We start from the raw sequence: 56,484 nt of genomic DNA on the forward strand, positions 1-56,484 counted from the left end.
CAAAAGTGGCGCTGGCCAGCGCACGAAACCCATATCGAGAAGCCCTTCGGAAATGCGTGTTAACTGCATCCGCAGTTCCATCTCCACCAGATTGACGGAGACGTCAGGATACTCTTCCTTAAATTTGCGTATGGTCTCGAAGACAATGCCTGAATAGGCGGCTGATGCGACATAGCCTATGGAGATCTGACCAATTTCACCGCGCCCGGCACGGTTCACCGCAATCATCGTCGCGTCGACCTGCATGAGGATTTTGACGGCCTCACGATAGAGCACTTCGCCTGATTGCGTCAGTTGAACTGCGCGTCGCGAGCGATCAAGAAGTGGTGCCCCGAGAATGGTTTCCAGCGCCATGATCTGTTGGCTCAAGCCTGGTTGCGCAATACCAAGTTTCGCAGCCGCCCGCTCGAAGTTCTTCTCCTCAACAAGTGCGCAGAAATACCGCAGGTGTCGGAGTTCAAAGGATTTGGACGTGAGGAGCTTGCTGCGCTGTTCCGGCATGGCTGTTTCTTTGAATAATTCAAAACTATGGCGATTTTGATTAGTATAACTCAAACTTATGAAAAATACGCCCTTGAATTATTGGATAGATTACGAAAAGATGATTAATGGGGTCCAGTTTAAACCTTGAGGGGATCAAAGTGAAAATCCTGGCCCGAAAACGCCGCGCTTTATCGGTTGTTATTTTTTCCGGCACAACGTTGGCCTCCATCGTTGCAGTCAATGCGCAAGAGACAGCAAGCCCCACCGTGCTTGCACCGATTGTCGTGAATGGTGGTTCGGAAGATCCCACGGCGCCGATTAAGGGCTACGTTGCCAGAACCAGCATCAGCGCGACCAAGACTGGCACGCCTCTGGTTGAAACTCCGCAGTCAATCTCTGTCGTGACTGCGAACGAAATAGCAGCGCAGGGTGCCCAAACCCTGGGACAAGCGCTTGGCTATACGCCCGGCGTTGTGTCAGAGCCTTATGGATCCGATCCGCGCTTTGACTCTCCACTGATCCGTGGTTTTGATGGCCGTCAGGTGCAGTTCTTAAACGGTCTTCGCCTGATGCGCACTGCAGGTGCCTCGGCGGTTGATCCTTATATGCTTGAGCGTATCGAAGTGGTGCGCGGACCTGCTTCGGTGATGTTCGGTCAGGGCAATCCCGGTGGCCTGATCAATATGATCAGCAAACGCCCGACGTTTGAGAAGTTCGGCGAGATTGGTGTTCAGGCTGGCAGCTATGACACCTATGGCACCTATTTTGATTTTGGGGGTCCTGTCGCGGAAAGTGATCAGTTTGCCTATCGCCTGACGGGCATGGTTCGCAAAGCTGGCACACAGACCGATTATCTCGACAATGATCGCTATTTCATCGCGCCCGCCTTCACATGGAAGCCGGATGAAGACACAAAGCTGACCATTCTCACCAGCTTCCAGCATGATAATCCAAGCTCGCCTTCGGGCCTGCCACCAGAATTTACACTTAATTCCACTGGCTATACGCTGCCACGCGATTTTTCGCTGGGCGATCCAGATTTTGATCGTTCAAGCCGCGATGTTATCAATCTCGGCTATGAACTTGAACATCGTATCAATGATACATGGACCTTCCGCCAGAATGCGCGCTTTTCCAATCAAAGCTGGCAATATCAAGCGCTTGGTTATTCAAATTCTGGCCGTATCACCGATGGGCGCACGTTAAGACGTATTGCGACATATCAGGATGAACGTCTGAACACCTATAATATCGACAATAACTTCGTTGCGGAATTTAACACCGGCCCAGTCGAGCATAAGTTTCTTGCTGGTCTCGATTATCGTTATTTCGACAATAATGTCGAAACGCAGTTCTGGCGCTGGGCACCGCTGGATATTTATAATCCGATCTATGGTCAGCCGATCAATCTGACGGAAAGAAATTTGGCGACGAAGGTCGATTCAAGCCTGAGCCAGCTTGGTATTTATGCGCAGGACGAACTGGCCTATGAAAACTGGCGCGCTACCTTTGGTCTGCGTCAGGATTGGGCGAGCACCAAGGGGACGTCCACCAATTTGAATACGCTTGTATCGCGTCCACTGGACAAGGATGATCACAAGCTGACAGGTCGTGCCGGTCTTGGCTATGTGTTTGATAATGGCATTGCACCATACATCAGCTATTCTACATCGTTTGAACCGCTCGCTGTGCCTGCCAGTGGTCAGCTGTTAGAACCGACAACAGGAAAACAGTGGGAAGCAGGTATCAAGTATCAACCGAATGGCTGGGACGGCTATTTTGCAGCAGCCATTTACGATTTACGGCAGCAGAATGTTGCTGTTTCAGTCCTCGAAAACGATAAAACTGTGACAAAGCAGATTGGTGAAGTACGCGTTCGGGGATTGGAGCTGGAGGGTGTTGCGAGCCTTGCGCAAGGCCTCGATCTGCGTGCGGCCTACACATATATGGATGCTGAAAATATTGAAGGCAATTACAATGGCAAGCGTCCTGCCAATGTGCCCAAACATGCAGCAAGTCTGTGGCTCGACTACACTTTTCAGGAAGGCTCAGTGCTTGAAGGCTTTGGCGTTGGCGGTGGCGTGCGCTATGTCGGTCAGCGTTATGGCGATCTGGAAAATAATTATGATCTTGATGCGGTGACACTGGCCGATGCCGTCATTCACTATCAGAAGGATCACATTAAGGCGTCGCTCAATATCAAGAATATTGCGGACAAGAAGTATGTCGCAAGTTGCAGTTCTTTCGGATGTAACTATGGTGACGGCAGAACCTATATGAGCAAGCTGACATTTACATGGTAACAGGCCCGCAACGCGGATCGATAGTCTCTGCATCTAAAATCAGCCGCCGGAAAGCCCTTGGCCTTTTGGCGGCTTTGGCTTTGCCGAATGTGGCACGCGCCAATCCATTTTCGCGTATTGCGGCAATCGATTGGGCCATGCTCGAATGTCTGGTGGCATTGGGTGTCACGCCGATTGCAGCAACAGAGCTGATCCGGTTTCGTGAAGATGCGGTTGAGCCGCAATTGCCTGCTTCGGTTGTCGATCTCGGTCTGCGTGGTTCGCCGAATTTCGAGCTGCTTTATCTGCTCAAGCCTGATCTGATCCTGAGTTCCCCTTTTTATACCCGGCATGAAGAGGCGATGAAATCGATAGCGCCGATCATGTCGTTGCCGTTTTATGTGCGCGGCGAGGGGCCTTATGAGAAGTCGCTGCAAGCTGTAACGGCGCTGGGCGATAAGCTTGAACTCAGCGCCAAAGCATCAAGTGTTATTGAGGCTCAGGCGAAGTTTATTGCCGAGACCAAAGAGACGTTAAAACCTTTTGCATCGCGCCCGACCTACCTCATCAATATTGGCGATGCGCGCCATTTCCGCGCTTTCGGCAATGACAGCATGTTTGGTGACGTGCTGGAACGGCTTGGTCTGCCAAACGCCTGGACGGATCGCTCGCGCTTTACATTTGCGGCCCCCGTTCCGCTGGAAAATCTGGCAGCAAATCCTGATGCGCGCATCATCATCATCTCGGATATTCCAGTTGAATCGCGCAACAGCCTGCGCAACAGCGTGATCTGGCAATCGCTCAAACCTGTCCGTGACGGTCGTGTCTATATGGTGGGTAACATCAATCCCTATGGCGGACTGACCGCCGGATTGCGATTTGCACGGCTTCTGAGCCGGGCGTTGCAGGCAAGCGACGAGGCATTCCTGTGACCCGTGGTGGACTGATTTCAAGCGCTGTAATCGGCGTTATGATCGCTCTTGGGCTGTTTCTCTGGAACGCCAACGCGTTTTTGCCTTTTGCGCAATGGCCTTCGCTGCCGTTTAATCCGCAAAGCATGAGTACCGAGCAGGTCATTCTGGTCTATGCGCTGTTTCCGCGTGCTTCCGTTGCGATTTTTGCCGGTGCAGCACTGGGGCTGGCGGGTGCTTTGCTGCAGCGTTTGCTCAACAACCCGATTGCTGATCCATCGACGCTTGGCGTGTCGTCGGGCGCGCAGCTTGCAATCGTTACGGCAACGCTGTTCTTCCCGACAGTGCTTGACCAGTTTCGCTGGGCGGTCGCGCTTTCTGGTGCTGGTGTTGCGACCGCAATGGTGTTTCTGCTCGGCTGGCGCAGTCGGCTTGAGCCAGTGACGATGGTTGTGTCCGGTCTTTTGATCGGTGTGACATGCAGTGCGATCTCCGCTGCGATGACGCTATCGCAGGGCCAGTATCTCATGTCGCTTGTGACATGGAATGGCGGTTCGCTGAGCCAGCAGGACTGGTCATCGACAGTCGCCCTTGCTTTGCAATTCCTTGTCTGCCTCATTGCCGCAATCATGCTCAGCCGTCCGCTGACGCTTGCAAGTCTTGGTGATAGCAGTGCGCGCTCGCTGGGTGTATCGCTTTCATGGCTGCGCGTTGCGATCGTGGCTGTTGCGGTGGTGCTGAGTGCCGGCGTTGCGGCCAGTGTCGGGCTTGTCAGTTTTATCGGTCTGGCCGCCCCTGCAATCGTCCGTAGCTTCGGGGTCAGAAAGCCGGGTTCAATCCTGCTGGCGTCACCTTTTGCTGGTGCCGTTCTTCTCTGGATCTGCGACGGAGCGGTGCAAGTTTTCGGCGCAAATCTGGGTGAGACTTTCCCGACAGGCGCGGTTACCGCGCTGATCGGCGGGCCTTTGCTGCTCTGGCTCATTCCACGTGTGCGTTCGACAGGATCGCAGCAATCCTCACCTGCACAGGTTTTCAGACGTGCTTCAAATGCCAAACTTGGCTTGCTGCTCATCGCTCTGCTGGTCGCAGCTTTTCTCGCTCTTGCGCTTGCGCGCACGCCGGAGGGTTGGTTGCTTCTGACAGGCGAAAATCTTCGCGATATCCTGCCTTTGCGCTGGCCGCGCCTTCTGGCTGCCGCTGCCGCAGGCAGTCTGCTTGCAATGGCGGGCGCTGTTCTTCAGCGACTAACCGGCAACCCGCTGGCAAGCCCGGAAGTCATCGGCGTCAGTGGCGGAGCAGGCATAGGCTTTGCTTTAGCACTGACAGTTTTCGCCGCACCCAATAATGCGCAATTGCTGCTTTGCGCGTCCGTTGGTGCGCTGATTGCCATGCTGGTTGTGTTGAGCTTTGCGAGCCGCAGAAGGCTCTCATCCGCACGCTTGCTGCTGTCCGGCATTTCGGTCGGTTCGCTCGCATCTGCCGTTTTGAGCATCTTCCTCTCGATCGGCGATCAGCGGTCGTGGCAGATTCTTGCCTGGCTCAGCGGGTCATCGGCAACGGCAACGCCGGAAAGTTCGCTTTTCCTTTTCGTGCTGACATTCACAGTGATTGGGCTGGCATTGCTTGCGTCCCGCTGGTTGACCATCCTGCCGCTGGGGCAGACGATTCCAGTCTCGCTTGGTTTACCAGTGCGGTCTGCACGGATATTGACGATCCTGCTTGCCGCGATTGCCAGTGCCGCCGCATCGCTTCTCGTCGGCCCTTTGAGCTTCGTGGGGCTGATGGCGCCGCATATGACGCGGCGTATGGGCTTTGATCAGGCTCAGTCGCATGTCGTGGCATCAGCCGTGCTGGGCGCGCTTTTGATGGTGATTGCTGATCTTGGTTCGCGCAATGCGACCTTCCCCTATGAGTTACCGCTGGGCCTTTTCGCAGCTTTGATCGGTGCGCCCTACCTTGCCTGGGCACTAACTAAAAAAGGATAGTCCGATGAACACGAACACGCCGCTCTGGACGGATTCTCCGGAGCGATACGGGCTTGTGAGCCGGATTCTACATTGGGCAATGGCCTATATTCTGCTCTGGCAGTTTGTGATGATCCTTTCGTGGAAAATGGTTGGCCCTTCACCGGTGCTTGATGCCATCAGGGTTTTCGGTCCGGCACATGGAACGGTCGGGTTTCTGACGATTGTACTGGTTGTCGTGCGTGGCATCTGGGCATTCATCAATCGCAATCAGCGCCCGCCGCATCAAGCAGGACTGATGGGCAAACTGGCGCGCATTGCACATCATGCTTTCTATGTGCTGCTGTTCGCCATTCCGGCTCTGGCACTGTTTCGCGCCTATGGCAGCGGTAAAGGACGCGAGCAATGGGGCATCAATATTGTCCCTGCAACGGGCGAGAAAGTGGAATGGATGATGGCACCCGCAAATGCGCTGCACAGCCTGCTTTCATGGGTTCTGTGCGTGTTGATTGTCGCTCACATACTGGCCGCGCTGTGTCATCGGTTTTTTCTTAAAGACGGTATTCTCTCACGCATGGCTGGCCCGATGCGCTCCAATTTCTCACTTTAACGCGCATCTTTTCCGAAAACCGTTTCACACTTTTCGGGATGCGTTCCAAATTCAGAGTTTTGCCGCAAGGAAGTCGATAAAGGCACGGATACGCGCGGCGAGGTGAGGGTGGCCGGGGAAAACCGCATGGATTTTCTCAGGCTCCGCAGGCGACCATGCGGCCAGCACTTCCACCAGTCGCCCGCTTGCCAGATCATCGGCAACAGTATGCTCTCCGGTCTTCATCAGCCCGCCGCCTTCGATGCAGATGCGTCTTAGGATCGTGCCGTCGCTGCCAAGAAAATTGCCGGAAACCACCTGTCGAATGCTATGGCCCGTATCTGGGTCGGCAAACTCCCATTCACTCGGCTGGAAATTATAGCGCAGACAATTATGCGTTTTGAGGTCTTCCGGTCTCTGTGGCGTGCCGTGCTTTTCCAGATAAAGCGGTGAGGCAACGACCAGCCGCCGCATCAGCGTGATGGGGTGGGCTTTTAACGCCGAATCCTTCAAGACGCCGGAGCGGATCGCAAGATCGGTTCGCTCCTGCCAGAGATCGATAATGCTGTCGTTTAAGGTAATATCCAGCTCGACCTCCGGATATAGTTTCAGAAATTCAGGCACCAGCGGCATGATCACCGTTGCACCAAAGCCGACCGTCGAACTGACACGCAAAGGGCCGCGTACTGCTGCCTTTGCGCCATCGGTGATGCGTGCCTCCATTTCAGTCAACCGGTCGAGCAGGCTGCGCGCTTCCGCCAGATAGATTTCACCTTCCGGTGTCGGCGTCAGACTGCGGGTGGACCGCACCAGCAAACGCACCTGCAAACGATCTTCCAGTCGCGAGACAAGACGGCTGATCGCTGACGGTGTCATGTTGAGCTGACGGGCGGCAGCGGAAAAACTGCCTGTTGCCACTGCGCGCGCAAAAACTTCCATTTCACCAAAGCGGTTATCCAAAGCATCACCTGTGAATTTGATGAACAGTTATATGCACAATTATCACTCTTATCATTTGATATCCAGAGAGCGATATGGAGACAAAGTTAAACAACAGGAACTTCTCCCATGCCTGTCGCTCTCATTGCTCTTACGATCGCTGCCTATGCGATCGGGACGACTGAATTTGTGATCGTTGGTTTGCTGCCGACGGTCACCTCGGATCTGAATATCACTTTGCCGCTCGCCGGATTGATCGTCAGCGTTTATGCGCTTGGCGTCACCGTTGGCGCTCCAATCCTCACGGCCCTGACCGGTCGTCTTGAACGCAAGCCATTGCTGCTTGGCCTCATGGCGCTGTTCATCGCGGGCAACATGGTTGCAGCTTCCGCCCCAAGCTATGAAATCCTCATGGTCGGGCGCGTGCTGTCTGCCTTTGCGCACGGCGTTTTCTTCTCGGTCGGTGCCACCATTGCGGCTGATCTCGTGCCGGAAAACAAACGTGCTTCGGCTATCGCCATGATGTTCATGGGCCTGACAGTTGCAATCGTTACCGGCGTGCCGCTCGGCACATGGATCGGCCAGAACTTCGGCTGGCGTGCAACCTTCTGGGCTGTTTCGGCTATCGGCCTTGTGGCTCTCGTCGGTATTGCAGCACTTCTGCCGCGTGCATTGCCGAAGGCTAAACCAGCATCACTCATAGATCAGCTGCGTGTTTTGGGCTCCGGTCGCTTGCTGATTGTCTATGGTATGACCGCACTCGGTTATGGTGGCACGTTCGTGGCCTTCACCTACTTAACCCCGATCCTGCAGGATATTACCGGCTTTTCCGCAGATTCCGTCAGCTACATTCTCGTGCTTTATGGAATTGCCATTGCCATCGGCAATATCGTCGGTGGACGCATTTCAAACGCCGATCCGGTGCGTGCGCTGACTGTTCTGTTCGTGTTGCAGGCGATTGTGCTGGTGCTGTTCAGCTTTAGTACCGTGTCCCCCCTTTTCACGCTGATCACGCTTGCGGCTCTCGGTTTTCTGCAATTCGCAAATGTTCCCGGCCTGCAGCTCTATGTGGTGCAGCTTGCCAAGGAACACCGTCCGGGGGCTGTCGATGTCGCTTCCGCGCTGAATATTGCAGCGTTCAATCTCGGCATTGCGCTTGGCGCCTGGCTCGGAGGCATGGTGGTCGAAAGCCAGCTCGGCCTCATCTCAACCCCTTGGGTTGGTGCAATTCTCGTCGCGGGTGCTCTTGGCCTCACAGTTTTGAGCGGCGTGCTTGACCGCCGCACCGAAACCCGCGTTGCAACCGCTGTTTGATTTAACCTTGGCACTACAAAAGTATAAGGACGGCACAAGCCGTCCTTTTTTCGTGACATGCTTTATCGCTGCACTTTCATGCCAACATAAATGCTGTTGGCGTGGTACTCGCGATAGGAAATCTGGCTGGTTTGAAACTCATGCCGTAGTCGTGCATCAATGCCGACAAAGCGATTGATCCAGTATGTCGCACCAATCTGGGCGCCGATGGTGTAATCCGTGCCAGTGCCGTCCTTGTTGTCGCGGATATTGAGATCAAGTTTGCCGTTGAGGCTTAGATCAGAGCGTACACGTCGTGTGACCTCAAGGCTAGCAAAGTGTAGCAGTGCGCCTGCAACACCCGGCGTTGTCGAGGTATCCACCATGGTGCGGGCATAAAGCTGTACGTCGGTTCCACGTAATGGCGACCAGTTGATGGCTGCCGCAAGCGATGGGCCGCTGACATCTGCGAGGCGGGAATCGTCGCTATTGGCACGCATGTAGCCCGCTGAGAATTCGCCATTGAATTTTTCACCGCGATCAAACATGAGACCTGCGCGCAACCCATATTGTGAGCCGCTGCGCTCATAGCCGTTACTGTCTACCCGTTCATCGAATATCCGCTTTCCGAGTTCGACGTCGGCGAAGGGCTTAAGCGCAGGCGAAATCGCGAAACCGCCGCGCAGCGTTACGCTGGCATAGGTATTGTCGCGGTCCTTCTGACTGACAGTGCCACCAGACGAAAGTTCTGCATTGCCGTAGCTGTCATGCTCAAGGCGACCTGTGGCGCGACCAAATACCAGCCCGGTGTCACGTTCGATGCCTAGGCTGCCGTTGATCGTATGGACAAGCGGGCGTTTCAAGGCATCCGTCACGCCGTTGGGGCTTGATGCGCTTTCACGGCGCAGCTTATAGCCTGCGCCTGCATTCACGGTTGTCTGGTCACTCAAATCAAAACGCAAATTGCCCTGAACATCGACGCGAGGTTCTGATACGTCCTGCCCGGAGATTGATTTGCTCATCGTGCCGGAAGCATCGATTTTCGCCTGATGGCGTCCCCAATCCGATTCCGCATTGAGACGGAGAGTTGTTTCCGACAACACGGCGCTTGAACCTGTCGAACTGTTGTCACCGTTGGTCGTCGCGCGAATGCCTTGTTCGAGTGAGGGACGCAGTATGAAATTACCAGTACGAATGCCGATTGGAGCGAATGGATCCGCTCCCTGTGTTGCACGGCGACCCTGTGCAGGAAGCATAGGCAGGTTCTCACGGCGGGCACGGCCAGTATCTTCGCGTTCTTGCATTGTGATCGCACCAACCGGCATATTGTCGGTGGCTAGAAAACGTGGAGCTTCTTCTTCTGAAAGCTTTGTTGCTTCTGATGTCCCAGTGGGCTTCGGCGGGGTGGGGGGTGTGTAGGAATCGTCTGCAAGGTCGTCCTGTGAAGACGTATTCAGATTTGCAGGATCGCCATCGCGATAGGTGTCGTTTTCATTTGAAGAAACGAAGAGGTTGTCGTCGCCTAGGCTGCCGCGTAGCGAGACGTCTTGAGAAAATGCTGGCGAGTTGCTGATTGCAAAGGCGCATGCTGCCAGCAACAGGCTTCTCAGCCTGCGGGCAAAAGGTGAGGGGGCGCGCGATGGGATATTCGCAAAAAGCATATTGTCTTCAAATCGTTGCAACGTGGTAATTGAACGGTAAACGCACATGGTTAATTCTTTATTGATTATAGCGTCCGGCGCTGCGCTCATGTGCGTCAACAAATGCTTGGACAAGCAGCAATGAAGGCGCTAACCGTTGGCATCATGACAAAGCTCGACACGACACACGAAGTCGCGCGTGCGGAGGATTCTATTGCCTCGGCTCTGCGCACGATCAGAACCGAAAATACGGGTCTTTTGGCGCTCGAAGATGCGCTGAACAATGGCCTGTCTGCACCGTTTGCTGAAGCAGTAAAGACGATAGTTAGCTCCAAAGGCCGTCTGGTAGTGACAGGCGTTGGTAAAAGCGGCCATATTGGTGCCAAGCTTGCAGCAACATTCGCTTCCACGGGCACTTCGGCTTTCTTCGTGCATTCTGCCGAAGCCAATCATGGCGACCTTGGCATGATCGGCAAGGATGACGTCATTCTCGCGATTTCTTGGTCCGGCGAAACGGCGGAACTCAAGGGCATCGTCAATTATTCGCAGCGCTTCCGCATTCCGCTGATCGCAATTACTGCGGGCGAGGAATCAGCCCTTGGACGTGCGGCCAATGTCGTGTTGTTGCTGCCAAAAGCGCAGGAAGCCTGTCCGCATGGCCTTGCTCCGACCACGTCGACAATGATGCAATTGGCCATTGGGGATGCGCTTGCAATTGCTCTTCTCGAAGCACGCGGTTTCAGCCCAACAGATTTTAAAACCTTCCATCCGGGAGGCTCACTCGGTGCGAGCCTCGTTCATGTGCGCGAAATCATGCATAAGGGTGACCGTCTGCCGCTGGTCACTGTTGGCACAAAGATGCCGGAAGCCATGAAGGTACAGGCGCAGAAGAGTTTCGGTTGCGTCATCGTTGTCGATCAGGATGGGCAGCTGGCAGGTTTCATCTCTGATGGCGATATTTCGCGAAATCTGAGCCGCAGCCTTTCGGAGCTGACTGTTGATGACATCATGACACGTAAGCCGAGGACGATTGATAAGAATTTGCTGGCAAGCGCAGCGCTAAGTCTCATCAATGAAAAGCATATCGGCGCATTGATCGTTGTTGAAGACAATCGACCAATTGGCCTCGTACACTTCCATGATCTGCTCCGTATCGGGGTAGCATGAGTTTGCGGAAGTGGCTGCTTAAACTGCCACTTCCATCTCAAGCGTTATCGGATCAAACGACACAATATGAACCTCGGTACCTGCGGGTAAGTCCGGGCCTTTGATACGCCATGTCGTGTCATTGATGCGGATGCGGCCCCGACCGTTTATGATTGGTTCGGTAAGAGTTGCGCGCTGACCGACGAGCTGATCTCCGCGACGATTGAGCAGTGGTTCATCCTGACGGCCGCTGGAGCCAAAAACGCGGCGTCCCACCAGCGCAAAAACCACAGCAAAAACGAGAAACAGCACGATTTGCAATTGCCAACCGAAGTCCGCAATTGAACCGAGCAGGAAAGCCAGGACACCTGTTATAAGGGCTGCAAGGCCAAACCAGATGAAGAAAATGCCGGGCGCCAGAATTTCCAGAATGAGCAGGACGAGTCCTAAAACGAACCAGCCCCAAAGCCCAAGCTGTGACAGGAAATTGATAATCATGACGCCCTGCCTGTTTTAGCTACGAGTGGTGGGAACGCTGCGCGAGCGTGGTGCTGGCGCAGTCGGTGTCGGGTCAACCGAATGGTTGCCATCACCAAACACTTCCTTGGCAATCGCACCGATACCAGCCAGCGAGCCAATCACCGAGCTTGCTTCAAGTGGCATCAGGACCACTTTCTGGTTCTTGGCGCTGGCGATATTGCCGAGTGCCTCGGTATATTTCTGCGCAACAAAATAGTTGAGTGCTTGCACGTTGCCGCTCGACACAGCATCTGAAACAAGTGTCGTTGCGCGTGCTTCTGCTTCCGCCAGACGTTCACGCGCCTCAGCTTCGCGTTTTGCAGCTTCGAGCTTACCTTCAGCTTCCAGAATCTGTGATTGCTTCTGGCCTTCCGCACGCAAAATCTGCGCATTGCGGTCGCCCTCTGCTTCCAGAACCTGTGCACGCTTATCGCGCTCCGCCTTCATCTGGCGTGCCATTGAGGTCACAATATCAGCCGGTGGGTTAATGTCTTTAATCTCTACACGGGTTATTTTCAGACCCCATGGATGCGCTGCATCATCGACGATACGCAACAGGCGATCATTGATCGCATCACGGTTGGAAAGCAGTTCGTCCAGATCCATTGAGCCCATAACAGAACGGATATTTGTCATGGTGAGATTCAGGATTGCATATTGCAGATTGGAAACCTGATAAGCGGCCTGTGCTGCGTTGAGTACCTGATAAAAAGCCACGCCATCAACACCCACGATTGCATTGTCGCGGGTGATAACTTCCTGCGTTGGAACGTCCAGCACCTGTTCCATCATATTGAGCTTTGCACCAATGCGATCAAAGAAAGGCACGATGAGATTGAGGCCCGGCATCAGCGTGCGGGTATAGCGGCCAAAACGCTCGACTGTGTAGTTATAGCCTTGGGGCACAGTCTTGATGCCAGCAAAAAGCGTAATCAGAACGAGTGCAGCTAAAATCAGCAGCGTAATGTCAAAACCAGTCATTATCCAAACCCTCTAAATTAAACCCAACCCTGCAACTCACGACGGACGAGTGTTTCGATCACTTTCATACCCTCTTCGCTGTCATTGAGACATGGGATATGGCTGAAGTTTTCACCACCGGCCTCATGAAATTCTTCTGCTGCTTCATGGCCAATTTCATCCACCGTTTCCAGACAATCCACCACAAAGCCCGGATTGAGAACGGCAACGGATTTTACGCCCTGCTTGGCCAGTTCCACAAGGGTTTCGTCAGTGTAGGGCTGGAGCCACTCTTCCGGTCCGAAACGCGACTGGAAGGTGGAACGGAACTGTTTGTCATCCATGCCAAGCCGAGCACGCAAAAGCCGTGATGTTTCAAGGCATTGTGCGCGATATGGATCGCCTTTGTCGGAATAGCTTTTCGGAATGCCGTGATAAGAAGCGAGGATAACTTCCGGCTTGAAATCAAGGGTTGCCAGATGCTTCTCAATCGACTGCGCGAGCGCCTCGATATAGACTGGCTCAACTTCATAGGAAGGAATCGTGCGGACCGCTGGCATGAAGCGCTTTTTCATCAGCACTTCAAAGAATTTATCATTTACAGTGGCGGTCGTGGTTGCTGAATATTGCGGATAAAGCGGGAACATCACGATGCGCTCGCAGCCCTGTTTCAGCAGCCGGTCCGTCACTTCCTCAATCGAAGGCTGACCATAACGCATGGCCCAGTCGACGATGACATTCGATTGATCTTTTAGCGCTACCGCAAGCTTTTCGCCCTGAGCGCGGGTGTAGGTGCGCAAAGGAGATTCGTTTTTCTCATGGTTCCAGATGCGATCATAAAGTTTTCCGGAGCGCTTTGGGCGCACGGTGAGCACGATGCCGTAAAGGATAGGATACCAGAGAATGCGAGGCCATTCGATGACGCGGCGATCCGAGAGAAACTCGGCCAGATAACGGCGCATTGGAGCATAACTCGTACCATCCGGGGTGCCGAGATTGACCAGCAGAACACCAACTTTGGGTTGCTTTGCACAATGGTGTTCCGGGGATGTGATCACTTTATCCATCTCATTCATCTTCCTGTTCCTACGCTGCCGGAAAACTAGAGAAAAAAAGGTAAATTACAATCCTTACAGTGCTCAAGACTGTTAATTTATCAGCCATCACAGACGAGAACCAACTAAAAAGCGGCACACGCTCGCCACGTGTGCCGCCCAATCAATTTTTCGGATCGCGATTAGCCGCGACGGGTGAGTGAGAAGCGCGAGCCTGCCGAGGATGTACAATTAAGCTGGTTTTGCGAAACGAGAGCGCAGTTTACGCGGGACGAGGTGCCACGCACGATTGAACGCATGTCGATTTCAACCAGCTGGGGAGACTGGTAACGATAATTCCCCTCAGCCAGCTTTTCGTTTGTATCAGTGGCGCGCGTTTCAAAAATACCGCCATTAAAAGATGACACGATCCCGTTTGGATCGACCCAGGAACCATCAATGCCAGATGGCGCGCGATTGACGACCGGGACATTGCCGCCACCGCCAGGGCCGGTTGCCACACAACCTGCAAGCGCGAGCGACACGATTGCCGTAGAGCCAATAATGCGGAAGCGTTTCATGTCCATTTTCTCCATAAGAGTGTTTATCGTGTGATGTATGGAAATTTAAACGAATACAAGTCCCTTTTGTTAGGATTGCAGGACTGTTGCGCAACTGTCGCATTCGGTAGCCCGGCTTCAGCCGGGCAGTCACATGCCTAGCGAACAAGAATGTTGCGGAATTGCCAAGGGTCTTTGGTGTCGAGGTCTTCTTCGAACAGGACGCCACGGCCTTCCAGCGGGTTCCAGTCGGTATAATAGCCTTTGACTGGTCCCAAATAGGGGAGCTGTACTTCAAGGCAGCGTCGATAGTCCATTTCGTCAGTTTCGACGATACCGCTTTCAGGGTTCTCCAGCGCCCACACCATGCCTGCCAGAACGGCAGAAGAAACCTGTAGACCTGTCGCGTTCTGATAAGGCGCGAGCTTACGCGCTTCTTCGACGCTCAGCTGCGAGCCATACCAATAGGCGTTTTTGTCGTGACCATAGAGCAAAACCCCCAGCTCATCCGAACCGTCGAGAATTTCTTCTTCTTCAAGCACATGCTGGACCGTCTGTGCGCGTCCACTGCCGCCAAACATTTCGTCAAGCGAGAGAATGGCAACATTGCTTGGATGATAGGCATAGTTACAGGTCGGGCGATATTCGAGCTTGCCCTTCTTGCTGCGCACAGTGAAAAAATCGGCAATCGAAATTGCTTCATTGTGGGTTACAAGCAGGCCATATTGTGCGCCGTGGGTCGGGCACCAGGTGCGAATGCGCGTGTTACCGCCGGGTTGTTCAAGGAAGATCGCAGCCTTGTTGCCTTTCTTCTGCTTGCGAGCATTCTTCGGTTTCCAGTTTTCGTGGGTGCCCCAGCCAAGCTCGGCAGGCTGCAAGCCTTCAGAAATAAAACCCTCGACCGACCATGTGTTCCAGAATGTATCAAATGGCTTTGGTTCTTTGGCGCGTTGGGTGTCGCGTTCTGCGATATGAACGCCTTTCACGCCGACCTTCTTCATGAGCTTCGCCCAGCCCTGACGGTCATCGGTGGCAGGCTCTTCAAATTCCAATTTGAGTTCGGTGGCGAGGTCAATCAGCGCCTTTTTTACAAACCACGACACCATGCCGGGATTTGCGCCGCAGCAGGAAACAGCGGTAGGGCCGCCCGGATGCTTTTTCTTTTCGGCACGCACGGTTTCACGCAGTGCATAATTTGTGCGCGCGGCATTGTCGGCTTTTTCATCAAAATAGAAGCCAAGCCATGGCTCGACGACCGTATCAATATAGAGTGCGCCCTGTTCGCGGCTGTAACGCATCAAATCGAGCGAACCAGTGTCGACCGACAGATTGACGATGAACGGTTGGCCTTCGCCTTCCTTGATCAGAGGCCCAAGGATTTTCTTATAATTGTCCTTGGTGATCGCTTCCTTGATGAAGCGGATACCCTTGTCATCTAGGATCTTGCGGTTCTTCTCAGATGGATCAATGACGACCAGACGGGACTTGTCGAGTTTGAAATGGCGTTCGATCAGTGGCAGGGTACCGCGCCCGATCGAGCCAAAGCCGATCATGATAACAGAGCCGGTAATTTCGCCATAGACTGGCCATTTCGCTTTCGCCATTTTCTTTCTCTCTCCTGCCGCAAGAATGCAGCGCTTGGTATTTCCGGGATGCGGAATTACTCATTTTGCTACGATAGCACAGGTTCATACAAAGAAAGAAACGTCATAAGTCTATGACAGCAAACGTGTTTAACGAATTTATATCGTAACCAGCTGAGCGCGGATCATTCCACGCAATGAATTGCCAACAAGAATGTTGCGCGCGCGGCTAAGATCATCCACCGTCACAATGCCTTCTTGAACCACGCTGTTGTTCAAAAGTTCGCGCCGCAGAACACCATCAAGCAGGCCGCAGGAAAGGGCAGGGGTGACACAGGTCGTGCCGCCGATATCGAGGAAAATCGATGTGATGGTGCCTTCACACACTTCGCCACGTTCGTTGAGCAGAATGACTTCATCCACCTCGGCTGAAGAATATTCTTCACGGGCTGAAATATAGGCCTCACGCCGCGTGGTCTTGTGGCGCAGCAAGGCATCATCGTGTTTCAGACGCGTTTCTGCCACTGCGATGCGCCAGACAGTCTGTGGCTGCAACGGCTCATAAGGAAAAGCCGCAATCTCGACGAGACCGTCCGGAGCAAGGGTCAGGCGCAGTTTGAGTGGGCTGTCCCCGGCGCTGATCTCGGCGATCTTCTTATGCACCGTTTCCATGTTGTAGCGGAAGCCAAGCTCTTTCGCGGAGTTTTCCAGCCGCGCCATATGAAGATCGCAACGCAGGATACCCGAAAGAGGCTCCCAGCGCATGGTCTCGATCAGCTGATAGTCTGGGTCCGCATGGCTGGTCGCTGTCCCGTCGCGAACCGTGCTTTCAGAAGACATTCCTCATACTCCGCTTGCGCTGTGGAATCGAAGACCACGCCGCCCCCGACATTGAAGATTGCACGATTTTGCTCAAGAAGCGAGATCGTGCGGATGGCAACATTGAACCGCATACGCCCACCCGGCTCGATCCAGCCGAGCGAGCCGCAATAGATGTCGCGCGGGTCGCTTTCTAGTTGGCGCAGAATTTCCATCGCGCTGATTTTCGGCGCGCCGGTAATGGAACCACATGGGAAAAGCGCTGCAAAAATCGCGCGCAGTGGCAGATTGTCTTGAAGCTTTGCGCGCACGCGGCTGATCATCTGATGCACGGTTGGATAAGTTTCGACGCGGAAAAGTTCGGGCACATCAAGTGATCCGACTTCGCTGACCAATGAAATGTCATTACGTAACAGGTCGACGATCATGCGGTTTTCCGCCTGATTTTTAGGGTCGTTCATCAGGAACTGGCGGTTGGCTTCATCCTCAAAAGGAGTGGCACCGCGCGGCATGGTGCCCTTCATTGGATGTGTTTCGATATAACCTTCGCTATCTACTTCAAAGAACAGTTCCGGCGAACGCGACAGGATGATCGGGCCGCCGAGATCGCAATAGGTCGCATAGCGAACGGGTTGACGCTTTGCGAGCGTGTTAAATAGCACGAGCGGATCGCCATCCCATTCAGCGTGAACCGGAAATGTCAGATTGCCCTGATAGCAATCGCCTTCGCGCAAATGCTGGTGAAGGCGTGCAAACTTCGGCTGGTAATCCTCAAGCGACCATTGGGCGACCGGTTCACGTAAGTAGGTGATGTTGTCATCGCTGCGCGTGTGCAAGGCTTCGTCTGATGGGCCATCGAAGACACCAAAGCATAAAAGCGGCGCTTTGCGACCTTCCGGCAGAAGCTCTTTCAGTTTGGGTTCTAGCAAATAGCCCGCTTCATAGGAGAGGTAGCCTGCAAGCCATTTGCCCGCATCATGGGCGCGTTGCAGGGCCTTCCATGCTGCTTCGAACGTATCTGGCGTATCGGCACGGATAATCGAAGACGGAGCCGCGAATAAAACATCGCGGCCCGCCTTGTCATCCCGAAAAAGGATTTGCGGCCTATTCAAACCCCTATTCAAACCTTTGTGGGTCACGAATTTGCTCAGTCTTCCATGGCTTCGAGTTCGTCGATGATGCCTTCCACCACCGACAGGCCTTTGCTCCAGAAATCCGGATCAGTTGCATCAAGGCCAAATGGCGCCAGCAGTTCCTTGTGGTGCTTGGTGCCACCCGTTTTCAGCATGTCGAAATACTTCTGCTGGAAGCCTTGTTCCGAGTTCTGGTAGACGGCATAAAGCGAGTTTACCAGACAATCGCCGAAAGCATAGGCATAGACGTAGAACGGCGAATGGATGAAGTGCGGAATATAGGTCCAGAAGGTTTCGTAACCCGGATTGAGATTGACCGCATCGCCAAGGCTTTCGCGCTGCACATCCATCCAGATTTCGCCGATACGCTCTGATGTCAGTTCGCCTTCGCGGCGCTCGGTGTGAACACGACGCTCGAACTGGTAGAAAGCGATCTGGCGCACGACCGTATTGATCATGTCCTCGGCCTTCTGAGCCAGCATGGCCTTGCGTTCGCGCTTGTTGGTGGTGCGTTCAAGCAGCGAGCGGAACGTGAGCATCTCACCAAAAACGGAAGCCGTTTCCGCCAGTGTGAGTGGCGTGGATGCCATCAGCGCACCCTGTTCGCCGGCCAATACCTGATGCACGCCATGGCCAAGCTCGTGCGCAAGCGTCATTACATCGCGCGGCTTGCCCATATAGTTGAGCAGCACATAAGGATGGGCGGAAGGTACGGTTGGATGCGCAAAAGCACCCGGCGCCTTGCCCGGACGCACTGGCGCGTCAATCCAGTTCTTGTCAAAGAACTTCTTGGCAATTTCGGCCATTTCAGGCGCGAAGTTGCCATAGGCGGAAAGCACGGTTTCGCGCGCCTCATCCCACGAGATCAGCGCCTGCGGTGTTTCCGGCAGCGGCGCATTGCGATCCCAGTTCTCCAGCTTTTCAAGGCCGAGCCACTTGGCTTTCAACGCATAATAGCGGTGCGAAATACGCGGATAGGCTGCTTCGACGGCACTGCTGAGCGCATCGACAACTTCACGTTCAACGCGATTGGCAAGATGGCGGCTGTCGGCAATGTCCTGAAAACCACGCCAGCGGTCGGAGATTTCCTTGTCCTTGGCCAGCGTATTGGTAATCAGCGTGAAAGTGCGCAGGTTTGCGCCAAAAGTCTTGGCGAGCGCTTCCGATGCCTTTTTGCGCACGGCACCATCTGCGTCATGCAGCATGTTGAGCGTCTGCTCGATGGCAAGTTCTTCTCCATCGATTTCAAAACGCAGGCTCGACATGGTTTCATCGAACAGTCGGTTCCAAGCGCTGTAGCCGGTGATCGATTTTTCGTGGAAAAGCTGTTCCAGCTTGTCGTCAAGCTCATAGGGTTTGTCGAGGCGCAAATCTTCCAGCCATGGGCGGTAGTGGCCGATCGAGGGATTGGAGGCCATCGCCTTTTCAAGCACGTCGTCATCGATGCGGTTGATTTCTAGGCTGAAGAAAATCAGCGGCGTGTTGGCGTCAGTCAGTTTCTGTTGCACATCACCGAATAGTTTCATGCGCTTTGGATCGGTTGTGTCGCCGTAGTAATAAAGGCCCGCGAATGAAGCGATGCGGCCCATGAGTTCGCTTAGACCCTCATATTCCTTGATCGCATCGGCAAAATTTCCGCCATTGGCCTTTGCCGCTTCTTCACCGAGTTTGCCTTTCCAGCGGGCTTCAAAATCGGCTGCATCCTTTGCCGCCTTTTCGAGATCGGCTTTCAATTCAGCGCTCTCAGCAGAAGGGTAGAGGTCAGCCAGATTCCACTCGGGCAGCTTTCCAAGGTCAGCCTTCGTGGCAGCTCCCGTATCACCGGCTGGCATATGAGGCATGGTGTCGAGCATCGCAGACTTCGAAAAACGTTTCATGGCAAAGGTCATAGCATTCTCCTGTTGCCTTCTTCTCGCATGTCTTTTTCAAGACGCCAAGGGGCAAGGTGCCATCCTAAATCATAGAACTATTCTGAGGATGAAATAAGCTCCGATCATATGAGGGGTTGCATTCAACGAAAGCGCGACTGCAAATGCACGCCTGAAATAAGACATATACTAGTTATTGGGATACACCATCATATAAACCGCTGATAGATAAGCAATTAATGAGTACGCGTATTCTTATAGTCGACGATGATCCGATACAGCGCAGAAGCCTTGAGGCTGCTGTGTTGCGTATGGGGCACAGAAGCATTCTCGCGGATGGCGGTATCAATGCGCTTGGTTTCATCACTAACCGCAAAGATATAGCGCTCGTTCTGCTTGATCTGTCTATGCCTGATCTGGATGGTTGTGCGGTTCTTGCCCGGATGCGGCAGGCCAATGTCAAAGTTCCCGTTATTGCAATTGCTCAAGTCGATGAAGTCGAAAAAGCGATGCAAGCTATTCGGCTCGGTGCCACTGATTTTATGACGAAGCCGGTTGTTTTTGAACGTATGCAAGTCTCCGTTGCAAATGCATTCAAGCTTGACTCGCTTTCGCAGGAGTTAAAGCGAACACGGACGACTCAGAAGTCGCATATCTTGCTATCTGAGCTTGTCATGAAAAGTCAGGAGATGGAAAATGTCTCAACGCTTGCAAGACGGGTGATGCAGCTTGATTCACCGCTTCTCATTGAAGGTGAATATGGTACAGGCAAGGAAACCCTTGCGCGTGCCATCAGCAGCGGTGGTACACGCTGGCAAGGCGCTTTCGTTGCCATTGATTGTCGCGTGATTGCAAAGCAAAACACCAATGAAGTGCTGTTTGGTCAATTAAATGATGATCGTGGGTCGACCTTGGGTCAGCCACCTATCCTTATTGCTGGAAAACTAGCAGAAGCACAGGGCGGTACACTGTTTTTTGATGAGATAAGTGCCCTGCCTTATCGGACGCAAGGTCGTCTTTTTGAAGCGATGCGAGGGTTACAGAAGACTACAGATAATGCGTTGCTATCAGAGACCCGCATTATTGCATCTAATAGCAGAGTGCTAGCCGATTTTGTTCATATGGGCCGCTTTCACCCTGGCCTTTATCAATTGCTTTCTTCATTCCATATTACTTTGCCACCACTAAGAGATCGGCTGGAAGACATTCCAATTCTTGCGCATCAGTTTCTGATGCATTTTGCGAGCGAAGAACGCTTAGGGCATCTCACCGGGATTACACCTGCTGTGATGGAGGGGCTAAAAAGCTATGATTGGCCCGGCAATGTTCGTGAACTCAAAAATGCAATCTATCAGGCAGTTCTTCTTTGTGAAGAACATGCGCTAACAGTGCATGATTTCCGCAATATGGATATTTTTGGCGGCGTTAGTTATCCGCGCGCAAATATATCTTCGACTCCCAGGCTATCCGGTCATTCTCACGAGGTTCGGCTCGCGGGTGCCATCAGGGGTGTCACGCCAGAGGGGCAAGTGCGGACACTGGCCGCTGCTGAAGAAGAGATGATCCGCTTCGCGATAGGGCATTATGATGGTCAAATCAGTGAGGTTGCTCGTCGTTTGGGTATTGGCCGAACAACACTTTATCGAAAATTGAAAGAATATGGCATCGATGTGGCGTCTATCTCGTCGAAGAAAGAAGACGAAGATTTAAGCTATAAAGAGGGCAATCAGCCGCAAATTTTGCGCGCTTAAAACAGATAAGAAACTGAAAATATTAATGAAATGTTGCAATGCCTGTGAGTGTTGCCAGAATGTTAGCATCTCAGAAGATTGTTAATAATTTTTTTACCATGATAAAAATAGATGCGCCCCTGTGTCTTTTTTGCCATGGTGTTTCCTCATTTGTTGTTCACTAAGCGTCCATTAACCATTAAATCCGACAATAAGGGTTCACGCATATTCGTTTCTTGGAACTCTGATACGGCCTTTAGGGCGGACAACACGGTAAGGCGATATAATTCGATGAGCAGCATATCGACTATCAAAGCGCGGTTGGCGAAAGTCTGGACGGGTTTGTTCAATTCGGCTTCCCAGGTTCGAGCGTCTGCTTCGACAGCTTTGGTTGCGGCGGCGGTCGTAACGGCGTTAGCGCCTTCGCAGGCGTCTGCCGAAACGCGCACGCTGAAGCTCTATTATGTTCATACGGGTGAAAAAGCAGAAATCACCTTCAAAAAGAATGGCAAATTTTTGCCGGACGGTTTGAAGAAGCTGAATGTTTTCTTGCGTGATTGGCGTCGTAATGAACCGACGAGAATGGACCCGCGGCTGTTCGATCTCGTTTGGCAAGTGTATCGCTCAACCGGTTCGAACCAGTATATCACGGTTGTTTCCGCTTATCGTTCGCCCGCAACGAATAACATGCTGCGTTCCAAGACGAGTGGCGTTGCTAAAAAGAGCCAGCACACGCTTGGCCGTGCGATGGATTTTTTCATTCCGGGTGTTCCACTCGCCAAACTTCGCGCTATCGGTATGCGTTATCAGATCGGTGGCGTCGGCTATTATCCGCGTTCAGGCTCCCCTTTTACCCATATGGATGTTGGCAATGTCCGCTCCTGGCCACGTATGAGCCGTCGCGAGCTGCTCGCTCTGTTCCCGGACGGAAAAACGGCGCATATTCCTGCTGATGGCAAGCCACTGCCGGGGTATGAACAGGCTCTTGCTATGATCGAACGGCAGAAGGCAAGCGGCGGTAACGTTATGATGGCAAGTAACTCTGCTCCGCGTAAAAGCAAGACTTTGTTTGGTGCTCTCTTCGGCGGCGGAGGCGCTGACGAAGAAGAAGATAATGGTGATGTTGCTCCTGCCGCGTCGCGTCCGGCACGTGCTGCTCCTGTTCGTCAGGCTCCAACACCTGCTGCGCCGGTACAAACGCCTCAACCCGAAGCCATGATCGCTGCGCTTCCGGCACGTGATGCACCGATTCCGATGCAGGCTCCGCGCCCTGAAGCCATCATACAGGCACCACAGCAAGTGGAAGAAGCGCCTGTGGTTGCATTCAATGTTCCTATTCCGTCTCGTAAGCCTGCTAATGCGGCACAAGATGCGATTGCTCTGGCAGCAGCGGCAACGCCGGACGAGGGTGCCGCACAACAAGTCGCTGATGCTGGGACTAACGCGATGCTAACCGGTTTTGTTCCAGTCCCATCAATGCGTCCGCAACAGGAAACTGCACCACAATTGGCTTCGGCTGTCGTTCCCGCGATGCGTCCGCAACCAGCGCAAGAAAACCCGCAGGATGCGATTGCTCAGATCGTTAATAACAATCCGCAGGCCGAGGCAACGGTTGCAGATGCAGGCAATGTGATTGCCCAGGGCAATGCTGCTTCCTATCCACTGCCCAAGGAAGCTCCACGGGCCGATACGCAATTGGCAATGGTTTCCAAAAAGGATGAAATCGGCGAGCTTATTGCGCCACCACGGGATGATTTTGAAGCACAGCAAGTTGCTGTCGCTAAGCCTCAGCCAGTGAAGATTGCGCCAGTCAAGACTGCCTCTGTTTCAAAGACAACTCCATCGCGTTCGCATGTTGCTGCCGTTGGGCATGGAGCAAAAACCGGTGTGCGTTCAACGGGCAAGGGTGATCGTCGCATTGCTGCCTCGGCCGCGCGTCCAGCGCCTATGGTTCAGCCAGCCGCAATGCCTGCTTCTGCAGTCGCGATGTCTACAGAGTCTGTCGCACAGACTGCGCCGGCAACCAATGCAGTTCTGCGTAATGATGCGCTGCGTTCGGCTCCTGCTATGGTCTATACGGCTGGTTTCCAGCGCGGTAACTTACCGAGTGAACGCTCCGGTCAGTTTAGCGGTAATGCCGTTACATTCTTGACGGTAGCGAAGTTCACTGAAACGAACTGACTATCTGCGGAATCAAGATAAGCAAAAGGGGCCTTGTCGGCCCCTTTTTTATTTTACCGTTTAACACTCAGGCCTTTAAAGCTGCGGCTTCCGCGGCAAGCTTGGTGATGCCCTCCCAGTCGCCTGCTTCCAGTAGTTCTTTCGGGGCAACCCATGAGCCACCGACACAGACCACATTTGGCAGCGATAGATAGGTCTTCGCATTGCCCAGGCTGATGCCGCCAGTTGGGCAGAAGGTTAATCCTGCCAGTGGTGAGGAAAGGGCTTTGAGGAACGGCGCGCCGCCTGCCTGTTCTGCCGGGAAAAACTTGAGATGCGTGTAGCCTTCTTCGCGAAGAGCAAGCATTTCGCTCGGGGTGATTGCCGCAGGCAGAAGCGGCACATCACTGTCATCAGCTGCAGCGAGAATATACTTCGTTGCGCCAGGGCTTACGATGAAGCGTGAACCAGCCTTGGCTGCCTCCTCATATTGCTTGGCATTGAGAATGGTGCCCGCTCCAACGATCGCTTCCGGCACTTCTGATGCGACTGCGCGAATTGCGTCGAGTGCTGCCGCTGTGCGCAGGGTGATTTCGATGGCCGGCAATCCACCCTTGGCCAAAGCGCGTGCAAGCGGAACCGCGTGTTCGACCTTGTCAATCAGCAAGACGGGAATGACCGGCTGGCCTTGCAGGACGGGAACGAGAAGATCGATTTTCTGCGGCATAGGTTTGCTCTTCTGCTGGAAATTGAATGGCTAAAACCGATTTAAAGCGCATGGCCTTGTTTGTCTACCGCACGTATCAAAACCGATACGCGGCTCGGCAGCGTCATGCCGCTTTCATTAAGTGGCTTAAACTGCGGCTCCATCGCTCATAGGCTGCGGCCATGCGGCTATCATATTGATTGCGCGAGAAGGCGGGACCATTGTAGCGGCGCGCAAAATCGCGCCAGTCTTTTGCCTGTAAAGTTGGCTTCAAACCGGCTTTTTCGATGAATTTGAGCATCAGCATTACCTGTCCGCTCACAGAACCACGGACGTCCGCCACCAATTCATCAATGCTGGAATAACCAAGCCATTCCCAGTGCGCGCCCATCACCTGACCCAAGCCCCATGAGGTAGATTCAAGCGCTGCCTGACGGTGAATGCTCATGGCGCGTTCCAGTAAGAGCCAGCGTTCACGTTGCATCTTGGGGTTGCGCACGCGTCCGGCTTCGGGTGAAGCCAGTCCCACCTGACGCGCCTGTTCGCGGATACGTCCCGAAAGCCTGCGATCAAAATAATGGCCCTCGAAGCGAATTGCTGGTTCTTTTTTATCTGCGACAGGAAACAGCGCCCGCCCGCCGCTTTCCACTTCGGCAACTGCCAACAAAGCGGCTGGCTCAATGTCCGCATTATTGGCCATGGAGATGACTGCTGCGAAAGTTTCGGTATCAAACATCTGGTTTCTCCTCTGAAAACTACGTTCATCGAAGCCAGATTGTCGCTGCACCTGAGAAGTCGGGGATAAATAACTTGAATTTGCCGCGTTCGAGGACTAGGTCGAAGTAAATTTAAAAGAGATAGAACCTATGAGCAATTTGCCATTTACCGTTGCCGCCCTTTATTGCTTTGCGCCATTGCCGCAATATGAAAGCCTGCGCGAGCCGCTGGCAACACTTTGTTGCTCGAATGGAATCAAAGGGACGTTGCTGCTTGCAGCAGAGGGTATCAATGGCACGGTTGCAGGCTCTGCTGAAGCAATCGAAAAGCTCGTAAAATACATCACTGCAGTTCCCGGTCTTGCCAACCCTGAACTCAAATACTCTCATGCGACAGAAATGCCCTTCTATCGCATGAAGGTGCGTTTGAAGCGCGAGATCGTCACCATGGGCGTCGATGGTATTGATCCGCTGAAAAGCGTTGGCACCTATGTTGCCCCCAAGGATTGGAATGCGCTCATTGCCGATGACAACACGGTTGTTGTCGACACGCGCAATGATTACGAATATGCCATTGGCACCTTCGAAGGTGCACTTGATCCGAACACCAAGACATTTCGCGAATTTCCGCAATGGGTGGAGCAAAACCGTGACAAGCTTGAAGGCAAGAAGATTGCCATGTTCTGCACGGGCGGTATTCGCTGTGAGAAGGCGACGGCTTTCGTTAAAGGTCTTGGCTTCGATGACGTGTTCCATCTCAAGGGCGGTATTCTGAAATATCTTGAAGACGTGCCAAAAGAAGAAAGCATGTGGAACGGCGAATGCTTCGTGTTCGATGAACGCGTAGCCATCGGTCATGGTCTGACGGAAAGCGATATCGAGCTTTGCCGTGCCTGTCGCCGTCCAATCACTGCAGAAGACAAGCTTTCGCAGTTCTTCGAGGAAGGCATTTCCTGCGCGGGTTGCTATGAAGAGCGCACGCCGGAAGATCGCGCACGCTTTGCTGAGCGCGAAAAGCAGGTGAAGCTGGCGAAGCTGCGCGGCACAAGCCACAAACATATTGGACGCTAAAAATATCGGGTGGCGCGGCTCTTTTTGCCGCATTACTTCCATAGGCACTAGCCAAAGCGAATACTCCCCTTTAAGGTGGCCTCGTTTTCGGAACGATATGAATTCGTTACGGAAATTCTGGGCGGCTTTTGCATGGACGCCCGTGTGAAAAGGGTCTGACGGCATCCGGGTCGCGTTTGCCTCCATCATACCCATCATCGCAAATCGGTGTATCGAATGAAATTCGAGCCCCGAACAAACAGCGCCGGTTTTTGCCGGTGGATGATGGTGTTTGCCCGAAATCCGGGTGCTATGGAGGTCGACAATGAAAAAACTTATCGCTGCGTTTCTTATCACGGTTGCAGCCGGTGCCGCGTCAGTTGCTCATGCTGCCGAAAAGGTCACGGTTTTTGCCGCTGCCAGCATGAAAGATGTGATCGAGGAAGCCGCCAAGCAGATCAAGGCCAAGGATGGTACGGAAGTTGTTGCGTCTTTTGCTTCATCTTCGGTTCTGGCAAAGCAGATCGAGCAGGGCGCTCCGGCACAGATTTTCATTTCTGCCGATCTCGACTGGATGGATTATGTCGAAAAAGCCGACCTGATCGATAAGGCATCGCGCAAGGTAATTGCTGGCAACGCGCTGGTGATTGCAACGCAGAAGGACGAAGCAAAGGGTGACGCTAAGGAACTGCTCAGCGCCGGTCGTTTTGCGATGGGCGATCCATCCAATGTTCCAGCTGGTAAATACGGTAAAGCTGCGCTCGAAAAGCTCAACATCTGGAAAGACGTCGAAAAGAACGCCGTCTTCACCGAAAACGTGCGCGTTGCGCTACAATATGTGAGCCGCGCCGAAGTGAAGGCTGCAATCGTCTATGCATCGGATCGCGCAGCAGCTCCTGATCTGGTCGAAGCTTATCGCTTCCCGGCTTCGAGCCATGCTCCAATCCTTTATCCTGCAGCACTGATTGCAAAGAACGAAAATGATGCCGCCAAGGCGTTCCTTGCGTTCCTTGAAAGCGATGCTGGTCAGGCGATCATCAAGGACAAGGGCTTTGTTGGCGCTGCAGAGGCCGTTCAATAATGATGGAAAGTAATGTCTGGCAGATTGTTGCTCTGTCGCTCCGGGTTGCCGGGATCGCTATTGTTGTCGCTCTGCCAATTGCCTTTCTTGTTGCGTGGATTCTTGCCCGGTTTAATTTTCCGGGCAAGTCTCTGGTACAGGCTATTGTTACCATGCCGCTGGTTCTGCCGCCGGTGGTGACTGGTTATCTTCTGCTGATCCTGTTTGGATCACGTGGCGCGCTTGGCGCGCCGTTGCAGGAATGGCTTGGCCTTTCCTTCTCCTTCCGCTGGACTGGCGCAGCTCTTGCTGCAGGCGTCATGGCGTTTCCATTGCTTGTTCGCCCTATTCGCCTTTCGATTGAAGGGCTTGATCGTGGGCTTGAGGAAGCGGCGCGCACGTTGGGCGCCAACAGGTTTATTGCTTTTTTTACGGTGATTTTGCCGCCCTTGCTGCCGGGCATTCTGGCGGGTGCGGTGCTTGGTTTTGCCAAGGCGCTCGGCGAGTTCGGCGCGACCATCACCTTTGTTTCCAACATTCCGGGCGAAACGCAGACGCTTTCACTCGCGCTTTATGCGCTTTTGCAGACGCCGACAGGCGACGCCGAAGCTTTCCGTCTGATAGCGATTTCTGCAGCCATTTCCATTGCTGCCGTGGTGTTGTCTGAATGGTTGCAGCGCAGGCTTGCAGGAGAAGCGAAATGAGTGGTCTTGAAGTTTCCGTCGCTGGCCGCAATGGCGAATTCGCGGTTGAAGCAGATTTTGCCGCCCGTTGGGGTGTTACGGCTCTGTTTGGACATTCGGGCGCTGGCAAAACAACGCTTCTCAAGATGATTGCCGGAACGCTGCGTCCGGAAAGCGGGCGCATCGCAGTCGGTGATTTCACGCTTTTCGATGCCGAAAAGGGGATCAACCTGCCACCTGAAAAACGCCGTATCGGCTATGTGTTTCAGGAAGCGCGGCTGTTTCCGCATATGAGTGTGAAGCGAAACCTTGACTATGCGCGCTGGGCCGGAAAGCGTCAGAACAGCCGCAGCTTTGACGAGGTTGTGGCGCTGCTTGGCATAGATCATCTCTTGGATCGTCGTCCTGCAACTCTTTCGGGCGGCGAACGCCAGCGTGTGGCCATTGGTCGTGCGCTTTTGTCTGATCCGGCACTTTTGTTGCTGGACGAGCCGCTGTCCTCTCTGGATCATGCACGCAGGCAGGAGATTTTGCCCTTTATCGAGCGGCTTCGTGATGAAAGCCCTGTGCCGATCGTCTATGTCAGCCATGAGATTGACGAGGTTGCGCGGCTTGCCGATGAAATCGTTCTTCTGTCGGGCGGCAAAGTGAAAGCCAGTGGTGAGGCTGCTGAGATTTTCCCGCTGATTGATGGGGAAGGCGAGGGTGCTGGTGTGCTGCTTGAAGGCTCGGTTTCAGCTTATGATGAGCGCTACAAGCTTGCGGACATCGATCTTGGCGGGACGACATTCCAGCTCAGCGATGCCGGACTTAAACAGAACATGCATGTGCGTCTTCGGGTTCGCGCACGCGATGTTTCTATCGCACGCAAGGCACCTGATGCGATCAGTATCCGCAACGTGCTGCCGGTTTCAATTGTGGCGATTGAAGCGGGAGAAGGGCCGAATGCTCATGTTGCGCTCGACTTTCAGGGGCGGCATCTGGGTGCGCGACTGACGCGACGTTCGGTCGATGATCTCGGCCTTAAAGTGGGTGAGCATGTTGTGGCGCTCGTCAAAGCGGTCTCCGTGGATCGTACCGCAATAAGAGAGAAATGAGGGTGACATTTTTTCTGTTTGCGTAATCCACCTTTTATGCTCCTGTCTCTACTAGTGTGGTGGATTTGAAGTTCCTATGATTTGTGTTGCATTCACGTTTAGGAACTTCAAATCCGTAAACCACACTAGATTCAAAAGTTTACTAGTATGGCTTAGAACCCGAAATTCGCTCCGAGAGCTGCTTCAAGGTGAAACGAATTTCGGGTTCGCCATACTAGATGGGAGCATTAAATGACTGATTTGCGAGATTGGACACCACGCCCGAAGCCTGAACGCAGAGTGCTGGAAGGCCACTATGTAAGGCTCGAACCACTGGATGCCGCCCGGCACGGAGACGAGCTGTTTGCGGCATCTTCCGTTGAAGATGCGGATCAGCGGTTTACTTGGCTGTTCGAGGTTCCGCCTGCAACGCGCGAAGCGTTTGAGCCGTGGCTCGAAAAGGTGTCGGGCAGCGAAGATCCGCTATTCTTTGCGGTCATCGACAAGGCCAGTGGCAAGGTCGCCGGTCGTCAGGCGTTGATGCGTATTGATCCGGTTCATGGTGCCATCGAGATTGGGAACATCTATTGGGGACCGCTCATCTCGCGTAAACCGGCTGCCACCGAAGCGCAATTCCTGTTCATGCAGTATATTTTCGATGAGCTTGGCTATCGCCGCTATGAGTGGAAGTGCAATGATAACAACGCGCCGTCCAAGCGCGCGGCGGAACGTTTCGGTTTCACGTTTGAAGGCACTTTCCGCCAGCATATGGTGACAAAGGGCAACAACCGCGACACTGCATGGTTTTCGATCATCGACAGCGAATGGCCAGCGCTGAAACAAGCTTATCAGGCATGGCTTGCGCCGACAAACTTTGATAGTGACGGTCAGCAGATCAGAAAATTAGAGGATTTTCGCATTGGCGGCTGAACCGAAGAAAAGCAATCCGGCAATTGCCGCAGCCATTATCCTGGTTGGTTTTGGCATTCTTGCCTATTATCTGCCAACCATCATGATCGCGCTTGGCGAACGCTCGCACATCGCAGCGGTTATTTTCGGGATACTCTTCGTACTTAGCTTCTTTGGCATATTCTGGCTGCGGTCACGCCGCCAGAATAAGGACTAACCTACGAGTGCAGCGCTAAGCAGCAGAGCGCCGGTCAGCGCAATAAACAGTGCTGCGCCTACTTCAATCGCCGCTTTCAAGCGACCGGACATGGCGCTGCTGCCTGCAAAGCGCAATGCCGTGTTCTTGGCGGTTACGGCGAGGGTTGCGAGAAATGCCACGGTCAGAAATGTGCCAAAGGCCATCGCGAAGACCGAGAGCAATCCACCAACCAACAGACCATTGAGAAGCGCGAAGGTGAGCACGATCAGCGCGCCTGAACATGGGCGCAGGCCGACAGAGAAAATCGCCGACCATGCCGTCTTCCAGTTGAAGTCGTCGCTGAGCGTCGATGGATCGGCAATATGCGCGTTGCCGCAATCGGCACAGATATCACCCTCACCGATGAAGACGTGATCGGCCGCGGCATTGGCAGGCTTGTAGTTGAGCTTGACTGTGTTGGTGGTGCCGAGCGCACGTGTGCTTTGTGAAACGCTGCCCTGCCAGGCTGGACCGCTGGCCATTGCCGTTTGAGGCGCTGTTGCAAAAAGCGCGCTTGTGGGGGAAGGCTTGGCACTGTCACGCTTCTTGAACAGAAGCGGCAATTTGCGCGCAAGCAACCACAGGCCAAAGAATAGCACCAGCGCGAAACTGGCAATCTCCATATAGCGTGCGGTCTGGTTCATCGAAATGCCGGTGCCACGCAGCAAAAACCATGCGAGTCCCACCACGAAGACCGCCATGATCGCCTGAAGCAGTGACGAAATAAACGACAGGAAAATGCCGCGTCGTAGCGCCGTTTCATTGGCGATCATGTAAGACGAAATGACAGCCTTGCCGTGGCCCGGTCCAGCGGCATGGAAAATACCGTAAACAAAGGAAAGGCCGATAAGCACGGATGCCTGCCATGGGTCTTCCCGCATGGCTTTGAGCGCGGTTGTCATGGCGAGATAGAAGTTGCGTTGCTGTTCATTCATCCAGAGAATGATATGTGCAAGAGGTCCGGTCGGTTTCATGGCGACTTCATTGGCACCGATGCCCAGAGATGATTGCGCCCAAGCCTGGGCGGCGATCATCACAAGGCTGACTGTGAGAATGAAACGGACCGTTTTCTTCATAAGGCTGATTATCCTTTTTTCTCGCAGTCTATCTCAAGGCGCGTGGCGAAAATCTTCGACATGTCTGTGCCTGCCGGATCGTTGAAAAAGGCTTCGGTCAGTGTGCCCTGATTTTGCGCAAGCGCTTCATCGGGATTAGGGCGAATGACCTCAGACTTGCAGCCTGCAGGCAGACCTTTAACAACCAGCTCATTATCACTCACATAGTCGATCGCCGTATAAAAGGTCGGATCGTAAACACCGAAACTGACCTTGTGTCCCGGTTCAAGCTTTAGCGGCTTTTCAGGCTTGCTGGTGAAAACGATCATCAGATGATTATCGGAGAAGTCAGCTGCCAGATCTTTCGGACGAGCCATTTTAACATCCTTGCCATCGGCAAGCACGGTCTGAAAATATTTGAACTCGGCGATGGAGCTGTTGATGACATGGCCAAGGTCGATCAGCTCGTTTTTGTCGAGCTGCAAATCGCCATTCTTATCAAACTCCATCAGAACCGTTGATGAAAACACATCATCAAAACGCCAGATATGGGCGAGCTGTTCCACCGTTCCGTCCGGTGCAATTGTCAGTTCCAGCCTTGCATCGGCAAAGACATGCGGGTGCGCACTCGCGGCCAGAGGCGCAAACACTGTCGCCAGTGTTACGGCAAGGCCAAGGGGGCTTTTAAGCCATGAGCGCAAATCAAGCATATACGGGTTCCGTCAGTTCATCTGCAAGGCATAAGGGTGAAGGCGGCAAAAGTGGGACGAGTACCGCCTTTTATAACCCCTTGATTACAGTTTTGTGTTTTCGCGCGCTTCGCGGTCCTTAAACCATTGGGTCAGAAAGTCGACCAACGCGCGAATCTTAGCAGGTAGATAGCGGCGGTGCGGATAGACGGCATAGATGCCGCCGTCCCTTACGATGAATTCATCGAGACAGGGAATGAGCCTGCCTCGCTCAATCTCCTCCTCCGCAATAAAGGCTGGGAGCGAGCAAAATCCAAGTCCGGCAATTGCTGCCGTCTTGGTTGCAACGGGACTGTTCACTTCAATGGGGCCATTGACCGTCACCGTCATCATCGAGCCGTCGGTATTGCGGAAATGCCAGTTGTTGCGTGAGCGGGCATTGGTGTCGATGATGCAGGGCTTGTCGTGCAGATCTTCCGGGCGTTCGGGCTTGCCAACGCGCGCAATCAGTTCTGGTGCACCACACAAAACGGAATGGAACGGTGACAGCCTTTTGGCAATGAGCGAGGAATCCTGCAAACGCGTAATGCGAATTGCAAGGTCGAAGCCTTCTTCCACCATATCAACGAAACGATCATCCAGCCGCACGTCGAGCACGATCTCCGGATGGGCAAGGCAGAAATCGATCAGCGATTGTCCGATCACCGCATCGGCAAAGGTACGCGGCGCTGAAAGCTTGATGCGTCCGCGCGCATCTGAACTTGTCTCGCTGACGGCATCCTGTAGCGCGTCGATTTCTCGGATGATCTCGACAGCGCGGTGATAATAGGTGTGCCCGGCTTCTGTCAGCGAGAACTGGCGCGTGGTACGGTTCAAAAGACGGGCGCCGAGTTCATCTTCCAGTTCGCGCACATATTTGGAAAGCAGCGCTTTGGAACGTCCGATCTTTCGTGCCGCAGCCGAAAAACCTTCCGCTTCGACCACGTCGATGAATGCGCGCATACGTGTGAGGGTGTCCATGGTCTAGTCCTGTTTTTCAAAGTTGTTTGAGTTAAGCGCATTCAATATCTGGTACGGTTGGCAGTCCGCGCGCAGTGTTGCGGCCAATGATTGTCTCCGATTGCCCGTTGAAACGCACTTTCTCACTCACAGGGTTAACAAGTGATTCGTTCGAAATTTGCCCATTTTCGCATTCATTTGGCACCCTGACTGCGCCATAAATGCTTCTTGCAACCAAGTGTTCGCCTTTTAACCAGCCGGCATTCGCTTGCATTAGAGGTTTTGAGTGCTTCGCGATGATCGGTTTCAACGGATCGAGGAGCGTCATTGTTCACAGCCAGCAGCTTGTTTTGGGGGGGTATGGTCAATCAAAGGTTAAAATTTGCGACAGAATGTTTCACCATTATTGAACAATGGCAAGCGCGGTAAGTGCATTGGCGCGCTTAAAAATTATTTTTACCGCAACAAAGATTTGTCATTGTATGGACACATCTTTGAGATTATATCGCCCTTGCCCAAAGTCGCACGTGCCTGTGGGTGTCCGCCGATCCTCGAATGGTGAGGAATTCGGTACGGTACCTGGACCTAACCGCTCCAGTTGATCTGTAGGCCAACCGCCAGATCAAGGACATCTTGAAGCAACGACGGTGCGGGCCTTTCTAGTGTCTTTCGGTTGTCCAAAAACCGAAATTACTGAAGAGGCACACCTTCATTGCCAGAAGTGCGGATGCGGTTCTCCAATTCCAATCCAAGGCAGACAAAGCGGAGTAACGCGGGTTTAGCGTTGCTCCACCGCCGCATGAGTTTTCGCGTGACCTCAGCACCTCCAAAGGCTGGCCTCACTGCGGATGCGCTTATGCATACTTTGTCCCTTAGAATGCGGCTTAAGTATACGCCGTGCGGGAGAACGACCATGGCTACACAGCGTATTATCGACTTCCTCAACACTCGCCGCCCGGATGGTCCTTGCCTCGTCGTGGACACCGACGTCGTGCGCGAAAACTATCAGAATTTTGAAAAGGCTTTGCCAAACTCACGCATTTTTTATGCTGTGAAGGCAAATCCTGCACCCGAAGTGCTACGTCTTCTGGCTTCCCTCGGCTCGTGCTTCGATACGGCATCGGTTGCCGAAATTGAAATGGCACTCGAAGCAGGCGCAACACCAAGCCGCATCTCTTATGGTAATACCATCAAGAAGGAGCGCGATGTTGCGCGCGCTTTCGAGCTGGGCATTCGTCTCTTTGCGGTTGATTGCGTAGAAGAAGTCGAAAAGGTTGCACGCGCCGCTCCTGGCAGCCGCGTGTTCTGCCGCGTTCTGACCGATGGTGAAGGCGCTGAATGGCCTCTGTCGCGCAAGTTCGGTTGCGTGCCTGCCATGGCTATCGACGTGCTGCGTCATGCAAAGTCGCTCGGCCTCGACTCCTACGGTGTGTCGTTCCATGTCGGCTCGCAGCAGACGGACCTCACCGCATGGGATCGCGCTTTGAGCGATGCTGCATCGGTCTTCCGTACGCTGGCTGACGAAGGGATCATCCTGCGCATGGTCAACATGGGCGGCGGTTTCCCAACCCGCTACCTCAAGGACGTACCGACCGCACAGGCTTACGGCATGGCGATCTTCGATGCGCTGTCGAAGCATTTCGGCAACCGCATTCCGGAAACCATCATTGAACCGGGCCGCGGCATGGTTGGCAATGCAGGCGTGATCAAGACCGAAGTGGTTCTGGTTTCGCGCAAGTCGGACAACGACAATGTTCGTTGGGTCTATCTCGATATCGGCAAATTCGGCGGTCTGGCTGAAACGATGGATGAGGCGATCCGCTACCAGATCGTGACCCCGCGTGACGGCGGCGAAACTGAGCTTTGCGTGCTGGCTGGCCCAACCTGTGACAGTGCGGATGTTCTTTATGAAAAGACGCCGTATCCGCTGCCGGTTTCGCTGACCATCGGTGATGAAGTTCTCATCGAAGGCACAGGCGCCTACACCACCACCTATTCGGCGGTGGCGTTCAACGGCTTCGAACCGCTCCGATCATACGTCATCTGATCTTTCAGGTTTAATCTGAAATTTCCTCTCAATCTGCCCAGCGCTGAAAGGTGCTGGGCAGGATGTGCGGCTGCCCATTTTTAGGGTGCGATGTCATGAACGCAAATCTGGAAATCCAGGAAAATACTGTTACCGGCTTTTCGCCGCTCTTTGTTCCTGCCTTCACGGTTTCGGTCGAGGCGGCAGAGCACGTTGCTGCGCGCGAAGCTCTGCTTGATCGGGCGATGGGCGAGGGCCGTCGCAGGAAATCGTCGGAAAAGCTTCGCCGTGGTCGTCTGCCCGCGGAAGGTCTGGCTTTTTCGGCGATTGATGACCATGGAATGCTGGTGGGCACTGTCCGGCTATGGAACGTTCACGCAGGACTTGACGCATTTGGATTCCCGGTTTCGGCGCTACTGCTCGGCCCTCTGGCAGTCGATCCATCGACCGCCGGTCGCGGTATTGGCTCGGCCTTGATGCAGCACGCAATTGCCGAGGCAAAGCGGCTTGATCATGGTGCCATTCTGCTGGTTGGTGATCCGGAATATTACGGACGTTTCGGTTTTACTGCCGAGAAGACCGACCACCTTGCCATGCCTGGCCCATTTGAAAAGCGTCGGTTTCTGGCGTTGGAGCTAAAGGTCGGTCATCTCGATGGCGCGCAGGGAGTTCTGCGTGCTAGCGGACGTAAAAGCGCGCGTGCCTAGAGAATTTCCAGTTTTCATTGAACCTTTGGATTTTCTCTATCTTTTTGCTTTGCGCGCATCTTGCTCCGAAAACCGTTTCACACTTTTCGGGATGCGCTCTAACTGATACGCACCAGCCGTCCGAAGTTGCGGACGGCTGTTATGGCAAGCCCTGCCAAGAATCCAGCAATCAGCCCGGCAATGACAATCAGTTTGCGGGACGAGCCAGCCGGTTCAAGCGGCGGACGGGCTGCAGAAATCACGCGAACATTGGTGGTGGTGATGCCTTCCTGTTCGCTCGTCTCGCGCGAGCGCAGCAGAAATGCTTCATAAACGGAACGAAGCGTGGTGGCTTCGCGCTCCAATTCGCGCAGTTTCACACGATCATTGTTGCTGTTGGCCTGCTGAGACTTGAGCTGCGCGAGGCGGGAGCTCAAGTCACGCTCCTGCTGCATCGAACGCGCGACCTCAACTTGCAACGACGCACGGATGCGGCGCAGTTCTGCATCAATATCATTAAGCGCCGTCTGCTTCTGTGACTGAAGTTGGATGTACTGCGGATGACGTGGCCCAAGCTGAGTGGATGCGCCACTGGCATTCTGGCTCGCCAGTGCATATTGCGCACGCAAGGCCGTCAGCGTGTTCGAGCGCAGGTCTTCTGGTAACGTGCCGGAAATAACACTGCCTGTATTTGCATCGTTGAGCACCTGTACCCGCGCCTGAAGGCGCATGGTTTCAGCGCGTTGATTGGTCAACTGATCGTTGAGGCGCGACAGATCATTGTCACTGATAAGCTTGCCATCGACATCAACCAAATCGCGTGATGTACGAAAGTCTGCTGCGGCTTTTTCTGCGGCTTCAACATTTGCCCGCATATCTGCAAGCCGCTTTGAAAGCTCAGCCGCATTGCGGCGTGCCGCATCCGATTGCAGAGAATCGAGTTCTTTCTGGAACACCGAACCGATCAGATTGGCGATTTCGGCCGATTTTTCCGAACTGCGGGTTTTGACGGCAACAGAGTAGATAAACGTTTTTGGATCGCGCCCGATAGTCACACTGTCATAAAGATTATAAAGAACGCGCGTCTCAAGCGCCTGGCCATCGGCGACTGTCTTGGGCTTCACCATGCTTTTAAGCTGCGCGAAAAACCCTGCTACACCGGTCGGAACGAAGGTGCCGTTAAACTCCGGGTCTTTGGTAAGATCCGCCTTATCGATGACTTTGAGCAGAACACTGCTCGAATCAAGCAATCGTGCCTGACTTTCAGCAATCGCCAGCGATGCATCGGTTGGAAGCTGGCCAGGGGTCAGTTCTGTGCCAACGCTTTTTATATTGCGCGGATCGACCAGAATATCCGTTGAAGCGACATACATCTGCGGAATGGTCAGCGCATAAAGCGTTGCAACAAGGCCGCCGAGCAACGTTGTCGCTATCAGCAATCTACGGGACCCGCGAACGAGTTCAATCGCCACGCGCGGATCGATCAGCGGCCTCCATTCATTATCAGGCGCGGCCTGTCGTACTGGCAGCTTTTCTTCGAAGACACTCACTGGTGGCTCCACACTATCGGCTGCTTCTGCTTTGACTTTTGAAGCCTTCTCGCGCTCTGCAATTTTGCGCTCAAGTTCCGCTTTAATAGAAGCCATGCGCGAGCGTAGCTCAGAAACTTCGTGTTCATCAGCAGCCTTTTTTTCCTGTTTGTTTCGGAAAAATTCGGTGCGTTCTTTTGGCGTTGCTGGAGGGGTCCATGGTGGGATTATTGACGGTTGCTCGTCTGAACGCGCGTCAGCTTCTTCGCGGCTTGTCTGCGGCGAGTCCGAGAATGCAAGAAGAGGCTTATCCTCTCTTCCTTTATTGCGCTGGTCGTCACCGCTCATCGTTAAAGATGTCCGTACCCCGAAATGGCTTATCTAAACCCGACTATATGTTTTCTGTGCAGAACAAATGGTTAATTTGCGGATCGATAATTGTCCCACAGCATAATTCCTTAAACTTTCTTCGGTTTAAGGTAAAAATTATGCTGTAAATTTAACAATTTAGAGCGACCTTTGTGCGCCCAACAGGGCGCACGGCGCTCTAGTGCTTATTAATTAAGTCTTTTTCGCTAAGTTCTGGTCTATGGTCGGTATGCGCGACTAATTAAGTAAAACACAATATAATGACGAGGCCCGTGTTTGTTCGCGAAAGCAGTCCAGAAATTGTTGGGTAGCCGTGGGACCGTGGTGCGGGATTATTTCTCTCTCTTTTCAGGTTCCGCTGGGCGACTAGTGGTTTCACTTCTTTATTTCATAGCGCTTGCAAACACGCTGCCCACCGGAGACTTTGGTATTTTTGCCACTGCATCTGGGACTGGTGTCGTGCTGTCGCGCCTCGTCTCGCTGGGGTTCAGTTCGCCACTCTATCGCATTTCAACGGTTAAACCGTTGCTGCTTGGCACTTATACGGCGGGTTATCTCGCGGCAGTTGTGCTGTCATTACCACTTTTCGCCATCTGTTCTTGGCTGGTCTATTTCATCTTTTTTAGTCGCGACATTTCGTTTCTACCCTTTGCCGTGGTGGTGATTGCGGAAGCGCTTTTGTGGCGCTCCACTGAAATGATCATGATCGTCAATAATGGGCTGCGCCGTTTTGGAATCACTGCGCTGCTGGTGATTTTTGGCACCGCCACACGCGCGATTGCGGCTGTGTTGTTTATGTTTTTGGCTGCCACTCACGATATTGCACATTGGGCATGGTGGTATCTGGCAGCAAACGCAGTGGCGCTGACTGTTGCTCTGCGCTTTTACCCGAAGGTGAAGCTTCGTTTCGAGCCGCGACTCTATATGCGGCGTGTGTCTGATTCTTTCGCCGTGATGGGTGCGGAACTGCTCTTTTATATTCAGAGCGAACTCGACAAGCTTCTGGTTCTGAGCATTGGCGGGCCGACCACGACGGGTATCTATGCGATCATCATGCGATTGGTTGATCTGACCGCATTGCCGATCCGCTCTTTCAATATGATGCTGGTTCAGAAGCTTATGCGTAGCCCGGATATGCTGGCGTCGCTGCGCATCAGGGCAGGGCTGGAATTTGCAGTTTTTGCGGTGTCGGTTGCGGGCCTCGGTGCGATGGTGATTTTTCTGCAGTTTTTCCCGACAGCACTTGGTGCAAGCGTGGCGCCGATTGTCGGTCTTCTGCCACTGGTTCTTTTGGTGCCGGGCTTTCGCAATCTCATCGAGTATCAGACAGAAATTCTTTATGCGCGTGGCCAGTCAGGTCTGCGGACAATAAGCATGGTGCTGATGACGGCGGCAAAAGCGTTGTTCGTCTGGCTGCTTCTCCTCAATTTTGGTGATAACAATGATTGGATCGCCGGATTGAATTTTGTTTTTGCAGGCATTTATATTTTGTCGCTGGTTTTCACCTATACCAGCCTTCGCCGGCCTGCCAAACGGGTATAGAAAGCCCGAAGTTGGGCTTCGGGCCGGATAATTTATTTAGCTAGGCGCCGATGATGCGGCGAATATCGGCCACCGACAGGCTGAGGAATGACTGCATACCAATGGCAACCTGATGCGGTTCCATCTCGGCAATGAAGGTTCGAAATTCTTCTTCGCTCGGCGGTGGTGCAAACCACTGCATACGGCAGAGATCGTGGGTATCGTGGAAATGGCCTGCGCCTTCCAGAACATCATCAACGTAATGGCCATAAATAAAGCATTCAGAGAAGCGACGGACATTGCCGATTGCGGCAACCCAATGCTGGCCGGTGTGCTCTTCGATCCGCTCGCACATGCCGACGACTGAATCTCTGCGCCATGAAACAAGCTGGCCGATATAATCATTCAGCGCGCTTTTGCCGTTTTTGACGCCAAGCAGTTTACCGGCATTCTCCGCCCATACCGGATGCTCCGGCCATTCGGGATTGGCAAGTGCATTGGGCCGATAGAACAGGCGCAACTTATCGCCCTGCCAGAGCGTGCCGCAATAGAAAGGCTTCACAAAAGCGGTGTCTGAATCAGTATAAAGAAGGCCGTCTTCCTCGACCTTGCTGGCCAGCGCAATGCGACGCAATTGCTGCACATGCCAGCCACGCAACGGCTTAGCTTTGTAAGAAAGCCAGACACGGCGGCGACCGAGATAGGTGGGATCTGGAAATGCGCGAATCCATGAAGGCAGCAAATCACGCTCATCGATAACGATGCGGTTTGCACTTTCGATATGCCTAAAAAGGGCTACATCTTTGCTGTCGACAAGAATGTAATGCTTGGTGAAACCAGTGACATGCTTGTCCATAGTTTCGCACAAGAGCTTGCAGCGCTCAAAGTCCTGATCCCAGCTGGCGGTAACAATTGCTGTCTTCAAGGCTTACTCCTCAAGAGCTTTTCCTTCACCACGCGCCAGAGGAAAACCGGATTGCCGACAAGGTAACGCTTTGCCAAACGCCGTGGTTCTTGCAGCAGACGATGCACCCACTCCATTTTGATTGTGCGGACCCAATGCGGCGCACGCTGCACGCGGCCGGTATGCAGATCGAACAACGCTCCCACAGCACTCGCAATGGTGCAATGCTCTGCTGTGATATGCTTGTCAATAAACAGCTCCTGCCGCGGAACACCCATAGCGACGAGCAGCATGTCCGGATGATAGTCTTTTAGTTGTGTCAGAATACCGTCAAGATCGGCAGGCTTGAAATAGCCGTCGGAGATTACGCGGAAATCGTGCTGTGGTATCTGCTTTTTGAACAGCTCAGCTGCATCTGCGGCAACGCCAGGACCGCCGCCCAACAGCGCTACTTTCATCGGGCGCTTTATGTGCTGCATCAGTCCAGGAATAAAGTCCGTCCCGTTGAGATTGGCAGGGAATTTTTCGCCGTAGGCAACTTTGCTGGCAATATCAACGCCGATACCGTCAGGCAGGATCAGGAAATCCTTCAGTGCGGTCATATAGAGAGGGTCTTCGTGCGCTATATTGGCATTGTTGGCATTCAGCCAGCCCTGTTTTAGAAATTCGCGTTTTTCTATGCGCTTCTCAAAATAAGCGAATGAACTGTCCCAATCGAAACAGACAACTCTGATGCCGAGAATATTTTTGTATTCAAGCTTTTCGGGGGAAGCAGTCGTCATGTCAGTTCGCTTTTCCTGTCATGTCCTGAAGTTTCTTTAGTCCGCGGGCGATTGCGCTGTCCATGCCTGCGATTTGTGCCTGTTTAAAGGCTTTTCCGTCGAGTTTTTGACTATCACCGTCATTGATTTTTTTCAGTCTTTCAATAACGGCGGCAGCAAATTCTGCGGGCTTATCGGTAATGGTGCAGTTTGCCGGAACATTTCCAATACCGCGAACCGAATGGGCTGTCGCGACACTCGGCAATCCGAGTTCAAATGTCTCGATCGACTTTAACTGAACACCCGTGCCTGCGCGGCTGATCAGCGGTACAAGCTTGCAGCTTTCTACAAATTTCGTTGCATCGGGAACTTTGCCGACGAAATTTACGCCGGGCCATGCTGCAATCAGATCAGCGGGTGTGCTTCCAGCAATCGCAATCGAAATGTCTTGTGGCAGCAGCGGTTTCACTTCACGCAGGAACCATTCAAGGCCGATACGGTTTGGGTGCCATGTCCACGTGCCGATTAAAGCAAGATCATATTTTGCAGTCGGCGTCTTAGGTGTCGCGCCATTGTCCGGCATAACCAGCGGTAATGTCGCAAACTTTTCTGATGTCAGGCAGAGTGCCGGGCCATCTTCTTCCGCAAAGGTGAAAACAAAGCTAGCCTGTTTGCACAGCCGGTTTTCTAGTTTCTTGAGAACACGCGCTTCGCGCGCAAATAAGATTTTCTGAATTTTACTCTGGGTATCGGCGGCATTCTCTTCTGCCGAACGATGTTCGACATTATGCGCGATGAATATCGAAGGCTTGTCTTTGAAAACATCTTCAAATGCACCAGGAAGCGTGACGCCATTCAGAACATAGGCGTCGAAGTCGCCAAGATCGCCAATCGCTTCGCGGATTTCTACCGCCGGGATCACGCGTAGTTTTGCGGAGGATACCGTAAGCCCGGTCAGAAATGATTTTAGCACCCAGCCGACTTTGCGTTTGATCCCCGCACCTTCGGTTCGCACTTCCACTTCCCCAAGCACAACAGTGTCTTTGCTTTTGACCGCCTTATGGCCGGGCCATGTGAAACCTAAAACAGTTACCTGCGCGCCTGCGCGACGAAGGCCGTCAATGACGGCTGCGTTTGCAACTTCGTAACCTGTCGAAGCGACAGCGTGCGGAACAAGTGATGTTACGAAGACAAGACGAAACGGTTGCAATTCAGCTCCTGACAAATTTAAACGCTTGACCAATCATTATGAATGACTGTGTTTGACAGTCTCTACAGCCATGCAGTGAACTTTTCTTTAAGCGTTTATCTATAGTGGAAAGATAAATATAAAATATAAAACTCTGAAATAAATCGGAAGCCGAGATGTCAGATTTACCAGATCATATAGAAGTAATCGCTAAAACGCCCGACCTTGCTTATGACGAGATCGATATTGTTGTGTCGCTTCCGACATTCAAGCGGCCTGAGCACCTTATCAGAACCCTTGATACACTCAATGCGCAGACAACAAAGCGCAAATGGGCTGTTGTTGTTATTGAGAACGAGACCGAAAAGAAGGAGGGTGCAACTGTTGCAGCCCCACTTTTCGAAGCTGGCAAATATAATGGGATGCTGATCGGTGAATCGCATCGCGGCAATTGCAATGCCTATAACGCTGGCTGGCTGACCGCGACGAAGTATTTCCCAAACTTCAAATACATCATCGTCATCGATGATGACGAACTGGCAGATCCGGACTGGATCGAAAACATGGTTTCGACGGCAGAGCGTTATGACGTAAGCCTCGTTGGCGGTCCGCAATATCCGATTTTCGAAAAGCCCAATTCGGAACAGTGGGCGAAGCATCCTGTGTTTCTTCCGCATTATACCAAGACTGGCCCGGTTCCGATCATCTATTCGTCGGGCAACCTTTTGATCGCCCGTGCGGTCATTGAAGCCCATAGCTATCCGTTTATGGATCTCCAGTTTAACTTTACCGGCGGCGGCGATTCTGACTTCCTGTCTCGCTCGATTGCCAAAGGCTTTAAAGTTGCTTGGTGCGCTGAAGGCATCGTTCGCGAAACAATTCCAGAGCGCCGATTGGAAAATGACTGGATTCGTTCGCGGGGCCTGCGCAATGGCGTTCTTTCGACGCTCATTGAGCAGCGCAAGCGTAAGGATGAGCCACTTGGTCAGGTACGTGTATTTCTGAAAAGCCTTGCTTTGCTGGCTTATTCGCCAATCAAGGCTGTGAGAAGAGGCGTTGCCGCAGGTTTCGCACCTGTTGGCATGTACTTCATTCATATCGGTTTGGGCCGTGTGATGGCGCATTTTGGCTATCTGAACGAACAGTACCGAAACCCAGATAAAAATTGATCAAATCTGAAAAACGAGGCCGGCTATGAAAATATCCGGCCTTATATTATTTTAAAGAGTATTAAGCGCTGCGTCTCATTTGTATACGCGCATTTGCCATCGCGTCGGCTAAACGAGTAGTATTTTTAGCGGCGTCAGCATCAGCATCATCGAACACGATATGGTTCATTTCCACGCTTGCGCGCTTACCTGATAAAGTTAGTCGAAAATATGCGTAAACTCCCATGTTGCGAAATTCCATGTCCAATATAATTGATGGTGCGGAAAACCAGTCGCAATTTAGCTCACCGCCGTGTCCGAGCGAAAGTGTGCCCGGAAAGAAATAGAGCTCTGTCGCTGAACTAACCAGATCAGCGATATTGGCAAAAAGTTCACAGCGGATAAAAGCGATGTAATCAGCTGGGTCGACTAGTCGCAGTTCTGCAACGACTTCGCTAATATTTTCGGCAATTATTGCCTCGCGTTCCTTTGAGAATTGTAAACTCTTCATCCAGTCACCACCGATCTGCAGAAACAAGAAATATAAGAATAGAGCGATATAAAATCATTTCAAACCTATCAACGAACAGAGTGTCGAGAGTTGATCACTCGGATCAATTCTGCCACGGCTTTATAAAATTCTGGAGCAATCATCTGATCGACATTAACCTGCTTATAGAGGGCACGTGCTAGTTGAACATTCTCAAATACCGGGATGGAATTAGCAGTTGCTATTTCTCTTATTTTCAACGCAATGAGATCTTGCCCTTTTGCAACAACGATAGGCGCCGCATCTTCATTGGGGCGATAGCGCAATGCTACAGAAAAATGGGTTGGATTTGCGACAATCAGCGTGGCAGTTGGGACAGCGTTGATCATGCGGCGCCGGGCGCGGTCTCGTCCCAGCGAGCGCAGGCGTGCTTTAACCAGTGGATCGCCTTCCGACTGCTTAAGCTCGTCCTTCACTTCCTGCTTGGTCATGCGCAGTTCCTGCTTCCAGTGAATGCGCGACCATGCAAGATCGAAGCTAGCAATCGCGGTGATCGCGAGAACATTGGCCACCAGAAGCCGCACCAGATTTTTACGCAGAAACTCGGGTAGTGCACTTGGGTCTGTCGCTACCGCTTCGGTGAAGAGATTGTTGCCTTTGAAGAAGACAAAGAACACGATCACGCTTGCGGCAATGAATTTCGCCAATGATTTGAGAAACTCAACTTGACCGGCACGACCGAAAATGCGCGACCAGCCTTTGAGCAGGGAAATGCGCGATGCTTGTGGGCGAATACGCTCACCGACAAATCGCGGTGCATTCTGGAAGGCGGATGCAGCAATGCCCGCAAGTGGAATGATGATGAAGACCGGAATGAGAGCTGCACCGACAGACAGAGCCAGAATGCCAAACAGATGGCTTGCATCTTCTGCGCTGTTAAGGGTCCAATCTTCCGGGCGGTCCATCAGTTCGCGCAAGAAGACAGCCAGTTTGGTTGTTGCGGGTGCCGCGACGAAGACTGCAATCACCAGAAAGGACGCGATACCAGCGAGGATCGGGATTTCACGAGAGAAAGGCATGTTGCCCTTGTCCAATGCGTCGCGGATCTTCTTCTCGGTCGCTTCCTCGGTTTTGCTCTCTTTATCGGTATCGTCGGACATCTGTCACACGAGGTGTTAGTTCGCACCGTCACCAGAATCGAGGGTGATAATACCCCGTTCTGAGAGATCGATGGCGATGCGTGCGATTGCACGTCGTGCGTCTGCGATGTTTTGGCTGGTAATGTTGCCTTGTTCGGCGGCCAGTTCGCTTTCGACCATGCGGCGACCGCGCGTGGAAAGCGAGGAAAGCACCATTTCCCGAAGCGACGCATCCGCACCCCGCAGAGCGGTTGCAATCTGTTCGGTCTGGACTTCATCAAACAGCAGAAGACGCGCACGTTGTGGAAGCCGTTCCACATCTTCAAAGTTAAACAGCTTAGATTTAATGCGCGCGATGTCGTCCTGGCTGAGATCTTTGAGGCTCGACATGAGCTCTTCCATCTCCTGTCGGTCGAGCTGGTTGAAGATGTTGGCGATCTGCCCGTGATGGGCTTTGACCGGGCCTGCATCGCTGCGGCCAAGGAGGTCGCGACGCAATACATCTTCCAGAAGATCGGCTGCAGCTGGCGCAACATTGCCAATATGCAGCGAGCGCTGCACGACGGCACTGCGCAGCTGTGGCGGCAGACCTACAAACATGCGGGCGGCGAGGTCCGACGGCAGTTTGGAGACGATATAGGCGATGATCTGTGGATGCTGATCGGCGAGATAGGCCTGCAGGCTTTCGACCGGCAGTCTCGCAAGCTGTACCCAGACGGATTCCTGCACGAGCTGGGGCTGAACGCGCTCTTCAAACACGGCATCGGCTTCGTCTTGTGGCAAGGCTTCGCGCAGCAGGCCTTCAAAGCGCTGTGCTGCTTCTGAAACGGGCGCGCCTTCGGCAAATGAATCTTCGAACTGCTTCACCAGATGTTCAAAGTCGAGCGGAGAAATGGGTTCAAGCGTGCGGGCATGGCCTGCAAGCTTCCGCAAATCTTCGGCGTTGAAGTGTTTGAGCAGCCGTGAGGCGGAAGGACGGCCGATTGCGACGAGGATCGCAGCCGCTTTCTGCGGACCGGAAAGAGTGTCAATCACTCCGCTTACGCTGTCATCGAGAGGCTTCTGCGATTCATTATCGGCCATGGTCGATCCGTTACTTACCGATGATTTCGGTGAGGCTGACGCCGAAGCGGGAGGAATCGTCTTCAAGAACGATCACTTCACCGCGCGCAATCACACGTCCATTGACGACGATATCGACCGGATCACCGATCTGCTTGTCGAGGGTGATAACAGCACCGCGACCAAGCTTCATCAGATTGGCAACAGGCATGGTCGTTCCGCCCAGCACGACCTGCACGTCGACCGGGATGCCCATGATGAGCTCGAGATTGGGCTTCGCTGCGCCTGTCTTTGCAGCGCGCGGCTTATCTTCCTGCAATTCTTCGATCGCCTCGTTGAGCTCATGCTGCATGTCTTCATCCTTGCTTTTCTTGCTCATGCCTGCCCCGCAATTTCAACGGTCGCCTTCTTGACGGCGCGACGTACGAAGACAGGTAGTGCGTTCTTTTCTTTTGGCGCAGGCTCGCTTACGGGAGCGAAAGCCTGCTCTTCAATACGGGCGACTGTCGCCGTAACATTGCGTGCCTGACGCACATCACGGGAAAGAGCCTTGCGCACGCGATTCAGCTCCTCAATCGCTTCGTCCATTTCTCGACGAACGCGGGCAGTTTCAGCGAGACGGGCTTCAAGGCGGACGGTTTCATCTGCAACATCGGTGCGCTGGTTCTGCAAAGATTTTGCAACGCGCTCCAGACCGTTGGAAGCCGCAGCCACGCGAAGCGTCAGCAGCTTGCCGAGCTTGATCGTCTCATTGGCTTTGCGCCCGACGATGATGAGCGCACCAAGCGAGCCGAGAGCCATCAGCGTGGAAAGTATGTTAGCCAGCAACAAGCTCATCGATGAGATCCTCTTCCTGATTGACCGGATCGCCAACCTTGACTGTAAAGTGAATGCCGGACTTGCCGAGCGTGCATTTGAAAAGCTGCTGATCGCCAGCGCGCAGACGTACCTGTTCCATGGCGTCCATCGGGAGCTTCAGAACCTGACCGATTTCAAGCTTTGAAAGAGCGTCGAGCGTCAGGCTTCCCTGCTGAATGAAGGCTTCCAGCTCGATCCGTGCGCGGCTGACTTCGCTGCGCATTCTTTTGCTCCAGGCAGGATCTGCCTGATCCATCGGACGGCGCAGGAATGCAGCCACGGCATCTTGCATTGGCTTGTGCGTGCTGCGAGGCAGAAAAAGATGCACAGCCCCTGTCTTGCCTGCCGCGACCACATCAATCCGGCAAACGAAGAGGCGCGAACGCTCGAATTCCTCGCTATTGAACTCAGCCGCGTCAGTGCATTCGCCTGCAGCAAACAGCGCCTGGGCGGTGTTTGAGAAAACCTGATCGAGCGCTGCAGCCATGTGGGATATCAGCAGGTTCGATATTTTGCGCTCCAGCAGACCGAAAGGGCGTTCCAGATCGAAGCTTCCAAGATTTCCCTGTGCACCAAACATGGCTTCAATCACGGAAAATACCAGTGTCGCATCAGCGGTTACATAGAGCGTGCAACCCCAGCGATCGGCTTTAAGCGGCGCGATAATCGCAGCCTTGTCCATAATGGCATTGAATGCTGCATCGTCCGCAGCCTCAACCTGGCCTGCTTCCGCATCAAATGCAGCAGCACTGCCCTGTTTGAGACGACCGCAAAAATGGGTGGATGCATCCTTGAACACATGCGCAAGCGACTTCAGATCGTCGCCCGACAATCCTGCCGCCCGCAACAGATTTTCAGCGAGCACGTCGTTTTTGCGGTTCTGGCCCAGAGTGGTCATATCAGGCTGCCTGCTGGATCGGCGTTGTCGCCATGGTTTCCTGCTCGACAACGTCGATGCTTGGACGTTCATAAGCGGAGATCGTCTTGCGGCCGTATTCGACGGCGATCTGCGGCAGCGAACCGTTCATATATGCAAGCAGGGTCTGCTTGACGACGGTGTAAAGACGGTTGTTCTTATCACGCGTCGACTTGATCTTGGTAGCAATCGGACCAACGACACCATAGGAAAAGAAGATACCTGCGAAAGTACCAACAAGGGCCGCACCAATCAGATGGCCGAGCACTTCCGGGGACTGGTTGAGCGCACCCATCGCTTTAATAACACCAAGAACAGCCGCGACGATGCCGAGGGCAGGCAGCGCTTCGGAAATGCTGACCATCGCCTGATAAGGCTTGAGCTTGTCGCGCGAAAGCGTGTGGATTTCTTCATCCATAAGCGCTTCGATTTCATGCGAACGAACATTGCCAACGATGATGAGGCGGCAATAATCGCAGATGAAGTGGATGAGGTCGTCTTTTTTCAGGATGTTCGGATATGCCTGAAAGATCGAGGATTCTTTGGGGTTGTCGATATGGACTTCCACCTCGTTGCGCGACTTGGCGCGCAGCTCACGCATCAGGCTATAAAGCAAGCCGAGAAGATCGAGATAATCACGCTGCTGGGGCACTGCATTGGTGAAGGCCTCAACGCACGCCTTGCCCGTATCTTTCACAAGTGAAAACGGGTTGGCGATGAAGAATGTGCCAAGGGCTGCGCCCAGAATAATGACGAATTCCCACGGCTGAACAAGCACGCCGACGTGACCGCCCATGGCGATAAACCCGCCCAACATGCAACCCAATGTAATGGCAAGGCCGATGAGAATACCCAAAGCTCAGAACCCCTCAGACACAATTCCTATAATTGCATCATAAGGGGGCTGGCTTGCGTGAGGCTTGCTTTGCGAAATTAATTATTCGCAAACATTCAGAAAATGCACTTTATATTTTTGCTGGAAGTATGGTGCAAATTTTGTCGGGAGCAGAGACATAAGAAATGCTCGCTTCAGATTGGTTAGTGGCAATTGTATTTAATTCGATGCTTTTTGATATTCGTTTAAGATGGGGCGAGTTTAAATTCATTGGGTGCGATATGCTTTGTCTCGAAAAGTTCCATGCCTTTTAAGCGATTATTTGCAAGGGACTGCGCGCATTTAAAAATAGCCGAATTTTTTTCATCGCCAAGTTTTGTCTTATGCTCGGCCCGTTCTACGTATATGTTCGACAACCTATTAACAGCCCAGCTTGAAAATAATACGGCACCTGCACTGATACCTGCACTATCCCTTTTATCCATATCGGGATCTAACCATCGACTTGAGAGATACCCCCCAGCGGCGGCGGCTACTCCAGCTACGAGGCCGGTTGAATGGCTAATAATTTTCTCCTTGTTAAAATAAGCCCTACCAGGTGCGCTTAACTTGTTATGAGCTGAGATGTCAAAAAGTGCGCGTGCCTTAATAAATTCTGGTTTTTCATTGTCTTCTGGTGCATTTCTACCACAAAGAAGATTGATTAAATCATCTTTGTCGTAGTCTGGCTTAGCTATTGCGGAAATTTCTGATTTTGGAAGCAAATTTATTGCTTCTTTCATTGCAGAAAGCGCTTCTATGTCTTTTTTTCTTTTCAAATTGTTATTATTAGCTTCTTCGTAAATATCAGAAATTTTCTTTGAGAATTTGATTTTATCATTGCATACATCTTCTAGCTCTTTTCTGATTGTTGCAGGGTTAGGTTCATCGGGTTTATTGATATTATTTTTCTCATTTAATTTAGATGAAGCATCGTAATTATCAATATTAATCATATCAATAAATGTATGGCTGGGTTTTATATTCATAATTTAATTTCCTGTTTAATGCATATGATCGTAATTCTTGGCGGAAAAATATTGAAATAGTAAATTCAAATAAGATTTCCTGGATGGCTGGGCGAGGTCGCATCGCGCAGTGCAAGGTTTAAATAAGCTAAAGGCTTACGTTGTTGATCATCTTGAAGCAGCATAACAAGCATCAGCTTCGGACAAGCTTGAGACCGCATAAAGGATGTGAAAAATCGCAGGGGGTTCTCGCATGGTCAACACGATGATGAGTTATCGGCTGATCGCGTCCGATATGACGCGGTCGTTGCAGCGCGTTTCGAAGGAACCGCTGGTCGAGCGAGAAACCGCCTATTACAAAGAGAATATCGGCAAGGTGAAATCCATTGATGATTTCATGTCCGATACCCGGCTTTTTAACTACGCCATGAAGGCATTCGGCTTGGAAGACATGGCCTATGCCAAGGCATTCGTTCGCAAGATCCTGACCGAAGGCGTCAAAGATGATGACGCGATGGCGAACAAGCTGACCGACAAGCGGTATAAAGAATTTGCGACGACATTCGATTTTGCAGGCAAGGGTGAAAAAGCCACCGAAAGCACGGCTGCCCAGCAAGGTGTGATGGATAAATATATCCGTCAGACACTGGAGACCGAGGCTGGCAGCCAGAACGAGGGTGTCCGTCTGGCGCTCTATTTCGAGCGCAAGGCATCCACCATTACCAATGCATATGAAATCCTTGGCGATAAGGCATTGCTGACCGTTATGCAGACAACGTTTGGCTGGCCCTCGGTGATGTCGAATGCTGACATCGACAAGCAGGCCAAGATGATCGAGGCCAAGGTCGATTTCTCGAAAATGTCAGACCCTGACTATGTATCGAAGATGATCTCGCGTTTCACAGCCATGTACGAAATGAACAATCCAACCACGAGCAGCCCGGCATCAATCGCCTCGCTGTTGCTCGGTGGCACATCGTCGGTCGGCATATCGTCGAGCATTCTGACCACTTTGCAGAACTTCAAGCCGGGCGGACGCTGATCGATGCAGAATAATTCCATCTATGTAGGCCTGTCTTCCCTCGTCACACTTGAACGGCGGATGGATGCCATTGCGCATAATGTGGCAAATATTTCGACGCCGGGCTTTCGCGGCGAAGGCACGAAATTCAATACAATCGTCTCGAACAAGGCCAGCGAAGACGTGAACTTCGCGACCGCAGGCAAGAGCTATATTCGCACAGAAGCAGGCTCAATGCTGGAAACCGGCAATCCTTTTGATGTTGCCGTTAAGGGCGATGCCTGGATGTCGGTCAACACCCCGCAGGGTGTTGTCTATACCCGCGACGGCCGCATGAAGATGATGCCAACCGGCGAACTTGTGTCTGTCACAGGCAATTCGGTTCTGGATGTGGGCGGTGCGCCTATCGTTCTCAATCCGGATGGTGGCGCGCCCAAGATTTCCAGTGACGGTGCGGTCTACCAGAACGGTGCACAGATCGGTGCAATTGGCCTGTTCTCGATCCCAGCAGATGCCGATCTCAGCTATGCAGGCAATTCCGGTGTCGTGCCAAGCAAGCCTGCACAGGCTGTCGTTGACGATATGAGTGTCGGCGTTGTGCAGGGGATGATCGAAGGTTCCAATGTTGATGGCATGACGGAAATGACCCGTCTGATCAGCGTCAGCCGGGCTTTTGAGCAGGTCAATAATCTGCTTTCGCAACAGGAAAGCACGGTGGCTGAAGCCATCAGGACGCTGGGCTCCAAAAACGGATGACGCCTGATTTACCGCTCGCGCGGCTCGCCGCCTTTGCACGCCAACAATCGATAGCGCCAAAGTCTCTGACAGGTATTGGCGGTACGGTGAGCGATGTGTCGCGTTCGGCGATTGCGGTACGGGGTCTGTCGCGCAATGCGCGTTTGGGTGATGCGGTGGCTATCCGTGCCGACAGTGGTCAGAGCCTAGCCGAGATCATTCGTGTGGCTGATCATCAGGTGCTCGTGAAGCCGTTCGATGATCGCATAATTCCATCACTTGGCGCCGCTGTTTTTGAAGAAGGGCCGCTTCGCATTCGACCTGCGCCGGAATGGCGTGGCAGGGTCATCAATGCATTGGGCGAGGCGGTGGATGGAAAAGGCGCATTGCAACCCGGTTTGCGCCCCATGGCATTGGAAAACCTTGCGCCAGCCGCCTTGCGACGCGCACGCGTGGATCGCGGATTGCGGACCGGCGTCAATGTAATCGATATTTTCACGCCGCTTTGTTTTGGGCAGCGTATCGGCATTTTTGCAGGCTCAGGTGTTGGCAAATCCACCTTGCTCGCCATGATGACCCGCGCTGCCGATTTCGATACCGTCGTTCTGGCGCTGACCGGTGAACGCGGTCGCGAAGTGCGCGAGATGCTCGAAGAGACCATGGCGGGGCATCTCGATAAAACGGTAACGGTGGTTGCGACGGGCGACGAAAGCCCGATGATGCGCCGCCTTGCTCCCAATACTGCAACAGCAATTGCCGAGTATTTCCGCGATCTTGGACAGAATGTCCTGCTGATTGTGGATTCCGTCACACGTTTTGCCCATGCTGCGCGCGAGGTGGCTATTGCTGCGGAAGAACCGCCGGTATCGCGGGGTTATCCGCCAAGCGTGTTCAGTCAGTTACCGCGTTTGCTTGAGCGCGCCGGCCCCGGCATTACCGAGGCGGGTGGCAGTATCACGGGCATTTATTCGGTGCTGGTCGATGGCGATGATCACAATGATCCGGTTTCCGATACCATTCGCGGTACGCTTGATGGGCATATTGTTCTTGATCGCGCAATTGCGGCTCGGGGACGTTTTCCGGCGGTCGATATTCCTGCGTCGGTTTCACGACTGGCAAAACATAACTGGACGCCAGAACAGCGCAAACTTGCCACCCAGCTGCGCAGTATGGTTGCGCGTTTTGAAGAGACGCGCGATCTGCGTGCGATTGGCGCCTATCAGAAGGGCAATGACGGATTGCTGGATCAGGCTGTCGATTTTGTTCCGCGTATTTATGATGCGCTGCAGCAGTCGCCCGAGACAGGCCTGTCGGCTGACCCTTATCACGATCTTGCCGCGGCACTGCGCGGGGAAAAACAGGCATGAAGAACATGAAGACGGGTTCGCGCAAAACTATGGAAGAGGCCATTCTCGCTGATCTGGCAGCAGAGGTGGAAGCCGCGACTGTGAGCGAAACCAAAAAGCCGCAAAGTCAGGTTGACCGCTATCTCAAGATTGCAGCAATCACACTTGCTGTCGGCTGCGCGATGCTTCCCTTCGTTACCTATTTGCAACGTGCCGATCTGAGCCCGGATAAGAAGGCCGACAGCAAGATTGTTGATCCGCTTGACCGCTCCGAGCAGAAGACCGTGCGTCATTTTCCGTCCTTCCGCCCGAATGATCAGGTCGCCCCGAGTGAGGATATCGACACCACCACGACTGGTTCGGTCATGTCGAACGGCAAAGGCTTGCCGGGAACAGGCGCGGGTAATGGCGGTGAAGGCGGTGAGGGGCAGGCATTGCCAAAGCCGGTATTTGCATTGCGTGAAGTGGTCGGCGGTATGGCGATGATCGAAGATACGTCGGGCTATTGGTTCGTCGAAAAGGGGTCGCTCCTGCCCGACGGCAGCCATCTGGTTTCTATCGGTCGCGGCAATCAGGCCGGTACGTGGAAGCTGACGACATCATCCGGCGATGTGATTGAAATGCGCAGATGAGGCCATGAACTGACCTTTATGAAGCTTGCGTCAGTCCGGCTTGCAAACAGTTGGTTCATTTTTCCAGAATCAGAACTGATACTAATATAAGTATTTGATTCAAATATATTTTATGAGCGTTATCCGCATGTCGGAATGCTCTGCCCTTGCTAAACCTTGCTCCACGCAAGCTTGACGCAAGTTCCGACCTTTAAGTTAACGAACTATAAAGGCGGGATACTCAATGAGCTCCATTCATCTTTTCGATCTGGCTGCAAGGCAGGCGCAGTGGTTGTCGGTACGACAGGCCACGGTTGCGGGCAATGTCGCCAATGCGAATACGCCGGATTTCCGGGCGCGCGACGTTCAGCCCTTCGCTGATGTGCTGGACAAGACCCAGCTCACCATGGCTGCAACAAGTCCGCAGCATCTGGAAGTCGAGGCGAATGGCATCGCAGGCGCCCGGCTGCGCCCGGAGGATATCACCGAGCAGACCCATTCGGGCAATACGGTCGATGTCGAGCGGGAAATGATGAAGGCGGGCGAGATTTCGCGTGAGTATTCGCTCAACACCAGCATCGTCAAAGCGTTTCACCGCATGATGCTGTCTGTGGCGAAAGGGTAAGCCATGTCGGATGCCTTGCAAAATACCCTCAAGATTGCAGCGTCGGGGCTTTCGGCTCAGTCGACCCGTTTGCGCATCGTTTCTGAAAACCTCGCCAATGCGCAGGCGACTGCCAAGACTGCCGATGCCGATCCTTACCGCCGCAAGACTGTATCCTTCCGCACGGAAGTCGAGCAGGGCACGGGCGCTGCCGAAGTCCGAGTTGCTGAAGTCGGCAAGGATACCTCGGCCTTTATCGAGCAATATGACCCAAGCCATCCAGCAGCGGATGCGCGTGGCTATGTGAAATACCCAAACGTCAACATGGTCGTCGAGATGGCGGACATGCGTGAAGCCAACCGTTCTTACGAAGCCAATTTGCAGGTCGTCAAACAGGCCCGCGAGCTGATTTCAATGACCATCGATCTCCTGAGGAGCACATAATGTACGACTCAATCATGAGTGTTTCGGCGCGCAACGCCCTGTCGCGTCTTTCTGAAACGGTTGCTGAAAAGAGCGTCGGCTCGACCTCGGCTCCGCAGGCTATTCCAACGACGCCCGGTGCTTCCTTCGGGGAAGTGCTGTCGCAGATGACGGATTCCGTTGGTCAGAAGCTGCAGGCAGCGGAAGCCAACTCGATCCAGGGCATCAAAGGCGATGCGCCGCTGCGTGATGTGGTCAGTTCCGTCATGGAGGCCGAGCAGTCGCTTCAGACGGCAATCGCGATCCGCGACAAGATCGTGCAGGCCTATCTCGAAATCAGCCGTATGCCGGTCTGAGTGCTCTCACTGAATAAGGACCCGCTATGAAAGCCCTGACGATTGCCGCAACCGGTATGAACGCCCAGCAGCTCAATCTGGAAGTGATTGCCAACAACATCGCCAATATCAATACGACAGGCTTCAAGCGTGCCCGCGCCGAGTTTTCCGATCTTCTCTATCAATCGGAACGGACCGCTGGTGTGCCAAATCAGGCCAATCAGGCAATCGTTCCCGAAGGCGCGCTGGTCGGGCTTGGTGTTCAGACAGCGGCTGTGCGCAATCTGCATATTCAGGGCAGCTTCAATCAAACCGGCAATCCCTATGACGTGGCGCTGACGGGTCGCGGCTGGTTCCAGATCCAGAGCCCAACGGGCGAAACGCTTTACACGCGCGCTGGCGCATTCAACAAGAATGCCGACGGCCAGCTGGTAACGCTCGATGGAAATCCGGTCGAACCTGCGATCACCATTCCACCTGACGCCATTGAGGTCACGGTTACAGAGACCGGTCAGGTTTTTGCCAAGCTGCAGGATCAGGTCAATCAGGTCGATCTCGGTCAGCTGACACTTGCCAACTTCACCAACGAAGCGGGTCTGGAGCCACTGGGCGGCAATCTCTACCGCGAAACGGAAGCCTCTGGCGGCCCATTGGTCGGCGTCCCGGGTGATCCTGGCTATGGCGCGATCAAGCAGGGTTATCTCGAAGCGTCAAACGTCGATCCGGTGAAGGAAATCACTGATCTGATTACGGCACAGCGTGCCTATGAAATGAACTCCAAGGTCATTCAGGCAGCTGACGAAATGGCCGCGACTGTATCGAAGAATCTGCGCTGACGGTGAGAGCGATGATATACGCGAAGGCATATTCCCGGAAATTAAGGCTCGCATTTGCTGCTGGCCTGTTTCTATCCGCATGCTGGGGTGCCAACGCCGCCGAGCATATGGCTTTCTTCGTGCCTTCGGCGACAGTGTATCCCGGACAGGTTGTAAGTGACGTTTCATTGGTCGAAAAGAAATTTTACATCAGTCGGCCGGCGGCAACGCAATATGTCCTTTCACCAGACCAGGTCACAGGCAAAGTGGCACGTAAAACCTTGTTGTCCGGCAAACCTATTCTTATGGCGGCACTTTCTGAGCCTTCGCTGGTTACGCGCGGCGTACCCGCTTCGATGGTTTTTACATCTGGCCCTTTGACAATTACTGCCACAGGTATGCCGCTTGAATCCGGCGCGGTGGGAGACTTCATAAAAATTCGTAATATGGATAGCGGCATTATCGTATCAGGAACAGTGTTGGCTGACGGTCGTGTTCAGGTGGGTATGCAGTGAGAAAAACATGCGCTGCCCTTTTTGCTTGTATCGCACTTCTGGTTCAGCCGACGACCGGCTTGGCCGACGAGGCTTCTAAAAATGCGCGCGAGTTTAGCTCAGCCGTCGATGCTGATGCCGACTGGTTGGGCTCTGGCGGTGATCCGTCAAAAATGGCTTATGCTGAACTTGGACGGGGCAGCGCGGTAGCGCGCCTGAAAGATATCGCTACCATACAAGGCGTTCGTGAAAATCAACTCGTAGGTTACGGTTTAGTGATCGGCCTAAATGGTACTGGCGATAGCCTGCGCAACTCACCTTTTACTGAGCAATCCATGCGCGCCATGCTTGAAAATCTCGGTATTAATGCGCCACGCAATTCGACACGTTCAAAGAATACCGCAGCGGTGATTGTGACAGCAAATATGGTTCCATTTGCCGGTGCGGGTTCCCGCATTGATGTAACAGTTTCCTCGCTTGGCGACGCAACATCTTTGCAGGGCGGAACACTTGTTATGACGCCCTTGCAGGGTGCTGACAACGAAGTTTATGCGGTTGCACAAGGCAACATGATAGTGTCTGGATTTTCCGCAGAAGGTCAGGCTGCAAGCGTTGTGCAGGGTGTGCCAACATCGGGTCGAATTCCAAACGGTGCGCTGGTTGAAAAGGAAGTACCTGGCAGTTTCGGAAAAGATGCTGAAATGATTGTTGAACTCCGCGATCCAGATTTTACAACTGCGGTTCGCGCTGCCGATACGATTAATATTTTCGCGAAACGTCGCTATGGGCGCGGTGTTGCAATCGCACGCGATGCAAAGACAATTCGGATTCAGCGCCCTAAGAATGTGACACCAGCGCGCTTCCTT

The 56,484-nt window shown here is 53.2% G+C and carries 57 protein-coding genes (2 of these 57 running past the window's edge); 28 read left to right on the top strand and 29 right to left on the bottom strand.

The genetic code is table 11. The features are described 5' to 3' along the window. Positions 1-501, bottom strand: the 5' portion of a protein-coding gene (locus U2P60_RS02970) for a LysR family transcriptional regulator (RefSeq protein WP_413571194.1). It extends 426 nt beyond the left edge of the window; the window shows 501 of its 927 coding nt (coding positions 1-501); its start codon is at positions 499-501; its stop codon lies beyond the left edge, outside the window. Positions 502-608: 107 nt separating this feature from the next. Here U2P60_RS02970 and U2P60_RS02975 point away from each other — a divergent pair, with 107 nt between their 5' ends. The 4 genes from U2P60_RS02975 to U2P60_RS02990 are packed head-to-tail and all read left to right on the top strand — an operon-like array spanning position 609 to position 6,250. Beyond that, positions 609-2,786 carry a TonB-dependent siderophore receptor gene (locus U2P60_RS02975; protein WP_413571196.1) on the top strand — a complete coding sequence of 726 codons (2,178 nt, stop codon included), beginning with the start codon at positions 609-611 and terminating at the stop codon, positions 2,784-2,786. Beyond that, a complete protein-coding gene (locus U2P60_RS02980) occupies positions 2,780-3,697 on the top strand; it encodes an iron-siderophore ABC transporter substrate-binding protein (protein ID WP_413571198.1) in 918 nt (305 codons plus the stop codon). The genes U2P60_RS02975 and U2P60_RS02980 overlap by 7 nt, the downstream gene beginning before the upstream one ends. Before the next feature lie 38 nt (positions 3,698-3,735). Next, the gene (gene fhuB / locus U2P60_RS02985) at positions 3,736-5,661 is read left to right on the top strand and encodes a Fe(3+)-hydroxamate ABC transporter permease FhuB (protein WP_413571978.1); all 1,926 of its coding nucleotides are present in this window, start codon (positions 3,736-3,738) and stop codon (positions 5,659-5,661) included. A gap of 4 nt (positions 5,662-5,665) precedes the next feature. Beyond that, positions 5,666-6,250, top strand: a complete 585-nt coding sequence (locus U2P60_RS02990) for a cytochrome b (protein ID WP_313829128.1) — start codon at positions 5,666-5,668, stop codon at positions 6,248-6,250. A 51-nt stretch (positions 6,251-6,301) separates the two neighbouring features. Here the strand turns inward: U2P60_RS02990 and U2P60_RS02995 are convergent, their stop codons facing one another. Beyond that, entirely contained in the window at positions 6,302-7,189 is an 888-nt protein-coding gene (locus tag U2P60_RS02995) for a LysR family transcriptional regulator (RefSeq protein WP_413571202.1), read from the bottom strand. Positions 7,190-7,297: 108 nt separating this feature from the next. On the opposite strand from U2P60_RS02995, the gene U2P60_RS03000 reads away from it, so the two are divergent. Further along, complete coding sequence (locus U2P60_RS03000; protein WP_413571204.1) at positions 7,298-8,482, top strand: MFS transporter; 1,185 nt, start codon at positions 7,298-7,300, stop codon at positions 8,480-8,482. 62 nt (positions 8,483-8,544) lie between these two features. Here U2P60_RS03000 and U2P60_RS03005 read toward each other — a convergent pair whose 3' ends face one another. Then, the gene (locus tag U2P60_RS03005) at positions 8,545-10,122 is read right to left on the bottom strand and encodes an outer membrane beta-barrel protein (RefSeq protein WP_413571207.1); all 1,578 of its coding nucleotides are present in this window, start codon (positions 10,120-10,122) and stop codon (positions 8,545-8,547) included. A gap of 144 nt (positions 10,123-10,266) precedes the next feature. Here U2P60_RS03005 and U2P60_RS03010 point away from each other — a divergent pair, with 144 nt between their 5' ends. Next, entirely contained in the window at positions 10,267-11,268 is a 1,002-nt protein-coding gene (locus U2P60_RS03010) for a KpsF/GutQ family sugar-phosphate isomerase (RefSeq protein WP_413571979.1), read from the top strand. Positions 11,269-11,286: 18 nt separating this feature from the next. On the opposite strand, the gene U2P60_RS03015 is transcribed toward U2P60_RS03010, so the two are convergent. The 8 genes from U2P60_RS03015 to U2P60_RS03050 form a co-directional block, all read right to left on the bottom strand. Next, positions 11,287-11,745 carry an NfeD family protein gene (locus U2P60_RS03015; RefSeq protein ID WP_313829134.1) on the bottom strand — a complete coding sequence of 153 codons (459 nt, stop codon included), beginning with the start codon at positions 11,743-11,745 and terminating at the stop codon, positions 11,287-11,289. Positions 11,746-11,760: 15 nt separating this feature from the next. Then, on the bottom strand, positions 11,761-12,747 hold the full coding sequence (locus U2P60_RS03020) for an SPFH domain-containing protein (protein ID WP_413571210.1): 987 nt from the start codon (positions 12,745-12,747) through the stop codon (positions 11,761-11,763). A 17-nt stretch (positions 12,748-12,764) separates the two neighbouring features. Then, entirely contained in the window at positions 12,765-13,802 is a 1,038-nt protein-coding gene (gene hemH, locus U2P60_RS03025) for a ferrochelatase (protein WP_413571213.1), read from the bottom strand. Positions 13,803-13,963: 161 nt separating this feature from the next. Beyond that, the gene (gene omp10 / locus U2P60_RS03030; protein WP_313829137.1) at positions 13,964-14,341 is read right to left on the bottom strand and encodes an outer membrane lipoprotein Omp10; all 378 of its coding nucleotides are present in this window, start codon (positions 14,339-14,341) and stop codon (positions 13,964-13,966) included. Between the two features lie 137 nt (positions 14,342-14,478). Then, positions 14,479-15,924: a homospermidine synthase gene (locus tag U2P60_RS03035; protein ID WP_413571217.1), complete on the bottom strand. Its 1,446-nt coding sequence runs from the start codon at positions 15,922-15,924 to the stop codon at positions 14,479-14,481. Between the two features lie 138 nt (positions 15,925-16,062). Then, positions 16,063-16,743: an aminotransferase class IV family protein gene (locus U2P60_RS03040; protein ID WP_413571219.1), complete on the bottom strand. Its 681-nt coding sequence runs from the start codon at positions 16,741-16,743 to the stop codon at positions 16,063-16,065. Next, the gene (locus tag U2P60_RS03045; RefSeq protein WP_413571221.1) at positions 16,677-17,834 is read right to left on the bottom strand and encodes an aminodeoxychorismate synthase component I; all 1,158 of its coding nucleotides are present in this window, start codon (positions 17,832-17,834) and stop codon (positions 16,677-16,679) included. The genes U2P60_RS03040 and U2P60_RS03045 overlap by 67 nt, the downstream gene beginning before the upstream one ends. Positions 17,835-17,869: 35 nt before the next feature. Then, complete coding sequence (locus tag U2P60_RS03050) at positions 17,870-19,744, bottom strand: M3 family oligoendopeptidase (RefSeq protein ID WP_413571223.1); 1,875 nt, start codon at positions 19,742-19,744, stop codon at positions 17,870-17,872. 218 nt (positions 19,745-19,962) lie between these two features. Here U2P60_RS03050 and U2P60_RS03055 point away from each other — a divergent pair, with 218 nt between their 5' ends. Then, positions 19,963-21,474, top strand: a complete 1,512-nt coding sequence (locus U2P60_RS03055; protein WP_413571226.1) for a sigma-54-dependent transcriptional regulator — start codon at positions 19,963-19,965, stop codon at positions 21,472-21,474. Between the two features lie 270 nt (positions 21,475-21,744). Next, the gene (locus tag U2P60_RS03060; protein WP_413571229.1) at positions 21,745-23,634 is read left to right on the top strand and encodes a DUF882 domain-containing protein; all 1,890 of its coding nucleotides are present in this window, start codon (positions 21,745-21,747) and stop codon (positions 23,632-23,634) included. A 67-nt stretch (positions 23,635-23,701) separates the two neighbouring features. Here U2P60_RS03060 and U2P60_RS03065 read toward each other — a convergent pair whose 3' ends face one another. Both U2P60_RS03065 and U2P60_RS03070 read right to left on the bottom strand, forming a co-directional pair. After that, positions 23,702-24,340, bottom strand: a complete 639-nt coding sequence (locus tag U2P60_RS03065; protein ID WP_413571232.1) for a 2-dehydro-3-deoxy-phosphogluconate aldolase — start codon at positions 24,338-24,340, stop codon at positions 23,702-23,704. Positions 24,341-24,443: 103 nt separating this feature from the next. Then, positions 24,444-25,055 carry an N-acetylmuramidase family protein gene (locus tag U2P60_RS03070; RefSeq protein ID WP_413571234.1) on the bottom strand — a complete coding sequence of 204 codons (612 nt, stop codon included), beginning with the start codon at positions 25,053-25,055 and terminating at the stop codon, positions 24,444-24,446. 130 nt (positions 25,056-25,185) lie between these two features. Here U2P60_RS03070 and U2P60_RS03075 point away from each other — a divergent pair, with 130 nt between their 5' ends. The 6 genes from U2P60_RS03075 (at position 25,186) to U2P60_RS03100 (ending at position 30,030) form a co-directional block, all read left to right on the top strand. After that, positions 25,186-26,106: a rhodanese-related sulfurtransferase gene (locus U2P60_RS03075; RefSeq protein ID WP_413571236.1), complete on the top strand. Its 921-nt coding sequence runs from the start codon at positions 25,186-25,188 to the stop codon at positions 26,104-26,106. 304 nt (positions 26,107-26,410) lie between these two features. After that, positions 26,411-27,166 (top strand): molybdate ABC transporter substrate-binding protein, encoded by a 756-nt coding sequence (gene modA, locus U2P60_RS03080; protein ID WP_413571238.1) that lies wholly within the window; start codon positions 26,411-26,413, stop codon positions 27,164-27,166. Then, positions 27,163-27,849, top strand: coding sequence for a molybdate ABC transporter permease subunit (gene modB / locus U2P60_RS03085; RefSeq protein WP_413571981.1), 687 nt, complete (start codon positions 27,163-27,165; stop codon positions 27,847-27,849). The genes modA and modB overlap by 4 nt, the downstream gene beginning before the upstream one ends. Continuing rightward, positions 27,846-28,925, top strand: coding sequence for a molybdenum ABC transporter ATP-binding protein (modC, locus tag U2P60_RS03090; RefSeq protein ID WP_413571240.1), 1,080 nt, complete (start codon positions 27,846-27,848; stop codon positions 28,923-28,925). The genes modB and modC overlap by 4 nt, the downstream gene beginning before the upstream one ends. A gap of 231 nt (positions 28,926-29,156) precedes the next feature. After that, positions 29,157-29,834, top strand: coding sequence for a GNAT family N-acetyltransferase (locus U2P60_RS03095; RefSeq protein WP_413571242.1), 678 nt, complete (start codon positions 29,157-29,159; stop codon positions 29,832-29,834). After that, positions 29,824-30,030: a hypothetical protein gene (locus U2P60_RS03100; RefSeq protein WP_413571245.1), complete on the top strand. Its 207-nt coding sequence runs from the start codon at positions 29,824-29,826 to the stop codon at positions 30,028-30,030. Before U2P60_RS03095 ends, U2P60_RS03100 begins: the two co-directional genes overlap by 11 nt. Here the strand turns inward: U2P60_RS03100 and U2P60_RS03105 are convergent. The 4 genes from U2P60_RS03105 to U2P60_RS03120 form a co-directional block, all read right to left on the bottom strand. Further along, on the bottom strand, positions 30,027-31,127 hold the full coding sequence (locus U2P60_RS03105) for a nickel/cobalt transporter (RefSeq protein ID WP_413571248.1): 1,101 nt from the start codon (positions 31,125-31,127) through the stop codon (positions 30,027-30,029). The genes U2P60_RS03100 and U2P60_RS03105 overlap by 4 nt on opposite strands. An 8-nt stretch (positions 31,128-31,135) precedes the next feature. Next, complete coding sequence (locus tag U2P60_RS03110; RefSeq protein ID WP_064321407.1) at positions 31,136-31,816, bottom strand: DUF1007 family protein; 681 nt, start codon at positions 31,814-31,816, stop codon at positions 31,136-31,138. A gap of 84 nt (positions 31,817-31,900) precedes the next feature. Then, the gene (locus tag U2P60_RS03115) at positions 31,901-32,815 is read right to left on the bottom strand and encodes a LysR family transcriptional regulator (protein WP_313829149.1); all 915 of its coding nucleotides are present in this window, start codon (positions 32,813-32,815) and stop codon (positions 31,901-31,903) included. Between the two features lie 31 nt (positions 32,816-32,846). Next, complete coding sequence (locus tag U2P60_RS03120; protein ID WP_413571253.1) at positions 32,847-33,122, bottom strand: hypothetical protein; 276 nt, start codon at positions 33,120-33,122, stop codon at positions 32,847-32,849. 585 nt (positions 33,123-33,707) lie between these two features. On the opposite strand from U2P60_RS03120, the gene odc2 reads away from it, so the two are divergent. Both odc2 and U2P60_RS03130 read left to right on the top strand, forming a co-directional pair. Further along, complete coding sequence (gene odc2 / locus U2P60_RS03125; RefSeq protein ID WP_413571255.1) at positions 33,708-34,841, top strand: ornithine/lysine decarboxylase; 1,134 nt, start codon at positions 33,708-33,710, stop codon at positions 34,839-34,841. Between the two features lie 95 nt (positions 34,842-34,936). After that, positions 34,937-35,527, top strand: a complete 591-nt coding sequence (locus U2P60_RS03130) for a GNAT family N-acetyltransferase (RefSeq protein WP_413571258.1) — start codon at positions 34,937-34,939, stop codon at positions 35,525-35,527. A 98-nt stretch (positions 35,528-35,625) separates the two neighbouring features. On the opposite strand, the gene U2P60_RS03135 is transcribed toward U2P60_RS03130, so the two are convergent. Next, entirely contained in the window at positions 35,626-37,383 is a 1,758-nt protein-coding gene (locus U2P60_RS03135) for a GumC family protein (protein WP_413571260.1), read from the bottom strand. A gap of 297 nt (positions 37,384-37,680) precedes the next feature. Here U2P60_RS03135 and U2P60_RS03140 point away from each other — a divergent pair, with 297 nt between their 5' ends. Then, a complete protein-coding gene (locus U2P60_RS03140) occupies positions 37,681-38,946 on the top strand; it encodes a lipopolysaccharide biosynthesis protein (RefSeq protein ID WP_413571262.1) in 1,266 nt (421 codons plus the stop codon). 40 nt (positions 38,947-38,986) lie between these two features. On the opposite strand, the gene U2P60_RS03145 is transcribed toward U2P60_RS03140, so the two are convergent. The 3 genes from U2P60_RS03145 to U2P60_RS03155 are packed head-to-tail and all read right to left on the bottom strand — an operon-like array spanning position 38,987 to position 41,800. After that, positions 38,987-39,850: a DUF6492 family protein gene (locus tag U2P60_RS03145; RefSeq protein WP_413571264.1), complete on the bottom strand. Its 864-nt coding sequence runs from the start codon at positions 39,848-39,850 to the stop codon at positions 38,987-38,989. Continuing rightward, the gene (locus U2P60_RS03150) at positions 39,847-40,611 is read right to left on the bottom strand and encodes a WecB/TagA/CpsF family glycosyltransferase (RefSeq protein WP_413571266.1); all 765 of its coding nucleotides are present in this window, start codon (positions 40,609-40,611) and stop codon (positions 39,847-39,849) included. The genes U2P60_RS03145 and U2P60_RS03150 overlap by 4 nt, the downstream gene beginning before the upstream one ends. A 1-nt stretch (position 40,612) precedes the next feature. Beyond that, complete coding sequence (locus tag U2P60_RS03155) at positions 40,613-41,800, bottom strand: glycosyltransferase (RefSeq protein ID WP_413571268.1); 1,188 nt, start codon at positions 41,798-41,800, stop codon at positions 40,613-40,615. 155 nt (positions 41,801-41,955) lie between these two features. Between U2P60_RS03155 and U2P60_RS03160 the strand changes: the two genes are divergently transcribed. Beyond that, positions 41,956-42,948 (top strand): glycosyltransferase family 2 protein, encoded by a 993-nt coding sequence (locus U2P60_RS03160; protein WP_413571270.1) that lies wholly within the window; start codon positions 41,956-41,958, stop codon positions 42,946-42,948. Positions 42,949-43,009: 61 nt separating this feature from the next. Here the strand turns inward: U2P60_RS03160 and U2P60_RS03165 are convergent, their stop codons facing one another. The 8 genes from U2P60_RS03165 to U2P60_RS03200 form a co-directional block, all read right to left on the bottom strand. Next, positions 43,010-43,438 (bottom strand): hypothetical protein, encoded by a 429-nt coding sequence (locus tag U2P60_RS03165; protein WP_413571272.1) that lies wholly within the window; start codon positions 43,436-43,438, stop codon positions 43,010-43,012. A gap of 68 nt (positions 43,439-43,506) precedes the next feature. After that, on the bottom strand, positions 43,507-44,577 hold the full coding sequence (flhB, locus tag U2P60_RS03170) for a flagellar type III secretion system protein FlhB (protein WP_413571273.1): 1,071 nt from the start codon (positions 44,575-44,577) through the stop codon (positions 43,507-43,509). A 15-nt stretch (positions 44,578-44,592) separates the two neighbouring features. Continuing rightward, complete coding sequence (locus tag U2P60_RS03175) at positions 44,593-45,639, bottom strand: flagellar motor switch protein FliG (protein ID WP_413571275.1); 1,047 nt, start codon at positions 45,637-45,639, stop codon at positions 44,593-44,595. 10 nt (positions 45,640-45,649) lie between these two features. Further along, positions 45,650-45,997 carry a flagellar motor switch protein FliN gene (fliN, locus tag U2P60_RS03180; RefSeq protein WP_039860233.1) on the bottom strand — a complete coding sequence of 116 codons (348 nt, stop codon included), beginning with the start codon at positions 45,995-45,997 and terminating at the stop codon, positions 45,650-45,652. Further along, positions 45,994-46,455: a BAB2_0123 family type IV secretion system effector gene (locus tag U2P60_RS03185; protein ID WP_413571276.1), complete on the bottom strand. Its 462-nt coding sequence runs from the start codon at positions 46,453-46,455 to the stop codon at positions 45,994-45,996. The genes fliN and U2P60_RS03185 overlap by 4 nt, the downstream gene beginning before the upstream one ends. Then, complete coding sequence (locus tag U2P60_RS03190) at positions 46,436-47,374, bottom strand: FliM/FliN family flagellar motor switch protein (RefSeq protein ID WP_413571277.1); 939 nt, start codon at positions 47,372-47,374, stop codon at positions 46,436-46,438. Before U2P60_RS03190 ends, U2P60_RS03185 begins: the two co-directional genes overlap by 20 nt. A gap of 1 nt (position 47,375) precedes the next feature. After that, the gene (motA, locus tag U2P60_RS03195) at positions 47,376-48,248 is read right to left on the bottom strand and encodes a flagellar motor stator protein MotA (protein WP_413571278.1); all 873 of its coding nucleotides are present in this window, start codon (positions 48,246-48,248) and stop codon (positions 47,376-47,378) included. 224 nt (positions 48,249-48,472) lie between these two features. After that, complete coding sequence (locus tag U2P60_RS03200) at positions 48,473-49,255, bottom strand: hypothetical protein (protein WP_413571279.1); 783 nt, start codon at positions 49,253-49,255, stop codon at positions 48,473-48,475. 232 nt (positions 49,256-49,487) lie between these two features. On the opposite strand from U2P60_RS03200, the gene U2P60_RS03205 reads away from it, so the two are divergent. The 10 genes from U2P60_RS03205 to U2P60_RS03250 all read left to right on the top strand — a co-directional run. Beyond that, complete coding sequence (locus U2P60_RS03205; protein ID WP_413571280.1) at positions 49,488-50,276, top strand: DUF1217 domain-containing protein; 789 nt, start codon at positions 49,488-49,490, stop codon at positions 50,274-50,276. Between the two features lie 3 nt (positions 50,277-50,279). Then, positions 50,280-51,011 (top strand): flagellar basal-body rod protein FlgF, encoded by a 732-nt coding sequence (flgF, locus tag U2P60_RS03210; RefSeq protein WP_064321431.1) that lies wholly within the window; start codon positions 50,280-50,282, stop codon positions 51,009-51,011. Next, a complete protein-coding gene (fliI, locus tag U2P60_RS03215; protein WP_413571281.1) occupies positions 51,008-52,357 on the top strand; it encodes a flagellar protein export ATPase FliI in 1,350 nt (449 codons plus the stop codon). The genes flgF and fliI overlap by 4 nt, the downstream gene beginning before the upstream one ends. A 5-nt stretch (positions 52,358-52,362) precedes the next feature. Beyond that, complete coding sequence (locus U2P60_RS03220; protein WP_413571983.1) at positions 52,363-52,968, top strand: hypothetical protein; 606 nt, start codon at positions 52,363-52,365, stop codon at positions 52,966-52,968. Positions 52,969-53,191: 223 nt separating this feature from the next. After that, positions 53,192-53,572, top strand: a complete 381-nt coding sequence (gene flgB, locus U2P60_RS03225) for a flagellar basal body rod protein FlgB (RefSeq protein ID WP_007877061.1) — start codon at positions 53,192-53,194, stop codon at positions 53,570-53,572. Between the two features lie 3 nt (positions 53,573-53,575). Further along, positions 53,576-53,995 (top strand): flagellar basal body rod protein FlgC, encoded by a 420-nt coding sequence (gene flgC / locus U2P60_RS03230; RefSeq protein ID WP_007877060.1) that lies wholly within the window; start codon positions 53,576-53,578, stop codon positions 53,993-53,995. After that, the gene (locus tag U2P60_RS03235; RefSeq protein WP_007877059.1) at positions 53,995-54,330 is read left to right on the top strand and encodes a flagellar hook-basal body complex protein FliE; all 336 of its coding nucleotides are present in this window, start codon (positions 53,995-53,997) and stop codon (positions 54,328-54,330) included. Before flgC ends, U2P60_RS03235 begins: the two co-directional genes overlap by 1 nt. Positions 54,331-54,356: 26 nt before the next feature. Then, positions 54,357-55,145 (top strand): flagellar basal-body rod protein FlgG, encoded by a 789-nt coding sequence (flgG, locus tag U2P60_RS03240; RefSeq protein WP_007877058.1) that lies wholly within the window; start codon positions 54,357-54,359, stop codon positions 55,143-55,145. A gap of 11 nt (positions 55,146-55,156) precedes the next feature. Beyond that, positions 55,157-55,639 carry a flagellar basal body P-ring formation chaperone FlgA gene (flgA, locus tag U2P60_RS03245; RefSeq protein ID WP_413571284.1) on the top strand — a complete coding sequence of 161 codons (483 nt, stop codon included), beginning with the start codon at positions 55,157-55,159 and terminating at the stop codon, positions 55,637-55,639. Continuing rightward, positions 55,636-56,484: the 5' portion of a flagellar basal body P-ring protein FlgI gene (locus U2P60_RS03250; protein WP_413571286.1), read on the top strand. Its footprint extends 381 nt past the window's final position; only the first 849 of its 1,230 coding nucleotides appear in the window; its start codon is at positions 55,636-55,638; the stop codon falls past the right edge of the window. The genes flgA and U2P60_RS03250 overlap by 4 nt, the downstream gene beginning before the upstream one ends.

Origin of the sequence: Brucella sp. H1_1004, from assembly GCF_047308065.1 — a bacterium.
Classification (GTDB): domain Bacteria; phylum Pseudomonadota; class Alphaproteobacteria; order Rhizobiales; family Rhizobiaceae; genus Brucella; species Brucella pseudogrignonensis_B.

Bases quoted from the DNA above. Each gene is read 5' to 3' on its own strand.
- U2P60_RS03020 (WP_413571210.1), bottom strand. From the start codon at position 12,747: ATGACTGGTTTTGACATTACGCTGCTGATTTTAGCTGCACTCGTTCTG.
- U2P60_RS03075 (WP_413571236.1), top strand. From the start codon at position 25,186: ATGAGCAATTTGCCATTTACCGTTGCCGCCCTTTATTGCTTTGCGCCA.
- U2P60_RS03150 (WP_413571266.1), bottom strand. From the start codon at position 40,611: ATGACGACTGCTTCCCCCGAAAAGCTTGAATACAAAAATATTCTCGGC.
- U2P60_RS03035 (WP_413571217.1), bottom strand. From the start codon at position 15,924: ATGGCGAAAGCGAAATGGCCAGTCTATGGCGAAATTACCGGCTCTGTT.
- U2P60_RS03070 (WP_413571234.1), bottom strand. From the start codon at position 25,055: ATGTTTGATACCGAAACTTTCGCAGCAGTCATCTCCATGGCCAATAAT.
- U2P60_RS03005 (WP_413571207.1), bottom strand. From the start codon at position 10,122: ATGCTTTTTGCGAATATCCCATCGCGCGCCCCCTCACCTTTTGCCCGC.
- flgG (WP_007877058.1), top strand. From the start codon at position 54,357: ATGAAAGCCCTGACGATTGCCGCAACCGGTATGAACGCCCAGCAGCTC.
- U2P60_RS03115 (WP_313829149.1), bottom strand. From the start codon at position 32,815: ATGGACACCCTCACACGTATGCGCGCATTCATCGACGTGGTCGAAGCG.
- U2P60_RS03015 (WP_313829134.1), bottom strand. From the start codon at position 11,745: ATGATTATCAATTTCCTGTCACAGCTTGGGCTTTGGGGCTGGTTCGTT.
- U2P60_RS03065 (WP_413571232.1), bottom strand. From the start codon at position 24,340: ATGCCGCAGAAAATCGATCTTCTCGTTCCCGTCCTGCAAGGCCAGCCG.
- odc2 (WP_413571255.1), top strand. From the start codon at position 33,708: ATGGCTACACAGCGTATTATCGACTTCCTCAACACTCGCCGCCCGGAT.
- hemH (WP_413571213.1), bottom strand. From the start codon at position 13,802: ATGAATGAGATGGATAAAGTGATCACATCCCCGGAACACCATTGTGCA.
- U2P60_RS03095 (WP_413571242.1), top strand. From the start codon at position 29,157: ATGACTGATTTGCGAGATTGGACACCACGCCCGAAGCCTGAACGCAGA.
- U2P60_RS03050 (WP_413571223.1), bottom strand. From the start codon at position 19,744: ATGACCTTTGCCATGAAACGTTTTTCGAAGTCTGCGATGCTCGACACC.
- flgF (WP_064321431.1), top strand. From the start codon at position 50,280: ATGCAGAATAATTCCATCTATGTAGGCCTGTCTTCCCTCGTCACACTT.
- U2P60_RS03175 (WP_413571275.1), bottom strand. From the start codon at position 45,639: ATGGCCGATAATGAATCGCAGAAGCCTCTCGATGACAGCGTAAGCGGA.
- U2P60_RS03235 (WP_007877059.1), top strand. From the start codon at position 53,995: ATGTACGACTCAATCATGAGTGTTTCGGCGCGCAACGCCCTGTCGCGT.
- U2P60_RS03190 (WP_413571277.1), bottom strand. From the start codon at position 47,374: ATGACCACTCTGGGCCAGAACCGCAAAAACGACGTGCTCGCTGAAAAT.
- U2P60_RS03130 (WP_413571258.1), top strand. From the start codon at position 34,937: ATGAACGCAAATCTGGAAATCCAGGAAAATACTGTTACCGGCTTTTCG.
- U2P60_RS03055 (WP_413571226.1), top strand. From the start codon at position 19,963: ATGAGTACGCGTATTCTTATAGTCGACGATGATCCGATACAGCGCAGA.
- U2P60_RS03060 (WP_413571229.1), top strand. From the start codon at position 21,745: ATGAGCAGCATATCGACTATCAAAGCGCGGTTGGCGAAAGTCTGGACG.
- fliI (WP_413571281.1), top strand. From the start codon at position 51,008: ATGACGCCTGATTTACCGCTCGCGCGGCTCGCCGCCTTTGCACGCCAA.
- U2P60_RS03110 (WP_064321407.1), bottom strand. From the start codon at position 31,816: ATGCTTGATTTGCGCTCATGGCTTAAAAGCCCCCTTGGCCTTGCCGTA.
- modA (WP_413571238.1), top strand. From the start codon at position 26,411: ATGAAAAAACTTATCGCTGCGTTTCTTATCACGGTTGCAGCCGGTGCC.
- flgB (WP_007877061.1), top strand. From the start codon at position 53,192: ATGAGCTCCATTCATCTTTTCGATCTGGCTGCAAGGCAGGCGCAGTGG.
- U2P60_RS03220 (WP_413571983.1), top strand. From the start codon at position 52,363: ATGAAGACGGGTTCGCGCAAAACTATGGAAGAGGCCATTCTCGCTGAT.
- flgA (WP_413571284.1), top strand. From the start codon at position 55,157: ATGATATACGCGAAGGCATATTCCCGGAAATTAAGGCTCGCATTTGCT.
- U2P60_RS03120 (WP_413571253.1), bottom strand. From the start codon at position 33,122: ATGACGCTCCTCGATCCGTTGAAACCGATCATCGCGAAGCACTCAAAA.
- U2P60_RS03160 (WP_413571270.1), top strand. From the start codon at position 41,956: ATGTCAGATTTACCAGATCATATAGAAGTAATCGCTAAAACGCCCGAC.
- U2P60_RS02980 (WP_413571198.1), top strand. From the start codon at position 2,780: ATGGTAACAGGCCCGCAACGCGGATCGATAGTCTCTGCATCTAAAATC.
- U2P60_RS03200 (WP_413571279.1), bottom strand. From the start codon at position 49,255: ATGAATATAAAACCCAGCCATACATTTATTGATATGATTAATATTGAT.
- U2P60_RS03000 (WP_413571204.1), top strand. From the start codon at position 7,298: ATGCCTGTCGCTCTCATTGCTCTTACGATCGCTGCCTATGCGATCGGG.
- U2P60_RS02975 (WP_413571196.1), top strand. From the start codon at position 609: ATGGGGTCCAGTTTAAACCTTGAGGGGATCAAAGTGAAAATCCTGGCC.
- U2P60_RS03185 (WP_413571276.1), bottom strand. From the start codon at position 46,455: ATGAGCTTGTTGCTGGCTAACATACTTTCCACGCTGATGGCTCTCGGC.
- U2P60_RS03105 (WP_413571248.1), bottom strand. From the start codon at position 31,127: ATGAAGAAAACGGTCCGTTTCATTCTCACAGTCAGCCTTGTGATGATC.
- fliN (WP_039860233.1), bottom strand. From the start codon at position 45,997: ATGAGCAAGAAAAGCAAGGATGAAGACATGCAGCATGAGCTCAACGAG.
- omp10 (WP_313829137.1), bottom strand. From the start codon at position 14,341: ATGAAACGCTTCCGCATTATTGGCTCTACGGCAATCGTGTCGCTCGCG.
- U2P60_RS03040 (WP_413571219.1), bottom strand. From the start codon at position 16,743: ATGTCTTCTGAAAGCACGGTTCGCGACGGGACAGCGACCAGCCATGCG.
- U2P60_RS03135 (WP_413571260.1), bottom strand. From the start codon at position 37,383: ATGAGCGGTGACGACCAGCGCAATAAAGGAAGAGAGGATAAGCCTCTT.
- U2P60_RS03165 (WP_413571272.1), bottom strand. From the start codon at position 43,438: ATGAAGAGTTTACAATTCTCAAAGGAACGCGAGGCAATAATTGCCGAA.
- flgC (WP_007877060.1), top strand. From the start codon at position 53,576: ATGTCGGATGCCTTGCAAAATACCCTCAAGATTGCAGCGTCGGGGCTT.
- flhB (WP_413571273.1), bottom strand. From the start codon at position 44,577: ATGTCCGACGATACCGATAAAGAGAGCAAAACCGAGGAAGCGACCGAG.
- U2P60_RS03010 (WP_413571979.1), top strand. From the start codon at position 10,267: ATGACAAAGCTCGACACGACACACGAAGTCGCGCGTGCGGAGGATTCT.
- modC (WP_413571240.1), top strand. From the start codon at position 27,846: ATGAGTGGTCTTGAAGTTTCCGTCGCTGGCCGCAATGGCGAATTCGCG.
- fhuB (WP_413571978.1), top strand. From the start codon at position 3,736: ATGATCGCTCTTGGGCTGTTTCTCTGGAACGCCAACGCGTTTTTGCCT.
- U2P60_RS03205 (WP_413571280.1), top strand. From the start codon at position 49,488: ATGGTCAACACGATGATGAGTTATCGGCTGATCGCGTCCGATATGACG.
- U2P60_RS02990 (WP_313829128.1), top strand. From the start codon at position 5,666: ATGAACACGAACACGCCGCTCTGGACGGATTCTCCGGAGCGATACGGG.